55 protein-coding genes and 1 pseudogene are annotated in these 55989 nt (G+C 60.5%); 9 read left to right on the top strand and 47 right to left on the bottom strand.

Features of this window, described 5'->3' with window-relative positions; translation table 11 throughout:
- Nucleotides 1–233: 233 nt before the first annotated feature.
- From cysK to B8V81_RS16115, 11 genes are all read right to left on the bottom strand, one after another.
- Complete coding sequence (cysK, locus tag B8V81_RS16165) at nt 234–1163, bottom strand: cysteine synthase A (RefSeq protein WP_028600587.1); 930 nt, start codon at nt 1161–1163, stop codon at nt 234–236.
- A 119-nt stretch (nt 1164–1282) separates the two neighbouring features.
- Nucleotides 1283–3898: a rhamnogalacturonan lyase gene (locus B8V81_RS16160; RefSeq protein ID WP_052333623.1), complete on the bottom strand. Its 2616-nt coding sequence runs from the start codon at nt 3896–3898 to the stop codon at nt 1283–1285.
- Between the two features lie 297 nt (nt 3899–4195).
- Nucleotides 4196–5824, bottom strand: a complete 1629-nt coding sequence (gene groL / locus B8V81_RS16155) for a chaperonin GroEL (protein WP_028600588.1) — start codon at nt 5822–5824, stop codon at nt 4196–4198.
- An 84-nt stretch (nt 5825–5908) separates the two neighbouring features.
- On the bottom strand, nt 5909–6190 hold the full coding sequence (groES, locus tag B8V81_RS16150) for a co-chaperone GroES (protein WP_028600589.1): 282 nt from the start codon (nt 6188–6190) through the stop codon (nt 5909–5911).
- A gap of 190 nt (nt 6191–6380) precedes the next feature.
- Nucleotides 6381–6656 carry a hypothetical protein gene (locus tag B8V81_RS16145; RefSeq protein ID WP_043111998.1) on the bottom strand — a complete coding sequence of 92 codons (276 nt, stop codon included), beginning with the start codon at nt 6654–6656 and terminating at the stop codon, nt 6381–6383.
- 272 nt (nt 6657–6928) lie between these two features.
- Entirely contained in the window at nt 6929–7747 is an 819-nt protein-coding gene (tatC, locus tag B8V81_RS16140; protein WP_244912774.1) for a twin-arginine translocase subunit TatC, read from the bottom strand.
- A gap of 125 nt (nt 7748–7872) precedes the next feature.
- Nucleotides 7873–8130 carry a twin-arginine translocase TatA/TatE family subunit gene (locus B8V81_RS16135; protein WP_028600592.1) on the bottom strand — a complete coding sequence of 86 codons (258 nt, stop codon included), beginning with the start codon at nt 8128–8130 and terminating at the stop codon, nt 7873–7875.
- A 63-nt stretch (nt 8131–8193) separates the two neighbouring features.
- Complete coding sequence (locus B8V81_RS16130; protein ID WP_101808749.1) at nt 8194–9207, bottom strand: molybdopterin-binding protein; 1014 nt, start codon at nt 9205–9207, stop codon at nt 8194–8196.
- Nucleotides 9204–9698, bottom strand: coding sequence for a MogA/MoaB family molybdenum cofactor biosynthesis protein (locus B8V81_RS16125; protein WP_028600594.1), 495 nt, complete (start codon nt 9696–9698; stop codon nt 9204–9206). Before B8V81_RS16125 ends, B8V81_RS16130 begins: the two co-directional genes overlap by 4 nt.
- Nucleotides 9699–9716: 18 nt before the next feature.
- On the bottom strand, nt 9717–10226 hold the full coding sequence (moaC, locus tag B8V81_RS16120; protein WP_101808748.1) for a cyclic pyranopterin monophosphate synthase MoaC: 510 nt from the start codon (nt 10224–10226) through the stop codon (nt 9717–9719).
- A complete protein-coding gene (locus B8V81_RS16115; RefSeq protein WP_180968468.1) occupies nt 10223–10855 on the bottom strand; it encodes a 5-formyltetrahydrofolate cyclo-ligase in 633 nt (210 codons plus the stop codon). Before B8V81_RS16115 ends, moaC begins: the two co-directional genes overlap by 4 nt.
- A gap of 141 nt (nt 10856–10996) precedes the next feature.
- Here B8V81_RS16115 and abc-f point away from each other — a divergent pair, with 141 nt between their 5' ends.
- The 3 genes from abc-f (at nt 10997) to B8V81_RS16100 (ending at nt 15664) form a co-directional block, all read left to right on the top strand.
- Complete coding sequence (gene abc-f, locus B8V81_RS16110; protein WP_101808746.1) at nt 10997–12937, top strand: ribosomal protection-like ABC-F family protein; 1941 nt, start codon at nt 10997–10999, stop codon at nt 12935–12937.
- 1222 nt (nt 12938–14159) lie between these two features.
- On the top strand, nt 14160–14591 hold the full coding sequence (locus B8V81_RS16105; RefSeq protein WP_084137582.1) for a hypothetical protein: 432 nt from the start codon (nt 14160–14162) through the stop codon (nt 14589–14591).
- Nucleotides 14588–15664, top strand: coding sequence for a phosphodiester glycosidase family protein (locus B8V81_RS16100; protein ID WP_101808745.1), 1077 nt, complete (start codon nt 14588–14590; stop codon nt 15662–15664). Before B8V81_RS16105 ends, B8V81_RS16100 begins: the two co-directional genes overlap by 4 nt.
- Before the next feature lie 374 nt (nt 15665–16038).
- Here the strand turns inward: B8V81_RS16100 and tsaD are convergent, their stop codons facing one another.
- The 5 genes and pseudogenes from tsaD to B8V81_RS16075 all read right to left on the bottom strand — a co-directional run bounded on the left by tsaD (nt 16039) and on the right by B8V81_RS16075 (nt 20127).
- Nucleotides 16039–17088 carry a tRNA (adenosine(37)-N6)-threonylcarbamoyltransferase complex transferase subunit TsaD gene (tsaD, locus tag B8V81_RS16095; protein WP_101808744.1) on the bottom strand — a complete coding sequence of 350 codons (1050 nt, stop codon included), beginning with the start codon at nt 17086–17088 and terminating at the stop codon, nt 16039–16041.
- Nucleotides 17085–17612, bottom strand: a complete 528-nt coding sequence (gene rimI / locus B8V81_RS16090) for a ribosomal protein S18-alanine N-acetyltransferase (protein WP_052333625.1) — start codon at nt 17610–17612, stop codon at nt 17085–17087. Before rimI ends, tsaD begins: the two co-directional genes overlap by 4 nt.
- Nucleotides 17599–18603 (bottom strand): tRNA (adenosine(37)-N6)-threonylcarbamoyltransferase complex dimerization subunit type 1 TsaB, encoded by a 1005-nt coding sequence (tsaB, locus tag B8V81_RS16085; RefSeq protein WP_342352576.1) that lies wholly within the window; start codon nt 18601–18603, stop codon nt 17599–17601. Before tsaB ends, rimI begins: the two co-directional genes overlap by 14 nt.
- A pseudogene (tsaE, locus tag B8V81_RS16080) lies at nt 18595–19056 on the bottom strand (tRNA (adenosine(37)-N6)-threonylcarbamoyltransferase complex ATPase subunit type 1 TsaE); the annotation flags it as partial. The pseudogene tsaE and the gene tsaB, both read right to left, overlap by 9 nt.
- A 195-nt stretch (nt 19057–19251) precedes the next feature.
- Complete coding sequence (locus B8V81_RS16075; RefSeq protein WP_101808743.1) at nt 19252–20127, bottom strand: YitT family protein; 876 nt, start codon at nt 20125–20127, stop codon at nt 19252–19254.
- Nucleotides 20128–20403: 276 nt separating this feature from the next.
- Here B8V81_RS16075 and B8V81_RS16070 point away from each other — a divergent pair, with 276 nt between their 5' ends.
- Complete coding sequence (locus B8V81_RS16070) at nt 20404–20604, top strand: hypothetical protein (protein WP_101808742.1); 201 nt, start codon at nt 20404–20406, stop codon at nt 20602–20604.
- A 46-nt stretch (nt 20605–20650) separates the two neighbouring features.
- Here the strand turns inward: B8V81_RS16070 and B8V81_RS16065 are convergent, their stop codons facing one another.
- Together B8V81_RS16065 and B8V81_RS26175 are read right to left on the bottom strand one after the other, a co-directional pair.
- Complete coding sequence (locus B8V81_RS16065) at nt 20651–20848, bottom strand: H-type small acid-soluble spore protein (protein ID WP_028600603.1); 198 nt, start codon at nt 20846–20848, stop codon at nt 20651–20653.
- Nucleotides 20849–20901: 53 nt separating this feature from the next.
- The gene (locus B8V81_RS26175) at nt 20902–21297 is read right to left on the bottom strand and encodes a hypothetical protein (RefSeq protein WP_043112002.1); all 396 of its coding nucleotides are present in this window, start codon (nt 21295–21297) and stop codon (nt 20902–20904) included.
- A 169-nt stretch (nt 21298–21466) separates the two neighbouring features.
- Between B8V81_RS26175 and ku the strand changes: the two genes are divergently transcribed.
- Genes ku through ligD form a run of 3 tightly spaced genes read left to right on the top strand, consistent with a single transcriptional unit; the run spans nt 21467 to nt 24697 of the window.
- Nucleotides 21467–22432, top strand: a complete 966-nt coding sequence (gene ku / locus B8V81_RS16055) for a non-homologous end joining protein Ku (protein ID WP_028600604.1) — start codon at nt 21467–21469, stop codon at nt 22430–22432.
- Nucleotides 22433–23779 (top strand): ATP-dependent DNA ligase, encoded by a 1347-nt coding sequence (locus tag B8V81_RS16050; protein ID WP_101808741.1) that lies wholly within the window; start codon nt 22433–22435, stop codon nt 23777–23779.
- Nucleotides 23780–23800: 21 nt separating this feature from the next.
- The gene (gene ligD, locus B8V81_RS16045) at nt 23801–24697 is read left to right on the top strand and encodes a non-homologous end-joining DNA ligase (protein WP_101808740.1); all 897 of its coding nucleotides are present in this window, start codon (nt 23801–23803) and stop codon (nt 24695–24697) included.
- Nucleotides 24698–25272: 575 nt separating this feature from the next.
- Here ligD and B8V81_RS16040 read toward each other — a convergent pair.
- The 3 genes from B8V81_RS16040 to B8V81_RS16030 form a co-directional block, all read right to left on the bottom strand.
- On the bottom strand, nt 25273–25977 hold the full coding sequence (locus B8V81_RS16040) for a Fic family protein (RefSeq protein WP_146000514.1): 705 nt from the start codon (nt 25975–25977) through the stop codon (nt 25273–25275).
- A gap of 87 nt (nt 25978–26064) precedes the next feature.
- Nucleotides 26065–26193 (bottom strand): hypothetical protein, encoded by a 129-nt coding sequence (locus B8V81_RS26060; protein ID WP_255309779.1) that lies wholly within the window; start codon nt 26191–26193, stop codon nt 26065–26067.
- A 115-nt stretch (nt 26194–26308) separates the two neighbouring features.
- Nucleotides 26309–26782, bottom strand: a complete 474-nt coding sequence (locus B8V81_RS16030) for a bactofilin family protein (RefSeq protein WP_101808737.1) — start codon at nt 26780–26782, stop codon at nt 26309–26311.
- A gap of 216 nt (nt 26783–26998) precedes the next feature.
- Here B8V81_RS16030 and cls point away from each other — a divergent pair, with 216 nt between their 5' ends.
- The gene (gene cls / locus B8V81_RS16025; protein WP_101808736.1) at nt 26999–28426 is read left to right on the top strand and encodes a cardiolipin synthase; all 1428 of its coding nucleotides are present in this window, start codon (nt 26999–27001) and stop codon (nt 28424–28426) included.
- A 755-nt stretch (nt 28427–29181) separates the two neighbouring features.
- On the opposite strand, the gene B8V81_RS16020 is transcribed toward cls, so the two are convergent.
- The 6 genes from B8V81_RS16020 to B8V81_RS15990 all read right to left on the bottom strand — a co-directional run bounded on the left by B8V81_RS16020 (nt 29182) and on the right by B8V81_RS15990 (nt 35118).
- The gene (locus B8V81_RS16020) at nt 29182–29997 is read right to left on the bottom strand and encodes an ABC transporter permease (RefSeq protein WP_101808735.1); all 816 of its coding nucleotides are present in this window, start codon (nt 29995–29997) and stop codon (nt 29182–29184) included.
- Nucleotides 29990–30952, bottom strand: a complete 963-nt coding sequence (locus tag B8V81_RS16015) for an ABC transporter ATP-binding protein (RefSeq protein ID WP_101808734.1) — start codon at nt 30950–30952, stop codon at nt 29990–29992. Before B8V81_RS16015 ends, B8V81_RS16020 begins: the two co-directional genes overlap by 8 nt.
- A gap of 303 nt (nt 30953–31255) precedes the next feature.
- Entirely contained in the window at nt 31256–31513 is a 258-nt protein-coding gene (locus B8V81_RS16010) for a hypothetical protein (RefSeq protein ID WP_101808733.1), read from the bottom strand.
- 100 nt (nt 31514–31613) lie between these two features.
- Nucleotides 31614–31847, bottom strand: a complete 234-nt coding sequence (locus B8V81_RS16005; protein ID WP_127464560.1) for a hypothetical protein — start codon at nt 31845–31847, stop codon at nt 31614–31616.
- A gap of 338 nt (nt 31848–32185) precedes the next feature.
- Entirely contained in the window at nt 32186–32689 is a 504-nt protein-coding gene (locus tag B8V81_RS15995) for a DUF1854 domain-containing protein (protein ID WP_180968467.1), read from the bottom strand.
- On the bottom strand, nt 32689–35118 hold the full coding sequence (locus tag B8V81_RS15990) for an ABC transporter ATP-binding protein (protein ID WP_244912773.1): 2430 nt from the start codon (nt 35116–35118) through the stop codon (nt 32689–32691). The genes B8V81_RS15995 and B8V81_RS15990 overlap by 1 nt, the downstream gene beginning before the upstream one ends.
- Before the next feature lie 564 nt (nt 35119–35682).
- Here B8V81_RS15990 and B8V81_RS15985 point away from each other — a divergent pair.
- Nucleotides 35683–36942 (top strand): IS256 family transposase, encoded by a 1260-nt coding sequence (locus B8V81_RS15985; RefSeq protein WP_101808325.1) that lies wholly within the window; start codon nt 35683–35685, stop codon nt 36940–36942.
- Between the two features lie 690 nt (nt 36943–37632).
- On the opposite strand, the gene B8V81_RS15980 is transcribed toward B8V81_RS15985, so the two are convergent.
- From B8V81_RS15980 to galU, 20 genes are all read right to left on the bottom strand, one after another.
- Entirely contained in the window at nt 37633–38445 is an 813-nt protein-coding gene (locus B8V81_RS15980) for a S24/S26 family peptidase (RefSeq protein WP_101808730.1), read from the bottom strand.
- The gene (locus tag B8V81_RS15975; RefSeq protein ID WP_028600625.1) at nt 38438–38716 is read right to left on the bottom strand and encodes a PqqD family protein; all 279 of its coding nucleotides are present in this window, start codon (nt 38714–38716) and stop codon (nt 38438–38440) included. The genes B8V81_RS15980 and B8V81_RS15975 overlap by 8 nt, the downstream gene beginning before the upstream one ends.
- On the bottom strand, nt 38713–39594 hold the full coding sequence (locus tag B8V81_RS15970) for a hypothetical protein (RefSeq protein ID WP_101808729.1): 882 nt from the start codon (nt 39592–39594) through the stop codon (nt 38713–38715). The genes B8V81_RS15975 and B8V81_RS15970 overlap by 4 nt, the downstream gene beginning before the upstream one ends.
- 256 nt (nt 39595–39850) lie before the next feature.
- Nucleotides 39851–40066: a hypothetical protein gene (locus tag B8V81_RS15965; protein WP_028600463.1), complete on the bottom strand. Its 216-nt coding sequence runs from the start codon at nt 40064–40066 to the stop codon at nt 39851–39853.
- A gap of 33 nt (nt 40067–40099) precedes the next feature.
- On the bottom strand, nt 40100–40315 hold the full coding sequence (locus B8V81_RS15960) for a hypothetical protein (protein ID WP_146000513.1): 216 nt from the start codon (nt 40313–40315) through the stop codon (nt 40100–40102).
- A 34-nt stretch (nt 40316–40349) separates the two neighbouring features.
- The gene (locus B8V81_RS15955; protein ID WP_101808727.1) at nt 40350–40556 is read right to left on the bottom strand and encodes a hypothetical protein; all 207 of its coding nucleotides are present in this window, start codon (nt 40554–40556) and stop codon (nt 40350–40352) included.
- A 52-nt stretch (nt 40557–40608) separates the two neighbouring features.
- Entirely contained in the window at nt 40609–41106 is a 498-nt protein-coding gene (locus B8V81_RS15950; RefSeq protein ID WP_101808726.1) for a hypothetical protein, read from the bottom strand.
- A gap of 28 nt (nt 41107–41134) precedes the next feature.
- Nucleotides 41135–41821, bottom strand: coding sequence for a VanZ family protein (locus tag B8V81_RS15945; protein ID WP_101808725.1), 687 nt, complete (start codon nt 41819–41821; stop codon nt 41135–41137).
- 42 nt (nt 41822–41863) lie between these two features.
- On the bottom strand, nt 41864–42808 hold the full coding sequence (locus B8V81_RS15940; RefSeq protein WP_101808724.1) for an LCP family glycopolymer transferase: 945 nt from the start codon (nt 42806–42808) through the stop codon (nt 41864–41866).
- Nucleotides 42805–43953 (bottom strand): nucleotidyltransferase domain-containing protein, encoded by a 1149-nt coding sequence (locus B8V81_RS15935; RefSeq protein ID WP_101808723.1) that lies wholly within the window; start codon nt 43951–43953, stop codon nt 42805–42807. Before B8V81_RS15935 ends, B8V81_RS15940 begins: the two co-directional genes overlap by 4 nt.
- 40 nt (nt 43954–43993) lie before the next feature.
- Nucleotides 43994–45331, bottom strand: a complete 1338-nt coding sequence (locus B8V81_RS15930; protein ID WP_101808722.1) for a UDP-glucose dehydrogenase family protein — start codon at nt 45329–45331, stop codon at nt 43994–43996.
- Nucleotides 45332–45346: 15 nt separating this feature from the next.
- Nucleotides 45347–46720, bottom strand: a complete 1374-nt coding sequence (locus B8V81_RS15925; RefSeq protein ID WP_101808721.1) for a sugar phosphate nucleotidyltransferase — start codon at nt 46718–46720, stop codon at nt 45347–45349.
- On the bottom strand, nt 46686–48104 hold the full coding sequence (locus B8V81_RS24930) for an oligosaccharide repeat unit polymerase (protein ID WP_146000512.1): 1419 nt from the start codon (nt 48102–48104) through the stop codon (nt 46686–46688). The genes B8V81_RS15925 and B8V81_RS24930 overlap by 35 nt, the downstream gene beginning before the upstream one ends.
- Nucleotide 48105: 1 nt before the next feature.
- Nucleotides 48106–49242: a glycosyltransferase family 4 protein gene (locus B8V81_RS15920; protein WP_101808720.1), complete on the bottom strand. Its 1137-nt coding sequence runs from the start codon at nt 49240–49242 to the stop codon at nt 48106–48108.
- On the bottom strand, nt 49239–50441 hold the full coding sequence (locus B8V81_RS15915; RefSeq protein ID WP_146000511.1) for a glycosyltransferase family 4 protein: 1203 nt from the start codon (nt 50439–50441) through the stop codon (nt 49239–49241). The genes B8V81_RS15920 and B8V81_RS15915 overlap by 4 nt, the downstream gene beginning before the upstream one ends.
- Nucleotides 50383–51498, bottom strand: a complete 1116-nt coding sequence (locus tag B8V81_RS15910; RefSeq protein WP_101808718.1) for a glycosyltransferase — start codon at nt 51496–51498, stop codon at nt 50383–50385. Before B8V81_RS15910 ends, B8V81_RS15915 begins: the two co-directional genes overlap by 59 nt.
- On the bottom strand, nt 51495–53057 hold the full coding sequence (gene murJ / locus B8V81_RS15905; protein WP_101808717.1) for a murein biosynthesis integral membrane protein MurJ: 1563 nt from the start codon (nt 53055–53057) through the stop codon (nt 51495–51497). Before murJ ends, B8V81_RS15910 begins: the two co-directional genes overlap by 4 nt.
- Complete coding sequence (locus tag B8V81_RS15900) at nt 53014–54198, bottom strand: glycosyltransferase family 4 protein (protein ID WP_101808716.1); 1185 nt, start codon at nt 54196–54198, stop codon at nt 53014–53016. The genes murJ and B8V81_RS15900 overlap by 44 nt, the downstream gene beginning before the upstream one ends.
- 16 nt (nt 54199–54214) lie before the next feature.
- Nucleotides 54215–54916, bottom strand: a complete 702-nt coding sequence (locus tag B8V81_RS15895; protein WP_101808715.1) for a sugar transferase — start codon at nt 54914–54916, stop codon at nt 54215–54217.
- 7 nt (nt 54917–54923) lie between these two features.
- Nucleotides 54924–55823 (bottom strand): UTP--glucose-1-phosphate uridylyltransferase GalU, encoded by a 900-nt coding sequence (galU, locus tag B8V81_RS15890; protein ID WP_028600450.1) that lies wholly within the window; start codon nt 55821–55823, stop codon nt 54924–54926.
- Nucleotides 55824–55989 lie beyond the last annotated feature (166 nt).

The following is a 55989-nucleotide window of genomic DNA, read 5'->3' as shown; positions in this document are numbered from 1 at the left end:
GAAACGCTCCCGCTTCTCCAAGAGGGTTCCGTTCCCGCCGCTTTCTGTTCTGCCATTTCCAAGGCAGCTCGAACGATCCAAGCTGTCCATCCGCATAAAAGCAAAAGGGACGAACTGGAGCCAGACTCCGTTTCGTCCCTTTTTGCGTTTTTAGCCTGGCTGCGGCGGCGATCCCGCTCCGCCTTGCCGATGCGGAGGCCGAAGGGCGCTCGCGGCCGAGGCTGCGGCTGCGATCATGGGGCGTCGAACACGCCCATGCTCAAATACCGCTCGCCGCTGTCCGGCGCCATGCAGAGCACCCGCTTGCCCGGACCAAGCCGGGCCGCCTCCCGCAGCGCCGCCCAGACGGCCGCTCCGCCGGACGGGCCGATCAACAGCCCCTCCTCGCGCGCCAGCCGCCGGCATGTCTCCAGCGCCTGCTCGTCCTGCACCTGCACGATCTCGTCGTAGACGGACGTGTTGAGGATGGCAGGCACGAAGCCCGGGCTCGTGCCGACGAGCTTATGCGGTCCTGGCTCGCCGCCCGACAGCACCGGCGAGCCTGCGGGCTCGACGACGACGATGCGGAGACCGGGCAGCCGGCGCCTCAGCTCCTCCCCGGTGCCGGTGATCGTGCCGCCCGTGCCGGCCGTCGCGACAAAGGCGTCCAGCCGGCCGTCCATCTGCTCCCAGATTTCCGCGGCCGTCGTCAAGCGATGCGCGTCGGGGTTGGCGGGGTTTTCGAACTGCTGCGGGATGAAGCTTCCCGGGATGCCGGCGGCCAGCTCCTCCGCCTTGCGGATCGTGCCCGGCATCCGCTCGGCTGCCGGCGTCAGCACGACCTCTGCCCCATAAGCGCGGAGGATGCCGATCCGCTCCTTGGTCGCGTTGTCCGGCATGACGAGAATCGCGCGGTAGCCGCGAGCGGCCGCGTTCATTGCCAGTCCGATGCCGGTATTGCCGCTTGTCGGCTCGATGATCGTGCCGCCGGGCAGCAGCCGTCCGGATTTTTCGGCTTCAAGGATGAGATTGGCGGCGGCGCGGTCCTTCACGCTCCCGCTCGGATTGAAGCTCTCCAGCTTGACGCAGACTTCGGCCAGCTCCGGGCCGGCCAGGCGGTTCAGCCGCACGGCGGGCGTGTCCCCGATCAGCTCCGTGACGGAGCGGACGATTCTAGGCGGCATGGTCTGCCCCTCCTCTTCCTTTTGCGATATGACCCATCGTAAAGGAAGAGGAGGCCGGAATCAACCGGCCTCCCCGAACCGCCTCTGCGTCTGCCGCTATGCGGCATGCCCGTCCTGCTTCAGCGCTTTTTCCACTGCTCCAGCTGCTGCTCCGCCAGATCGCCCAAGTTCAGCCCTGCGGCGCGGGAGACTTTGTCTTTGGAGCCTCTCTTCTCCAGCTGGATGCGGAATTTCTCCAGCGCCTTGGCCGCCTGCTCGGCGCGGCCGGCTTCGTCATGCCGCCAAGCCTGCTCCCACGACGCTTCAAGCTGCTTCACGATCGGCCCCGACAGCTCGCCTGCTCCGGCATAGTGCTGCAGCTGCCGGCCGAGCTGCGCCAGCAGGCCCGGCTGCCGGATCGACGCCGACTTGACCGCAGACCAATCCATGTCCGAGCCGAAATAGTAGCTCGGATACGACGGCTGGTTGTAGGTCGTGTTCTGACGCGCGACTTCGGCCCGGTACTGCGGGTCGAGCATCGGCGTCACGAGCTTGCGGCTCGCAAGCTCCGTGCTGAGGTAGATCCGGATGGCGGAGCTGTCCGCCGTGCGGACGAGCAGCTCCTCGCGCCAATCGCCGAAGACATCGGCGACGAGGCCCGGATTGCCCTTCGTGCCGTTGTTCGTCTTCGTCCCCTCAGCCGTCAGCAGCGTGCCGCGGCGCCAGTCCTGGATCGTCGGCGTGACGTCGATCGCACCGTCGACGATCTGCGTCGTGCCGTCCGCCGCCCAGCGGATGCTCATGTTCGTGCCGGGAGCCTTGCTGCCGATCTGCGTGCCTTTCGCGTTCCACAGCGCCCCCGCCGGAGCGAGCGGCACGCCGGCCCAGGCCTCGTACCCCGGCTGGGACGGATCGACGTCGCCGACCATGCCGCGGCCGGTATCCTTGCCGGTGTAGCCGCCCCACAGCACGCTCCCCGTCGCCGCGTCCCGCATCGCATAGCCGTAAGGCGCGTACGCCCCGCCTTCGTGGACCGTGAAGATCTCGAGGCCAGGCCGCTGCGGATCCAGATCGCCGACATGCATCGCGTCGCCATGGCCGAGACGAGCCGTCTCGCCCGGCTGGGCGCTCTCCGCAGGCATGAGCGCCTTGGAGCTGTACAGCAGCGAGCCGTCGTCGTCGATCGTCGCCGAGCCGTAGACGATCTCCTGCCTGCCGTCGCCGTCCACGTCGGCCGCGCTCATCGAGTGGAAGCCCTGCGTCGTCAGCGAGCCGAACTCCGGATCCGTGCCGTCGCGGCCGTGAGGACCGTCGTTGAACGGATTCGTCATCGGCGTCCAGCCGCTGTCCACGTACCAGTATTCTCGCAGCCGCTTGCCGTCCCAGCCGTAGGAAACGAGCGTCGAGCGGGTGTAGTAGCCGCGGGCGAACACGGCGTACGGCTTGCTGCCGTCCAAATAAGCGACGCCGGCCAGGAAGCGGTCGACGCGGTTGCCGGGCTCGATCCGGGCCATCGCGTAATCGCCCCAGCGCAGGCCGTCGTCTTCCCGGCCCGGCTTGTACGGAATCGTCTGCAGCTCCGCTCCCGTCCGCCCGTCGAATACGCTCAAGTATTCCGGACCGTCGACGATGAAGCCCTCGAACGCCCGCAAATTGTTGCGCGCGCTGCGCGCCGGCGCGTACACGTCCATGAAGTAATCGGCCAGCTCTCTCGCGTCCTCCAAAGAGAGCGGGTAGCTGAACTTCGGCTCGATGCCGAAAGCCTCCTCCAGCGTCGCCGGCCAGCTGCCGTCCTTGACCTCCGGCTGCTGATGCCACTCGCGGAACAGCTTCACGACATGATCGTAGTAGCCTTGCTTGCTCAAGCGATAGTCGTCCTGATGGCTGTATCCGGCCGAGACGTCCGCCTTCGGCATCGTCACGTAGGCTTCCTTGCGCACGCTGCCGTCCGGCGCATATGTCGTGACCTTCGTGCCCGGAGCGGTCTTGAACATGATCTCCGACTTGCCGTCGCCGTCGAAATCGTAGACGAGGAACTGCGTATAATGCGCTCCGGCCCGGATGTTGACGCCGAGATCATAGCGGTAGAGCAGCGTGCCGTCGAGGCGATAGCAGTCGATGTAGACGTTGCCCGTATAGCCGATCTGCGACACATCCTTGGAGTTCGACGGGTCCCATTTGACGAAAAACTCGTACTGCCCGTCCCCGTCGACATCGCCGACGCTCATGTCGTTCGCGCTGTACGTGTACGCCTCGCCGACCGGAGTGACGCCGTCCGCCGGCTTGCGCAGCTTGAGGTCCAGATAGGCGTTCGTCCATGGTCGGACGGACGCGCTTTCGTTCCTCTCCTTGCCGCCGCGTACGGCGACGACCCTATACGCCGAGCTGCCCGAGCCGCCGCGGTCCACGTAGTTCGTGCTGTCCTTCACCTCCGCCAGCTTGCGCCCATCCCGGTAAACCTGGAACGTCGTGCCGGCATCTTTGCCCGCGCGGGCCGCCCCTTCCTCTCCCGCGAGCAGGCGCCAGCTCAGGAACACCCCCTCCGACGTCGCCGCAGCGACAAGCCCGCGGTCCAGATACTCCATCTGGTAGCTCGCTTTTGCGGGCGAATGCGATTTACCGGCAGTCGCGCTCGCGGACGCCGCAGCCGATGGCTGCGCGGATGCCCCTGCGCCAGAAGCCGCGCCCGTCGCCAGCATCGTCGCCGCCAGGCCGATCGCGGCCGCTCGCCTTCCGGGTTTGAATCGTTTCGTCATATCCAAGCTCCCCTCGCCGTATGAATGGTTGCGCTTTCAATTGACGTGTTGCTCCAGCTTGACCGCTGACCTCCTTCCCGGGTCTAGTCCCTATTGTAAAATCGTTATCCATTCGTTTCCATGCATACGGGAGAGGTTTTTGATCATAAATCAGTGGTTGTGCTAAAAGCGATCCGGCTTGCGCGGATGCGAAACGCGCCAGCAGAGCCAGCAACATAGAGCCGAATTAAAAAAAAGACGGGACCTCGAAAGGTCCCGTCTTCTTCTCTTGCTGGATCAGGCTAGTTGGCCCGGCACTTACATCATGCCGCCCATGCCGCCCATTCCGCCCATGTCTGGCATGGCCGGCTTATCCTTCTCCGGCTTGTCGACGACGACCGCTTCGGTCGTCAGGACGACAGCCGCTACGGAAGCGGCGTTCTGCAGCGCGGAACGCGTCACCTTCGTCGGATCGACGATGCCGGCTTCGAACATGTTGACCCAGTCGCCGGTAGCGGCGTTGTAGCCGATGCCGACCGGTTCCTTTTTGAGGCGCTCGACGATGACGGAGCCCTCTACGCCTGCGTTGGTCGCAATCGTGCGGACCGGCTCTTCCAGAGCGCGCAGGATGATGTTGACGCCGGTCTTCTCTTCGCCGGTCACGTCCAGAGCCGCAACGGCGCTGTATACGTTCACGAGAGCCGTGCCGCCGCCGGATACGATGCCTTCTTCAACGGCAGCGCGCGTGGAGTTCAGAGCGTCTTCGATGCGCAGCTTGCGCTCTTTGAGCTCGGTTTCCGTCGCAGCGCCGACCTTGATGACGGCTACGCCGCCGGACAGCTTCGCCAGACGCTCTTGCAGCTTCTCGCGGTCGAAGTCGGACGTCGTTTCTTCCAGCTGGGCGCGGATCTGCTTCACGCGGACTTCGATGTCCGTCTTGTCGCCGGCGCCGTCCACGATGATCGTGTTCTCTTTGGTCACGCGGATCTGGCGAGCGGAGCCGAGCTGCTCGACCGTCGTGGACTTGAGGTCCAGGCCAAGCTCCTCGGTGATCACTTGGCCGCCCGTCAGAGCGGCGATGTCGCCGAGCATCGCTTTGCGGCGGTCGCCGAAGCCAGGAGCCTTGACGGCGACGCAAGTGAACGTGCCGCGCAGACGGTTGACGATCAGCGTCGCTTGGGCTTCGCCTTCCACGTCTTCCGCGATGATCAGCAGCTGCTTGCCGGATTGGACGACCTTCTCGAGCACCGGCAGGATCTCCTGGATGTTGGAGATCTTCTTGTCGGTGATGAGGATGTAAGGGTTGTCGAGCACCGCTTCCATCTTGTCCGTATCGGTGATCATGTACGGGGAGACGTAGCCGCGGTCGAACTGCATGCCTTCTACGACTTCAAGCTCGGTGTAGAAGCCTTTGGACTCCTCGACCGTGATGACGCCGTCGTTGCCGACCTTCTGCATCGCTTCGGCGATCAGCTGGCCGACTTCCTCGTCGCCGGAGGAGATCGCAGCGACTTGAGCGATCGACTGCTGGCCCTCGATCGGCTTGGAGATGTTTTTCAGCTCCTCGACCGCAGCGCGGACCGCTTTTTCGATGCCTTTGCGCAGGACGATCGGGTTCGCGCCCGCCGTCACGTTTTTCAGGCCTTCGCGGATGATCGCCTGGGCGAGCACCGTCGCGGTCGTCGTGCCGTCGCCGGCGACGTCGTTCGTCTTGGTCGCGACTTCTTTGACGAGCTGAGCGCCCGCGTTTTCGAACGGATCTTCGAGCTCGATCTCTTTTGCGATGGATACGCCGTCATTGGTGATGAGCGGGCTGCCGAATTTCTTCTCGAGCACGACGTTGCGGCCTTTCGGTCCGAGCGTCACCTTTACTGCATTCGCCAGAGCATCCACCCCGCGCAGCATGCCGCGGCGAGCGTCTTCGCTGAACTTGATTTCTTTCGCCATCGTTCGTTACCTCCCGAGTGATGATTGGATTGTGGTCCTAAGTATGAAAGCCGAGCCTCTATAGCGCCGGCAAGCCGATGCAGCTTAGCCGAAGATCGCGTGGATGTCGCTTTCTTTCATAATCAAATACTCTTTGCCTTCGTACTTGATCTCCGTGCCTGCATACTTGGAGAAAAGAACGCGGTCGCCGACCTTCACTTCCAGCTCGACGCGAACGCCGTCCTTCAGAGCTCCGCTGCCTACAGCTACGACTTTGCCTTCTTGCGGCTTCTCTTTTGCCGTGTCAGGCAGCACGATGCCGCTCGCAGTCGTCTCTTCCTTGGCGATCGGTTCAACCAATACGCGTTCACCCAAAGGTCTGATCATGAAAAAATAGCCTCCTTGATCGAAATTTGTCATTTTATTAGCACTCGTTGGAGTCTAGTGCTAATAACAGTTTTTATCATACTCAAACTGCCGAACAATTTCAAGGGGGCACCCCCATCTTTGTCTTCAAAAAAAGAGGTCTTGAGTTCAAAAAAAAAAGAAGCCGCGCTGGCGCGGCTTCTTGCAGGGGTCAGAAACGGTCTTCCGGTCGATCCTCCAGCTGCTCGAGCTTGTGGGAGACGAGGTGAAGGGCTGCTCCGGACGTATAGATGAACACGCTGCCGATGAGGAATCCGATGCCGACCATCAGCGTCATGTTCGTATCGCTAAAGTGGGTGATGTTCCAAAGGGAGGTCACGACTCCGATCAGCAAGCAGGTCCACGCCATCATATTCATGAATTGGAAGAGACGATCGACCGCATTCTTCGTTTGCTGTACCGGTTTCACGGACATCATTTTAGCCATGCTTGTCACATCCCGTTCAAGATTGTAAGTGTTTTCTTGCATCCACTATACCATAGTCGAGCATCGATGTTCAAACTTTTTTCACATTTCCATCATATCTATGTCACGAATTCCGGATTATGCGCCTTCTTTTCCCTTACCCTGGTCTTGACTCCGCCAATCTCAAGCCTTATTATGCCCGCTTTATGTCTTTTTCATGAAAAAAGCCCCGTCCTCCGGAAATCCGGAAAACGGGGCTGCAAAGCTCGGGGCCGCGCCAGGCTCGATCGGAGCTATTCGCTCAGCGCCGCCGACTCGTAGCGGCTCTCGAACTCGGCATCCTTGCGCAGCTGCTTGCGATGGATGCGGTCGCACATGTAGATGCTCACCTCGTACAGCAGGATGAGCGGGATCGCGACGAGCAGGTCGGACACGACATCCGGCGGCGTCACGACGACGCCGATGACGACCATCCCGAAGTAGGCGACGCGGCGCATCTTGCGCAGGCCGGCCGGCGTCAGGATGCGGATCGCCGTCAGGAACATGAACAGCACCGGCATCTCGAACAGCAGCGAGATCGGCACGACGATGTTCACGAGAAACGTCAGGTACTGCACGATGCCGTACGTCTCCTCAAGGCCGAGGCTGCGGGAGATCTCCGACGTGAAATGGAACGCCATCGGAAAGACGACGAAATAGGAGAAGCTGATCCCGATCAGCAGCATGAGCAGCGCGAACGGCACGTAGCGCAGCGCGGCGGTCTGCTCATGCTTGCGCAGCGCCGGCTTGACGAACGCCCACAGCTGGTAGAACGCGAGCGGGACGACGGGGACGAGCGCGATGATGAAGGCGAACTTCATGTAGATGCCGATGCCGTCCCACAGCGAGAACGTATGGAATCCTCCGATCTCGCGGGCCTGCTCGGTCGTCGTGAGATACCCGTACATCGGCTTGGCGAGAAAAAGGCCGAGCACGAGTCCCGCGATCAGCACGAGCACCACGACGAACAGGCGCTTGCGCAGCTCGCCGAGATGCTCCATCAGGGACATGAGCCCCTCCTCGCTCATCCGCTTGCGCAGCGGCGAGGATCCGTCCGGGGGACGGCTGGCCATACGAGGTCCTCCTTATGCAGCCATATGCCGGCAAGCCCGCGCCGCGAGCGTCCCGACCTGGCAGGGATTCAATGAAAAAGCGGAAGCCTCGGGCTTCCGCGCGGTCATGCGCCGATGCGAGCCGGCTACTCCGGCAGCCGGCGGGCTTCGGCACGGCTCGCTTCGGGCTGCGCGCCCTCGCTGCCGGATACTTCGATCCGGGAGGACGAAGCCGGGCGCTTCGCCTGGTCGTCGTCCTCGGCCATCAGCTCGCGCGTGCCGGCCTTGAATTCCTTGAGCGTGCGGCCGAAGGCGCGGCCGAGCTCCGGCAGCTTGTTCGGTCCGAACAGCAGCAGCGCGATGACCGCCAGCAGCAGAAATCCAGTAGCTCCAATACCACCCATTGTCGGTTCCTCCTTGAGAACGGGCCCGGGCAGGCCGTTCCGCTGTTGAATGCGCGGAGGGCGTCAGCAGCCGTACAGGCCGCCGTATCCCATCGCGGTGATGTCTTCCCTGCGAATCTCCTCTCCCGCCAGCAGGCGCGGAAGGAGCACGTCGAACGAAGTATGGGGATCATGCATGACGCAGCCGGGCAAGCCTAGCACCGGCGTCCCGCCGAGATAGCCCATGAGCAGCATCGAGCCGGGCAGCATCGGCGTCCCGTAGCGGACGATGTCGGTGCCGGCGGCGCGGATCGCGCCTGGAGTCCGGTCGTCGGGATCGACGGACATGCCGCCTGTAAGCAGTATCATATCATATTCCTTGTCTTTGTACTCAACGATCTTGTCGACGATCCGCTGCCGGTCGTCCGGGACGAGCGCCTGCTCGGACACGGACGAGCCGAGCCGCTCCAGCTTGGCGCGCACGGCGGGACCGAACCGGTCCTCGATGCGGCCGCTGTACACCTCGCCTCCGGTCGTGATGAGGCCGATGCGCATCGGCCGCAGCGGCTTGACCTCGATCGGCGCGCGGCCGTGCCGCTCGCGGAACCGCGCCGCCAGCTCCTCGACGCGGGATACGAGAGCTTCCTCCACGACTAGCGGAATGACGCGGGTCGCGGCCACCTGGCCGCCCGCCTCCACGAGGCGGTCGCCGACGACGGTCGCCAGGGCGATGTCGCCGAGGTCGTTGATCTCGTTCACGTACGCCGGATCGATCTTGACCAGCCCCTGGATCGAAGACTTGAGCGCTACCTTGCCTTCATGCGGACGGCCCAGCTCGATCCGTTCCCCGCGATGGGCTTCCGCCATGCGAAGCGCGGCCTCATCCTCATGGAGCTCGCCCTCGGCCAGCTCCATGACATAGAGATGAGCCTTGCCGATGTCGAGCAGCGCCGGGATGTCGGCCTCGGTCACGACATGGCCTTTGACGAACGCCCGTCCCTTGAACGAGCCGGGCACGATGCGCGTCAGGTCATGCGCGAGCCGCAGGCCGAGCGCCTGCTCGACGGGAACCTCGCGCAACCTCGTGCGGATGCTCATGCGCCGTGCTCCCCTTCCCGCCCGGAGACGATGGCGAGCGCATGAGGCAGCTGGTCGATGACCGCCATCAGGCACTCATGCACGCCCTTGGGGTTGCCGGGAAGATTGATGATGAGGGTGCGGCCGCGGATGCCGCTCACGCCGCGCGAGAGCATGGCGCGCCGGGTGCGCGACATCGTGCTGCTGCGCATCGTCTCGGAGATGCCCGGCACCTCGCGCTCGATCACCTTGAGCGTCGCCTCCGGCGTGATGTCGCGCGGACCGAGGCCGGTGCCGCCCGTCGTCAGCACGAGGTCGGCCTCGTAATAGCCGGTCATCTCGATCAGCGCGGCCATGATCTCGTCCTGCTCGTCCGGCACGATGCGGTAATCGACGATGTTCCCGCCCAGCTCCTCCTCGACGAGCTCGCGGATGACCTGCGCGCTCGTATCCTCCCGCTCGCCCCGCGAGCCCTTGTCGCTCGCCGTAAGAATCGCTACCTTCCATCGCATCTTCCGTTCCTCCCGTCGCTATGCCCGATCTGTCCGGCTGTAATCGCCGTTTTTGCCGCCCGTCTTGGAGACGAGCTCGGTCGGTCCGATGACCATGTCTTTTTGCATCGCCTTGCACATGTCGTATACGGTGAGTGCCGCGGCCGATACGGCTGTCAGCGCCTCCATCTCGACGCCGGTCGGCCCCTTGGTGCGGACGGCCGCCTCGATCGTGAGCACGTCCCGTCCGTTGTCGCCGAACGAGATGTCGACGCCGCTCAGCGGCAGCGGATGGCACATCGGAATCCACGCCGACGTATTCTTGGCGGCCATGATGCCGGCCACCTGGGCGACCGCGAGCACGTCTCCCTTGGCGATGTCGCCCGCCTTGATGCGCGCCAGCGTCTCCTCGGCCATCGCGATCGACGTGCGGGCGACGGCCGCGCGGGCCGTCGTCTCCTTGTCCGAGACGTCGACCATCCGCGCGCGCCCCTGCCCGTTGAAATGGCTGAGCGGCTCCTGCGGCGATGCGGTTGAACGGTCTGTCATGATCGGCCTCCCTCCGGCGGATGCGTGTTCGTCCAGACGAGCCCCAGCTCCGTGATCAGCCCGTCGAGCGCGGCGTCATGCGGCTCCATCGGCACCTGCGGCACGAGCTGCGCGGCGAAGCCGAGCCCGATCCAGCGCCCGCCCGCCGCATCGCGCGCCTCGGCGCGGAAGCGGTCGTAGTAGCCGCCGCCATAGCCGATCCGGCCGCCGCAGCGGTCGAAGCCTGCGCCCGGCACGAACACCGCCTCCGGCGCCTCGTCCGGCGCCTCGGCAGCTCGGCCGGGATCGGGCTCGAGGATGCCGTAAGCGCCTGGAGCGAGCTCGTCGCGCGAGCGCACCGCATGCAGCGCCAGGCGCTTCGCGCCGATGTCGGCGCGAGGCAGCAGCAGCCGCAGGCCGCGAGCCCAGCAGAACTCCAGCAGCTCCGACGTGTCCAGCTCCGAGCGGAACGAGACGAACGCCATGACGCTGCGGATGCCGGAAGACTCGATCCACTCGGCCGCATGGCGGCAGGCGAGGCGCGAAGCCTCCGCCCTCTCCGCCGCGGACAAGCCGTCGCGCAGGGCGAGCAGCCGCCGGCGCAGCTCCCTCTTGGTCTCGGCGGACTTCGCCGATCCGGATTCCATCATCGGACCCACCATTCCTGCCATAATTGTCTATAGTGTACCACCGAGCGGTTTGTTTCGCCAATAAGGGTCGATTATAGCGGCGGATTGCGGTATTCTACATTTATATATAGAAGCATTCTGCGGAAAGGAACATGCCCGGCCATGCTGCTGCAAGTCAACGACCTAACGAAAAGCTACGGCATCACCACCATATTGTCCGGCATCACGTTCCAGATCCAGGAGCGCGAGCGCGTCGGGCTTGTCGGCGTCAACGGCGCCGGCAAGTCGACGCTGCTGCAGATCCTCGCGGGCCAGATGTCCAGCGACAGCGGCGTCATCCACCGCGCCAAGGAGACGCGCGTCGGCTATCTCGCCCAGAACAGCGGGCTGCAGTCCGAGCGCAGCATCATCGAGGAGATGAGGGCGGTGTTCGGCCCGCTGCTCGAAGCCGAGCAGGAGCTGCGCCAGCTCGAGCGCGACATCGCCGATCCGGCGCTGCACGAGGACGACAAGCGCTACCAGGACACGCTCGAGCGCTACGCGCGCCGCTCCGACTGGTTCCGCGACCAAGGCGGCTTCGAGATCGAGACCCGCATCAAGAGCGTGCTGCACGGCATGGGCTTCGGCCAGACCGATCCCGCCACCCCAATCCGCTCGCTGAGCGGCGGGCAGAAGACGCGGCTCGCGCTCGCCCGCATCCTGCTGCAGGCGCCGGATCTGCTCATGCTCGACGAGCCGACCAACCATCTGGACATCGCGACGCTGACCTGGCTCGAGGATTATTTGCGCGGCTACTCCGGCGCGATCCTCGTCGTCTCCCATGACCGCTACTTCCTCGACGCGACCGTAGGCACGATCATCGAGATCGAGCGCCATCAGGCCAAGCGCTATACCGGCAACTACAGCCGCTTCGTCGAGCTCAAGGAAGCCGAGTTCGAATCGGCGATGAAGCAGTTCGAGAAGCAGCAGGACGAGATCGCCCGCATGGAGGAGTTCGTGCGCCGCAACCTCGTGCGCGCCTCTACGACCAAGCGCGCGCAGAGCCGGCGCAAGGCGCTGGACCGCATGGAGCGGCTCGACCGTCCCCAGGGCGACCTGAAGCGCGCGCATTTCCGCTTCGAGGTGGAGCGCACGACCGGGCGCGACGTGCTCGACGCGCGCGAGCTGTCGGTCGGCTACGAGGACCGCGCCGAGCCGGTGTTCCGGGACGTGTCGCTGCGCATGGAGCGGGGCGAGACGGCTGCGCTCGTCGGGCCGAACGGCATCGGCAAGTCGACGCTGCTCAAGGCGCTCATCGGCAAGCAGCGGCCGCTGTCCGGCACGATCCGCTGGGGCACGCATGTCAAGATCGGCTATTACGATCAGGAGCAGACCGAGCTGAGCGGGACGAATACCGTGCTGGAGGAAGTATGGAGCGCCTACCCGCATGTCGAGGAAGCGCGCATCCGCACCGTGCTCGGCAACTTCCTGTTCAGCGGCGACGACGTCAAGAAGCGCGTCGGCTCGCTGAGCGGCGGCGAAAAGGCGCGGGTCGCGCTCGCCAAGCTGATGCTGCTGCAGGCCAACGTGCTCATCCTCGACGAGCCGACCAACCATCTGGACCTGTACAGCAAGGAAGTGCTGGAGACGGCGCTGCTCGATTACGAGGGCACGCTGCTGTTCATTTCCCATGACCGCTACTTCCTCAACAAGATCGCCGAGCGCATGATCGAGCTGACGCCGACCGGCACGATCGACTACCTGGGCAACTACGACGACATGATCGAGAAGAAAAAAGAGCTGGAGGAGCTGCGGCTGGAAGCCGGAGCAAAGCAAAGCGCGGCCTCGGCGGCCGCAGCCGCAGCCGACAAGCCGGTCGGCGCCGGCTCGTACGAGGCGGACAAGCAGGCGAAGCGCGACGAGCGCGCGCGCCAGCGGCGGCTGGAGCAGCTCGAGGCGGACATCGCCCGCCTGGAGGGGGAGAGCGGCGAGCTCGAGGAGCGGCTGGCCGACCCGGACGTATACCAGGACTATGTGCAGGTCCAGTCGATCCAGGAGGAGCTCGCATCGGTCAAGGCCAAGCTGGAAGCGGCCTACGCCGAATGGGAAGAGCTGCTGGCCTGACGGCATGGGCTGACGGCCGCCGAATGGGAGGAGCTGCCGGGCTGGCGAGCTGGCGATGACAGACGGACGAGAGGCGTTGCCGACGGACGAGAGGCGTTGCCGACGGACGAGAGGCGTTGTCGACGGACGGGACTGCGTGCCGAGTCAAGGAACGGCGCACCAATAGCCGCAAGCGTCCATTTCAGGATGCTTGCGGCTTTCCTCGTTCTGCTGCTGACATTTGCTGAGGCGCAGCCTGTTCAAGATTGCGGCGCTTTGCCTTTATTGAACCCATGCTCTTGACCAGATCCTGGTCTTCGTGGTATGATGTTAGTTATTGATTACCCGCCTATTCCCCTTCTTTCAGGAATCGCATGTTTTTCCCCGATTCCGCCGTTACTTGAATCCCTTGATCAGCCTGCCAGCTGTTGCTAGAAGTTCTGATTCACACTGGCGCGGTCTTCGGAGCCGCAAGGACGGAAGAGAGGTAGGGCTTCCGTTGTATTGGATGGCCTTTCGCCGGAACGTTGCCCGGCGCCTGAAGGCATCGCAACACCGAGCAGGTCGAGTTTCATCTGTAGGTTATGGAAAAGAAGCAGGAATAATCCCGCTCGAGCCCGGCCGGCAGCGCTTATGGCGCTCCGCCAGCCGCATGTGCTCCGCTGCTCGAGCGTGGGTCGTCATAAGGCCGATCCGGCGCCTCAAGCCGCTTGGCCGCTTGTCACTCCGCCCTGCGGGCGAGGCAAGCGCAACATCAGAAGGCTCTCCGCCGCAGCTGCATGCAGCCGGCAGAGGGCCTTCGTCCATTTTCCGCGCGATGACTTCGATGCGGGTCAGCTGCGTCAGCGCCCTTGCGTCGTGGTCCGGCCGTTGTTTTAGAGGATTCCCCCGACTATCAACAGGTTTGTCCACAGCTCGTGAATAATCGTCGGACAATTCACTCGATGGACGGGGATAAAACGGTACGTATGATGGAGATTTAAGGCGATCGCCTTCCCTCATGGATGGACTCTGGATTTTATCCACAGAATCCACAATACCCACACCCAATTCACAGATTCAGCGCGAATCGCTCTGACGGCCGATAATAGGACCTCCGTTTGGATGAATCTTCCGAAACGGTATGGTAAAATAGGGGCTCCGCCGATAGGACGGCGCAACTATTCCGCCCTTCTGCTCGTCCCATTTTCAGCAGCGATGAATCCCTGACGGAAGCCGCAACACCGCAAGAGAGGTGAAAGTTATGATGAATACCGATTCCCGCATCGTCTCCTCTGTCCCTGCCGACCCTCCGGTGCCGCGCCGCGCCTCGAAGCGCTCGCCGTGGCCGTTTCTGATCGCCTGGATCGTCATCATCGCCGCCGGCGTCGCCGGCGCCTGGTTCTATACGCAGCGCCTGCAGCAAGAGCTCGCCGTCCAGATCCAGCAGCAGACCGATCGTCAGATCGCCGAGATGCAGTCGGGCTACGACGCCCGCCTCCAGCAGCTTGAGAGCGGCTATGCGAGCCAGCTCGCCGAGCTGCAAGGCAAGGTGGACAGCCTGAACGAGCTGCTCGCGTTCAACCGCGACAACGCCAGCAGCAAGACCGACAACAGCAACAAGCTGTACACGCAGCTCAGCCAGGTGCAGAAGCAGCTGGACGAGCTCAAGAAGAATCTGGACGTGCTGAAATGACGAGCGTGCAGCGGCTCAATCGCTGGATGCTGCTGACGACCGCGCCTTTTCTCGGCGCGCTGCTGCTGCTGCTCGCGGTCCAGGTCGAGGTGAAGCTGCCTGACGCTGCCGGTCCGGCGGTTGTCCCGCAGCAGCCGGCAGCGGATCCGGCGCCGGCCGCCCGCATCGGCGGCTCGCTCGACGAAGCGGCCGTCGTCGCCGCCCAAACCGCGGACGCCATCAAGCGCGGCTCCGAGCTCTACACGCAGACCGCGCGCCGCATGAGCGCGATCGCCAGTACGGCCGCCGTGCAGAGCAGCCGTCCGCTCCTGATCTACGACCGCCGCATCACGCTGCCGCTCGGCAGCCCGTCGCGGACGATCCAGTCGGATCGGCTGACGGCGCAGCTGTTCCCGATCAAGGCTCAGAATTTCACCGCCTATGCCTTGAAGATCCGGCTCAAGGACAAGGATGCGATGAAGCTCGTCATCGGCGGGGACAAGCCCGGCAAGGCCGAGACGACGCTCGCGGCCGCGAAGCGCTACGGCGCCGCCGTCGGCATCAATGCCGGAGGCTTCGCCGACGACGGCAACGGGCGGCGCTATCCGCTCAGCACGACCGTGCTGGGCGGGAAGTACGTGAACGGCTTCGAGCCGTCGTACAAGGATCTGTTTTTCGTCGGCTTGAACGAACAAGGCAAGCTGATCGGCGGGAAGTACGCGACGCGCGAGCAGCTCGACCGGGAACAGCCGCGCTTCGGCGTCTCGTTCGTGCCGATCCTGATGAAGGACGGCATCGCCCAGCCGATTCCAGCCAAGTGGCAGCTCAGTCCGGGCCGCGCTCCGCGCACCGTCGTCGCGAGCTACAAGGATAACCAGCTGCTGTTCCTCGTCGCCGACGGCTACAACGAGTCGGGAAGCTCCGGCGCCACGCTGCGCGAGATGCAGATCCTGCTGTCCCGGTTCAAGGCCGTGGACGGATACAACCTCGACGGCGGCGGCTCGTCGACGCTCGTCTTCGACGGCCGCGTCGTCAACCGCCCCTCGGACAAGACGCTGCGTCCGGTCGCGACGAACTTCCTGTTCTTCTCGTAGCGGAGCGGAGCGAGCATTCGAAACCGGCAGCGTTCGCTTCGCGGAACGGGGCGAGACCTCGAAACCGACATCCGCTTCGCGGAGCGGGAACTCGTTTCGATCTCCGTGGAGCCCCGATTCCTTTGATTGTATTCTTCCGAAACGGAAGGAATCCGGCCTCCAAGGGAACCGCTGCCGCTTCTCCACGAGTCCGCTTTCGCTTCCCGGTTTCATTTCGATGCCGCTTCGCCTGCCATCCTCAATCCGATTCCGCAGCCATAGATGATGCCCATGCAAAAACCGCCTCAAGGCAAGCAGGAAGCCGTTGCTTCCTGCCCGCCCGAGGCGGTTTTTTTGGATGGAGCGAAATTCAACTATGCGCGCCGGAGCTCTGCCTAGCCCCCCGCGACGGCAGCCGGCTTGACCGACCAGGCCTCCAGCGACAGGCCGGGATCGGCCTTCAGGTCGAGCTCGTCGAACTGGCCGCGCTTCCACTTGAGATGAGCGGCGGCGCCGATCATCGCCGCATTGTCCGTACAGAGCGAATGCGGCGGAATGAGCAGCGGCAGCCCCTCGGCCTCGCACAGCTCCGTCAGCCGCGCGCGCAAGCCGCGGTTGGCCGCCACGCCGCCGCACAGCAGCAGCTGGCGCACGCCATGCTCGCGCGCGGCGCGCATCGCCTTGCCGGTGACGACGTCGATGACCGACTCCTGGAAGCCGCGGGCCAGTCCCGGCACGTCGAGCTCCAGCCCTTTCATGTTCGCCTGGTTGATGGCGGCCAGCACGGCCGACTTGAGGCCGCTGAAGCTGAAGTCGTACGAGTCCGGCTCCAGCCAGGAGCGCGGCAGCTCGATGACCGTCTGCGCCTCCGCCGCCGTGCGGTCTACATGCGGTCCGCCCGGATACGGATAATGGAGCGCCCGCGCGACCTTGTCGTACGCTTCGCCGACGGCGTCGTCGCGCGTGCGGCCGATGATCCGGAACACGCCTTCCTCCTCGAGCAGCACGAGCTCCGTGTGGCCGCCGGACACGACGAGCGCGAGGCACGGATACTCCAGCTCCTGCACGAGCGCGTTGGCGTAGATATGCCCCGCGATATGATGCGTGCCGATGAGCGGGATGTCGAGCGCCATCGCCAGGCTCATGCCGGACACGATGCCGACGAGCAGCGCGCCGACGAGCCCCGGCCCCTGGGTGACGGCGACGGCCGACAGCTCGTCCGGCCGCACGCCCGCTTCCTGCAGCGCCTCTTCGATGATGAGCGTGATCACCTCCACATGCTTGCGGGAGGCGATCTCCGGCACGACGCCGCCGAACAGCCGATGCGTCTCGATCTGGCTCGAGACGATGTTGCTCAAAATCTCCTTGCCCCCGCGGATGACCGCGGCGGACGTCTCGTCGCAGCTCGTCTCGATCGCGAGGATCAAGCCTGCTTCTGTCTTCATTGCGATTGCGCCCTTCCTTCCGCTCCGCCGCGGCCGAGCTCGGCCCACATGATCAGAGCATCCTCATTGTTGTCGGAATAGTAGCCGGGGCGGATGCCGGAAGGCTCGAAGCCGAACTTGCGGTACAGCGACTGGGCGATCTCGTTGCTTACCCGCACCTCCAGCGTCATCCTCGTGGCGCCGAAAAACGTCGCGAGCTTCTGCAGCTCCGACAGCAGCCGCGCGCCCAGCTTGCGCCCGCGGAACGCGCCGCTCACCGCGATGTTCGTCACATGCGCCTCGTCCATGATGATCCACATGCCGCCGTAGCCGATGATCTCGCCATGCAGCTGCATGACCATGTAGCGGGCGAAGTGGTTGTGCGTCAGCTCGTTCGCGAACGCATCCGAGGTCCACGGGGAGGTGAACGCTTCATGCTCGATGGCGATGATCGAAGGAATGTCCTCCATCCTCATGGAGCGGAAGACGAGTCCGTCTCCTCCGTCGTCCTCCGCCTGCTCGCGCAAGCGGTCATAGTCGGCCATCGTTCTTCTCCTCCCGGGATTTTTCCAGTAGTTTAGCTTCCGCTTCAGCCAGCTGCGTGTAGTTAGGAACAAGTCCGTGCGCATCGACCGCTTCACCTCCGGCAAGACTCCGTGCCCCGAGCCAGGCGACGGTTCGCCCGTCTATCGTATGCGGCTGCCTGCAGACAGCCGGTCCATCTCCGCCAGCCTCGGCCAGCTCTTCGAACCGGCGGATGCTATCTTCATGCTTGTCCAGATCGCCGGTAAAAAGCACATAAGCCGGCCGTCTGTCCGCCGCGGCCAGCAGCTCCGCCAGCCGCGCGGCCCAGCCGTCCATCAGGCGCAGCGCGTCCGGCTCCAGCCGCCGCCACGGCGCATCCGCGGGCAGCCACTGGCCCTCGGCATAGCCGGGAGCGGCGCCGGCCGCGAACAGCGCCGTATACGCCTGACCGCGCCGCGCGTCGAGCAGCGGCACGATCCAGCCGCCGGCCTCGTCGGCCAGCAAGCTTGACGAATCCAAGCCGAGCGTACCTCCGTCGCGAGCGCCGGCAGCCGGCTCTCCGCTTCCGTCATCAGCGCCGCCGACAGCCGCAGCCGCCAACCCGGCCGCCTCGCGCCAGGCGCCGGCGGCCAGCGCCTCCGGCGTGGAGACGCCGACGAGCGGCACGCCCCACGTCCAGGCGAGCGTCTTGGCGATCGAGGCCGCGATCCGCACGCCCGTATACGAGCCCGGACCTACGCCGGCGGCGATGCCCGCAAGCTCCGTTCCGCGTAAGCCCGCCTCGCGCAGCAGCCGCTGCACCGCCGGCACCGCATGCGCGGAATGGTTGCGCGCGGCTGGCTCCTGCACGCTTCCGAGCGCCTCGCTGCCGCGCATGAGCGCGGCGGCGAGCGTCGGCGTCGCCGTGTCGAGCGCCAGCACGAGCGGCTCCCCGGCTTCGGCCTTCGCTTGCCCGGCCAGGAGGCCCGCCTGCGTTCCCCCGGCTTCCGCGGCGGCAAGCCATTCCCGCACCCATGCCGCATACGGCAGCCCTTCGCCCCGCAGCGCGAACCCTCTCCGCTCGCCGTCCTCGCGGACGATGCGGATGCTCAGCTTGCGCTCCGGCAGCAGCTCGGGGATCAGGCTCGCCCATTCGACGAGCGACACGCCGCGGCCGTACCAGTACTCGTCCAGGCCGAGCTCGTCCGCCTCCTCCGGAGACAGCCGGTACACATCCATATGGTAGAGCGGCAGCCGGCCGCTTTCATATTCCTTTATAATCGTAAACGTCGGGCTGCTGACCACGCCCTCCACCGCGAGCGCCGCCGCGAACGCCTGCGAGAAGCGCGTCTTGCCCGCCCCGAGGTCGCCGTCGAGCGCGATTACGGTCCCGGGCTCGGCGCGCTCCGCCAGCCACCCCGCGAGCCGTACCGTGTCCGCCTCGCTGGACGCGATCCACTGCGCTTCCGCCGCTTCCATCGTCATCTGTTCCACCCTGCTCTCTGTCTGCTGCATCCGTACTCGGAATCTTGTTCCCATTATATCGGCCGCCTCCGCATGCCGCAACCGCCGTCCGCTGCCGTCCGCCGCCGTCCGCCGCAGCGGCGGACGCGAAAAAAGCTCCGGCCGGGACCGGTCAGGTCCCCGTGCCGAAGCTCGCAAGCCTTTGCCGGGCATCCGCTAGTGGATGTCCCGTTTTTTGAACCGCCCGCCCTTGACGTCATGGATGTTGCCGACCGCGAGGAAAGCGGCGGGGTCCATGTCGGTCACGATCGACTTGAGCTTGGCCTCCTCCAGCCGGGTGATGACGACGAAGATGACCTTCTTGTCGCCGCCGGTGAAGCCGCCCTCGCCGTTGAGGTAGGTGACGCCGCGCCCGAGCCGGCTCATGATCGCCTCGCCGATAGGGCGATGCTCGTCGCTGATGATCCAGGCCGCCTTGGACTCGTCGAAGCCCTCGATGACGATATCGATCATCTTGTACGCTATGTAGTAGGCGATCAAGGAGTACATCGCGCGGTCCCAGGAGAACACGAACCCGGCGCTCGTCAGGATGAACAGGTTGACGAACATGACGATCTCTCCGACGGAGAACGGCAGCTTCTTGGAGAACAGGATCGCGACGATCTCGGTGCCGTCGAGCGAGCCGCCGAACCGGATGACGAGGCCGACGCCGACGCCCAGCACCATGCCGCCGAAGATCGAGGCGAGGAACTCGTCGATCGTCAGCGGGTCGACGTCATGCAGCAGGAACGTCGTAATCGACATGACCGCTACGCCGTACAGCGTGGAGATCGCGAACGTCTTGCCGATCTGCTTGTAGCCGAGGAACAAGAAAGGCAGGTTGAGCACGAATAGGAAAAGTCCGAGCGGAGCATCCGTCAAATAGGAAACCATGATCGAAATGCCGGTGATGCCGCCGTCGATGATATTGTTCGGCACGAGGAAGATTTCCAGCCCAACCCCCATTAAAATCGCGCCGATCGTCAGAAAGATCGTCCTCTTGACCACCTCGATCAGAGGCAGCCTCAAGTGCTGTCCGTGAACCGAAGCCATAACCCCTCACTCCCTCTCTCCTGTCTATATCTTTAATTATAAAGGTTCTTTTTACTAAATTAAAGCGTTTTTGACCGTTTTCGAATAGAAAACTCGTTTTCTAACGGTTTATCTGCGATTACAGCCAGTTATCCCTCGTTATCTCGACTTCTCACCTGTTTTCATCCGGAATCCATCAGGATGCTCCCGAATCCTCTTCTTTATATTTATTTTGGGCTTTGCCTCTTAGACCCGAATCCGGTAGCATGAAAGACAAACCGAGGAGGCGATGCGCACATGTCCCGCAACCGCAAAAAAGCCTCGGCGAAGCAAGGAGCTTCGCCAAGGCAGCATGAACTCGATTCGACTCGCAAGCTTTGGCCGCGCAAGCCGCAGACGCAAGTCGGCCCGAGCCGCAAGCAGCAAGAGCGCCGCACCTGGTGCCGCAAGGGCCGGGATGACGGCGCTTTTCCTGTTCGGGCCGGCCGACCGGCCTGAACATGCCGTTCTTCGGGATGGCCGATCGTTCCGCATCCGCGTCAGATCAATGCTCTCGCTCCGGCTTTCCCTCATGCAGCCGGTCGACCGACACGGTTTTCGTTTTCTGCGGAGTCGTGCCGACCTGCACGGTCGCCATGCCGTTCGCCTCATCCACGTTCTCGATCCAGACCGAATCCCCGCCCAGATGCACCGCGAACATATCCGAAGATCTGTAGATTTCCATCGCGCGCTTCACGTCCATTGGTCTTCCTCCTTCATCTCGTTCGCTGTACGGACTTCGATTCCTGGCAAAGCCTAGTCGGCCATCAGCTGGCTCTTGATGCGGCCGAGCCGCTCCGTCGGATCGGGCTCTTCCTGCTCGTCCAAGCCGATATCTTCCTTCAGCCTCATCGTGTCGGTCGTCGATTCGCCGATATGTCCGTTATGGATCGTTACCTGGCCGCCTCCCAGCCCCTCGCCGACCATCCGGTCGATGTCCATCTCATAGTCCATGCGTCCGCCGTGATCGTTCGTCCTTCCGGTGCCGGCATCCGTCTCGGACGTCGCGCCTCCATCCTCCAGGGAGCCGTCCAGCTCCGTGCTCATCTCCGCATCGAGCTCGGCCAGGCTGCGCTCGTCGCGCTTGCTCGCCAGCATATGCCGGTTGTCCAGCTCCTTCTCCAGCTTGCGCCGGATTTCTTCCTCGTTCATGCGCTTTCGCCTCCCTTGCTGTCGCTGAGCGTGCAGAGGCTGCATCCAGCCCTATGCGTCAATATGCCCTCACGCCCACGCCCCCATGCATGGAAAACGGCGCCGAAACGCACACTGTCCGTATTACGAGCCGGGCCTTCCCCGGCGCCAGGAGGTCGACTGGACAGCGATGCATACGGTATGGAAAGGCGCGATCAGCTTCGGGCTGGTCCATGTGCCGGTCAAGATGTTTTCGGCGACGGAGGACAAGGATATCTCGCTGCGCATGCTGCATTCGGTCTGCGGCAGTCCGATCGCTTATGTGCGGGAGTGTCCGGTATGCGACAGGAAGATCGAGTGGGACGAGATCGTCAAGGGCTATGAGTACGAAAAGGGCCGTTTCGTCACGTTCTCGAAGGACGAGCTGGAAGCGGCCGCGGGCGAGAAGTCCAAGACGATCCAGATCCTCGATTTCGTCGCCTTGGAGGAGATCGATCCGATCTACTTCCAGAAGACGTACTATTTGTCGCCCGACCAGGCCGGGGGCGGGGCCTACTCGCTGCTGATGGAGGCGATGAAGCAGTCGGGCAAGATCGGCATCGCCAAGATTTCGATCCGCTCCAAGAGCAGCCTTGCCGCCATCCGCGTGCTGGAGGACGGCTGCCTGGCGATGGAGACGATCTTTTACCCGGACGAGATCCGGGCCGTATCGCAGGTGCCGAACCTGCCGGGGCAGGTTCAGGTGAGCGACAAGGAGCTGGCGATGGCCAAGCTGCTCATCGATCAGCTGACGACGCCGTTCGAGCCGGAAAAGTACACCGACGACTACCGCAGCTCGATGCAGGATCTGATCCAGGGCAAAATCGCGGGCGAGGACGTCACCGTCGCGCCGCGCCAGGAGCCGGGGCGGGTGCTCGACCTCATGGCCGCCCTGCAGGCGAGCCTCGAGTCGGTCAAGACGCCGGCCGCGATCCCGGTGACGGATGCGGGAGCGGGAGCTGCCGCCGTGGCAGGCGGCAAGCGCAAGAAAGCCGCTACCGCTGGGGCGGCGGGAGGCGGGAAGACCGATCCGGCAGCGGAGTCCGCCTCCGCCAACGGGACGAAAAAAGCGCCGAAGCCTCGCGTCAAAAAGAAAAAGGACGCCGGGGCTTCCTAGATGGGAGCGAGCCGCGCGGGCGGAAAAGTCGGGCGGGCAGGCGAGATGGGCATGGCGGGAGCCGGCAGCTCCGGCGCGGCCGAGGCGGATCCGAGCGCGATCGCTGGGGCGCAGGCGGGCGGCACGGCCGAGGCAGTTCCGTGGCCTATCGCTGAGGCGCAGGCGGGCGGCGCGGCCGAGGCAGATCCGTGGCCTATCGCTGGGGCGCAGGCGGGCGGCGCGGCCGAGGCGATGCAGCCTATGGCGCCGATCCATGCGGCAAAGCTGCCGGAAGGGCCCGACTGGGGCTATCAGATCAAATGGGACGGCGTCCGCTTGCTCGCCACGATCGGCGGGGATGGCGGAATCGAGCTTTTTTCTCGCAACGGACTGCGCAAAAACGCCATCTATCCGGAACTCGTCGAGCTGCTGCGAAGCGCCGCCCCGGCGCTCGGTCCATGCGTGCTCGACGGCGAGCTGATCGCTTGGACCGGCGAGCGTCCGAGCTTCCAGCGGGTGCTGCAGCGCGAGCGGATGCGCGGCCGTTCGGCAGGCTCGGCGATGACGCTCCTGCGTCATCCGGATCCCGGCGTCCGCCCTTGGCGGGGCGGAGCCGAAAACGCTGCGGCTGACGCAGCCATGGCAGCGGACGAGGCCAGGAACGGGGCCGAAAGCCCCGGGAGCGCTCGACAGGGAGCGGCCTCGCAGTCGGAGCTTCGGCATGATCGGCCCGATGGCAGCGGCGAGCCGCTCGGGCTTCCCGGCCTCGCCTTTATCCTATTCGACCTGCTGGCATACGGGGGAACCGACCTGCGGGCGCTGCCCTATGCGAGCAGGCATCAGCGGCTGCTCAAGCTGGTCCCTCTGCTGCCGGACGGCATGCTCGTGACGGAGCTTTATTCCGACGGTCGCGCGTTGTGGCGATGGGTGCAGGAGCAGCGCTGGGAAGGCGTCGTCAGCAAGCGGCTGACGGCCCCCTATCGTCCGGCCAAGAAGCATCGGGACTGGTTCAAGACGAAAACCGCGCTGCGGATCGATGTCGATATCGTGGGGCTGAAGGTCCGGGAAGGGCAGGTCGCGAGCCTGGTCATGAGCTTGGAAGGGCAGTATTTCGGCAGCGTATCGCTCGGATTGACGGGAGAGATGAGGACGCTGCTGACGGAGCAGCTCGTTCCGGACGAAGCCTTTCGGGAAGGAAGCCGTCAGCACGGCACGCTTCCTTTTTCGGCGCTGCCGTCGGACCTTAAGGGCGAGCGGATCGTCTGGCTGGAAGCGCCGCTGCCTGGCACCGTCACGGGACTGGAGATTACCGAGGCCGGACAGCTCCGGCATCCGAAGCTGGCGGGCTTCGGCCGCGCGACGAGCTGATCGGAAGGAGGAGTTGCAAGCATGGCGGTCAAGCCGGAAATAGGAGAAATCACCGTCGAGGGGGTCGCGCTCTCGATCACGAATCCGTCCAAGCCGCTCTGGCCGGAGGCAGGCGTGACGAAGCTGACGTTCCTGGAGAAGCTGATCCAGCTTTCTCCTTATTTGATCCGCCACTGCCGCGACCGGCATCTGACGACGATCCGCTATCCGCATGGCATCCACGACAAGTTTTTTTACCAAAAAAATTGTCCGGAGCCCCGGCCGGAATTCGTCGCCACGCGCGTCAGCGGCGGAATCGACTACGTCGTGCTGGACAAGCTGCCGACGCTGCTTTGGCTCGGCAATCTGGCCTGCCTGGAATTCCACGCTTCGTTCGACCTCGCGGACGATCCGGTCCATCCGCTGGAATGGGTGATCGACCTTGATCCATCGCAGGAGGAGGAGCCGCGCATCATGGAGGCGGCCCTGCTCGTCGGCGAGCAGCTCGCCGCGCTCGGCATCGAGTCGCTGGCCAAGACGAGCGGAGCGACCGGCGTGCAGCTCATCGTGCCGTTGGCGGATCGGCTCTCCTTCGACGAGCTGCGCTCGATCGGGCAATTCGTCGGCGAGTATATGACGCAGAAGCGGCCGGACCTGTTCACCGTCGAGCGGCTCAAGAAGCATCGCGGCGACCGCATCTACTTCGATTACTTGCAGCATTATCAAGGCAAGACGATCGCCGCTCCGTACACGCCGCGCGCCAAGCCGGGCGCGACCGTGTCGACGCCGCTCGGCTGGGACGAGATCCGCGCCGGCGCGCAGATCGCCGACTTTCATCTGCTCAATATCGCGGAGCGGCTGCAGGAGAAGGGCGATCTGCTCGAAGCCGCTCCCCGCCAGCGGCTGCGGCCGATTTTGGAGTTTCTTCGGCGGCGGTGAGGAGAGTAGACTCGTGACGGCATTGGACAGCCCTCCCGCTACGCGCAGTTTTTCCGCGCGTAGCGGGCTGGGGCGCGCGGGTCGCTTTCGCTACGCGCAGTTTTTCCGCGCGTAGCGGGCTGGGGCGCGCGGGGCGCTTTCGCTACGCGCGGTTTTTCCGCGCGTAGCGGGCTGGGGCGCGCGAGGCGCTCCCGCTACGCGCGGTATTTCCGCGCGTAGCGGGCTGGGGCGCGCGGGGCGCTTTCGCTACGCGCGGTTTTTCCGCGCGTAGACGGCTGGGGCGCGCGAGGCGCTCCCGCTACGCGCAGTTTTTCCGCGCATAGACGGCTAGGGCGTGCGAGGCGCTCCCGCTACGCGCAGTATTTCCGCGCATAGACGGCTAGGGCGTGCGAGGCGCTCCCGCTACGCGCAGTATTTCCGCGCGTAGACGGCTAGGGCGCGCGAGGCGCTCCCGTTACGCGCGGTTTTTCCGCGCGTAGCGGGCTGGGGCGTGCGAGGCACTCCCGCTACGCACAGTATTTCCGCGCGTAGCGGGCTGGGGCGCGCGGGGCAGGGCGACTCCCGCACTTACGCTGCTAGAAACGAAACTCATCTCTAAAGTACTGATATCTCCGCACACAAGTCGATTTACCCAGCGCGATCAACCTTCCCTTCTCCACTAACTTTTTCATATAATGCCGAGCTGTGCTGGGATGAATTCCAATTGCCTTTGCCACTTGGCTTGGAGAGACGTCCTTGAGTTGGGTCTGAGCAAATTGCAATATAGCCAGCTCTGTCGTTGACAGATTGAGGGAAGTCTCGGAAGGCTTTCGCTCAAGGGATTGAAGCAGCTGCCTGATCATCTGCTGAAGCAGCTGCGGATCTCTGGCAACCGTGTCGTAGGGAATCGCAACATTTCGGAAAGAATAAGTTTGAAGCTGAATTTCTCGCAGAAGCTCGCGCTCATACTTCGTTCGATCCGTCTGCTCCACATGGGGGCCGTATCCTTTCACGTCGAGGTTGAAGCGCAGATCGCCTCTCAGCCATGCGAAGTCCAGGTAGCATCTCGCGCCACGCCAGTCACTCACTTCATACTCAGGGTGCAATTCGTCGAGCGAACCGAACATCGGCCACCATACTTTCTTTAGAAACAGCTTCTCCCCATGTCCGTGACCTCGTTTCAGCCGATCTCTCCGTTCGCCTTTGCGCTTGCGAAGGTGGCCGTTCAGCCATACCGCATGCGCCTCCTCGAATTCATGTTCTTCCTTTGCCTTGATTCCTTTCGCCTCCCTATCGCCCATAAAAAAACGCCCTGCCGCGTGACGGAATGGAGTCGTCGATCCGCCTCCTTTCGCGAGCGAAAGGAAACGAATCGGGATTCGATCCGGTCAAGCAACAGGACGTGCTTCGTCCAGGCCATTGATTGCGCGCACAAGCTTCATCGCTTGGCGTTTTTTCAAAGAATAGCCCAAAACGATGTAATAGGCAAGAAGATTTTCTACCAACCTGTAGAACAAGCTGCACCCTCCGTGCGCCGCACGACGGCAGTCCGGACCCCTTCCACGCTCGCCAGCAGGCTCGCGCCATCCGCCGCATGACGGTGTCCGGACCCTTCGCCGCTTGCCGCGCCGCTCAGCCCGCCTGGCGGCGCTCCTTCACGACGCCCTCGCGCAGCTCGCGCGGCGGAGCCGGCTCGCCGCTCTGGACCTGGCGGGCTGCCTGCGGAGCAGGAGCCGGCGCAGGCTGCGCGGCTTCTTGCAGACGCGGAGCCTCCATGCGGCAGCTGCCGCTGAGGACGCCGCCGTCCTGCACGAGCAGCGACGCCGTCGTCGCGCTGCCATGAAGCTGCCCGCTGCTCAGGATCGTGAGCCTGCCGGTCGTCACGACATCGCCGTACACCTTGCCGGAGATGGTCAAGTCGCGCGCGGATATGTTGGAGCGGACCACTCCGCTTTCGCCGACGATGACATCCTCCTTGCACTCGATGTCGCCCCGGTATTCCCCTTCGATGCGCAAACTGGCCTGGCAGGACAGCGTGCCCTCTGCGCGCGTGCCTTGCCCGATCAGCGTGTCGGCCGCCATCAAGCGCTTGTTTTCCTTGAACATGCTCCATCCCCTCCCGCAGTGTAGGCTCGTGCTATGTAGTATGTATTCTCGATGGAGGCCGTTCATGACAGAACTCGTCGAGGGCAGGCCGGTTCATGTTCGAGTCTGCCGCCCAAGCCCGCGTATCGCTCCACCCCCGATTCCTGCTTGAAATCGCCGTCCATCGTTGATACTTATAGAGAAGATCCTATTTCATCTCCTATAAGAAGGTGCCCCATGTTCTGGCTGCTGATCGCGCTCTTGGTCTTCCTCTTTCAAATCATGACCATCCTCATCCTGGAATACCGCCAGCCGAGCAAGACCGTCGCCTGGCTGCTTATCCTGTTCGTGCTGCCGGTCATCGGCTTCGTCATGTACTACTTTATCGCGAAAGAGTTCCAGAACCGCCGCACCGTCCGCCGCCGCGGCGTCATCGCCCGCGAAGTGCAGCTGAAGGCGCTGCGCCAGAGCGCGCTCGTCCACCGCGCGCAGGATATGGAAGCGCCTGACTTCGCGCATGAGGAGCGGCTATTCAACCTGCTCGGCAGCTTCTCGATGCTCCCGATCACCGGATGCAACGAGACGGAGGTGCTGACGAATGCCGAAGCGACCTACGCCTCCATCCTGGACGCTCTCGAGGGGGCGAAGCATCACATCCACCTCGACTACTACACGCTGCGCGACGACGAGATCGGCTGCCGCTTCAAGGAGGCGCTGCTCCGCAAAGCGAAGCAAGGCGTCGAGATCCGCATCATCTACGACGGGATCGGCAGCCTGGAGCTCAAGAGCTGGTTCGTCAAGGAGCTGGAGGAAGCCGGCGTCTGCGTGCAATGCTTCCTCACGCCGCGGATCGCCTTTTTCGACAAGCGCGTCAACTTCCGCAACCATCGCAAGATCGTCGTCGTGGACGGCACGGCCGGGTTCGTCGGCGGCATCAATATCGGGGACGAATATCTCGGCAAGGACCCCAAGCTCGGCTTCTGGCGCGATACGCATATCAAGCTGACCGGGGACTCCGTCTATTATTTACAGCTCGTCTTCATGAGGGATTGGTGGTTTACCGCGCGGGAGCGGCTGGAAAAGCCGGAGTACTTGCCGGAGCACGGCTGCATCGGCGAAGAGCAGGTGCAGATCGTCGCCAGCGGGCCGGATACGAGCTCCGACGCCATCCTGGAAGGAGTCTTTTCCGCCATCAGCGCGGCCAAGGAAAAGGTGTACATCGCGACGCCTTACTTCATCCCAGACCCGAGCGTGCTCATGAGCCTGCGGACGGCGGCGCTGAGCGGCGTGGACGTGCGCATCATCCTGCCGCATGGATCGGACTCCAAGCTGGTCCTCTACTCCTCGCTCTCCTATGTCGAGGACCTGCTCATGGCGGGCGTGCGCATCTACCGCTACCGCAAGGGCTTCATCCACGCCAAGGTCATGATCGTCGACCGGCTGCTAGCCTCGGTAGGCACGGCGAACATGGACATGAGGAGCTTTTTCAGCAACTTCGAGATCAACGCCCATGTATACAGCGCCAAGGCGATCTCGCGGCTGGAAGAGGACTTCATGGCGGATCTTGGAGACTGCTACGAGCTGACCCTGCATGAGTTCGAGAAGCGCCCGCGGATGCAAAAAGCGGCGGAGGTCGTGGCGCATATGCTTTCTCCGCTGCTGTAGGAGGCTGCGGACCGTGCCGCTTGGCGTGCGAGCGGGTCAGAACGAGCAGGCGCGTCGGTCGGGAGACCGTATGCGCGTGATGGGCCGATCCTTCGGCTTGTCGAAGGACACGATTAGATCGCCGTCGCCGCTCCTTCCGCCCCTCCCGCTTGCACCGACTGGATCGCCCCGCCCCTGCCGCCTGCACCGACTGGATCGCCCCGCCCCTGTAGCTTACACCGACTTAATCACCGTTGTCGCTCCTTCCGCCCCTGCCGCTTGCAACGAACGGCCGCTCCTACTCGCACCGAGCCACCGAGCTAACGATACTCAGCGACGCTATTCCGCTCCAAACGACGCTCTGCATTTTCTAACGATACTCACAAGCGCTATTGAGCCTCCGACGGCGAAAAAACATGGTTTCAGCACCCAATAGCGTTCCTCAGTATCGTTACGATTTCAATCGCCACTTTTCAGGACGAATAGCGTCCTGCAGTATCGTTAGCGCACCGCAAGCGAACGAAAAAAGCCCCACGCTCGAAATCGAGCGTGGGGCTGTGTGCTAAGTTCAAGCTCGCCAGCGTGAGCGTGCATCCACGCCTGGCGGTCAGCCGCCGGCGCGACCTCACAGATGCGCCAGCCATGCACAGCCGCTTGCGTTCGCAGCAGCCTGCACACGCCGTCTGGGCGCACTTTACATCCCTCTGCGCATCGTCGTGTATGCACAGCGCTTGGGAGCAGGGCCCTGCGCGGAGCCTAAGCGGCTCCGTCGCCGCTTAGGCCGCGACGTCCCGCTTCGTGAATACGAACCAGGACAGCGCCATGAAGACGAGGTAGTAGCCGGCGAGCACGGCCAGCGAGAAGCCGATCGTCATCGGAGAGCCGGAATGGAGCTCTCCGCTCGCGCCGCCGCTGCCGATGTAGCGCGTCAGGTTGAGGTGCTGGAACAGCACGTAGTCCACCCACGGCTTGTCCACGAGCCGCAGCAGCTGCGACAGCGTCGCGCCCATGAGCAGCAGGAACAGCGACAGCCCGATCGACAACGCGCTGCTGCGGAATACCGCCGAGATCATGAAGGCGAGCGTGACGCCTACGGCCGCGGAGATCAGCTCGAGCAGGAAGTACTGATGATAGTACGACCATGCCGACAGGCCCGGGTCGAGGACGCCGAACGCCTTTTCAGCCGAGACGCCCCGCTCGTAGCCGAACACCGCCGAGTTGATCAGCAGCACGGACAGATAGACGACCAGCAGCGTGAACATCACGAAGATCAGCACCGAGACGTACTTGGAGAGAAGCACCTTGGAGCGCGTCCACGGCCGGATCAGCAGCAGCTTGATCGTGCCGCCGGTGAATTCGCCGGCGACGCTGTCGGCGGCGATGATGACGCTGAAAATGTTGGCCAGCGGCACGAGCAGCATGAGCATGACGCTCGTCATCGACCACATCTCCAGCGGAGAGCTGGAGGAAGCCGAGGCGATGAGCGCGATCGCCGCCGCCAGCAGCGCCAGCAGTCCGAGCATGATCCATGCCCGCGGGCGCCGGTAGATCTTCATGTTCTCGTTCGCGACGAGAGCTGCAAAATCAAACAACCGATTCCCCTCCCGTCACTTCCAGGAATTGCTCTTCCAGCGTCTTGCCGGCGGAGCGGATGCCGTACACAAGGATGCCGCCGCGCACGAGCAGCGCGTTGATCTCGGCGACGTCGGCGCGGCGGGCGTCCAGCAGGATCGCCCCCGCCTCGCTCCGCACCTGCACCTGCGCCGGCACTCCGTCCGCCGTCCGGATGGCGTCCCGGATCAGCGCGGCCGCCTCGTCCGGACGGTCGACCTCGAACAGCATCTGCACCGGCATGCGGATGCCGGCCGCATCGGCCTCCTCGCCGCCGCGCAGGCGGCGGACGTCGATCAGCCGTCCCGCCTGGATGATCGCCGCCTGATCGCACATCAGCTCCATCTCCGACAGGAGATGGCTGGAGACGAACACGGTCGTTCCCTCCTCCGCCGCCAGCCGGCGCAAGTAATCGCGCAGTTCGCGGATGCCCGCGGGATCGAGCCCGTTTGTCGGCTCGTCCAGAATGAGCAGCGAAGGCTTGTGCAGCAGCGCCTGAGCGACGCCGAGCCGCTGCCTCATCCCGAGCGAGTAGGTCTTGACCTTGTCCTCGATGCGCTTGTCCAGGCCGGCGAGGCGGATGACCTCGTCGATGCGGTTGCGGCTGATGCCCGGCACCATGCGCGCATAGTGCAGCAGGTTCTGGTAGCCGGTCAGATATTTGTACATCTCCGGATTCTCCACGATCGCTCCGACATGGCGGATCGCCTTTTCGTAGTCGGTGCGGATGCTGGAGCCGCCGATCATGATGTCTCCCTCCGACATGCGCATCAGGCCGACCATCATGCGGATCGTCGTCGTCTTGCCCGAACCGTTCGGACCGAGAAATCCAAATACTTCGCCTTGCGGAAGCTCGAGCGACAGATTGTCGATGATCGTCTTGCCGCCGATCCGCTTCGTCACTTGCTTCAATTGTACGATAGGCTGGCTCAGCATGGTTGACCTCCCTCCGTTTCCATCCATATCCAGCCTATTATAGCCTATCCGCGCTCTGGTTGGAAACCGCGCCTGCATCCGCGGCAGCGAGCCTTTTTTGGCGAAGGCTGTTTCAGAACAGATCCTTCCCGGTTAAGAAGGAAAGGATCCTCCGCTCCTTCCTGCTTCTCGCCGTGCGGATCGCGGCTCTGAAGCAGAATCTAGTCTCCTCGGCCGTCTTTTCCGACAAAAAAAAGCATCCCGCCCATGTCCTAGGCCGGAATGCCTGAAGCGATTCGCAAGTGTGTCGTTGTTCCAGCTCGCTCAGGCGCTTAGGATCGAGCAGCCGTACAGCAGGCTGGACGGAGATGAGCTTGGTCCCGGGTCAGATCCGGATTCCCCAGGGGAAGTCGATAGGCCGGAGCTGGAAGCTTGCTTCGCATCGCGGCAGGACGTGCAGCTGCCAAGCGGATAGGACGCCTGATAGAATCCGGTCTGGAACAGCTTGTCCGCCGCTTCGAGGCGAAGCAGCTGCCCGCAGCATAGACAATGGAACATCTTCCAGTTCGCTTTCATGTCCATCTTATCACTCCTCAGACTGGAATGGTCTTGCCCCCTTCTCCTTACCCGAGCTTACCAGATACGAAACGTATCCCGATTTCGTTTATTCATCCGGCAACCGTCAAGCCGAGATCGAATAGTGGGCGAAGCGCGAATGCGCGATGTCGCGAGCTCCAGGGGCTTGTCCGTCCCGGTCGGCCGCAGCGCCTCCCTCTGCCTGATCCTCGCAGGCTTTGCAGCAGCCGAGCCGGTAGTCGACGCGATAAAAGCCCGTCCGGAACAGCACCGACGCCTCGGCGCCCGGAAGCTGACGGTCGCAGCTGAGGCAATGGAATTGATCGTTGAATCTCATCATGAATCCCCCTTTGGGTTGTCGTTCTGCTCCTCTGCAAGCAAGCCGCGGTATGGAAGCGAGAGCAGCATGAGCCCCCTCGAGCGTTTTGGTTGTTACGATCTGTATCAACACCTCTTTAATTTATTGCAATTCTCTTCATTCGTCAAGACAGTAGAGGACCCGATTCCGCAGAAAGTTGTCGAAATTCGCTGGATCGTTATGTATCCGCTTACATTTTCGACCAAAGAAGAAGAATTCCTTCTTTATTTAGCGATATTTTAAAAAAATCCGGCTTTCGCTTGAAAGCCGGATTTCGCTGCCGCCGCGTATCGAACCGCCGATGTCGGCCTTGACGCCAGTCAGCCGATCTTTTCCCACTGATCCCGGCTTCGCTGGTCCATGCGGTCGAGGTTGGACAGCTCGAACCGCCGTCCATCGTCGTCGGTCACGATCCAGCGCCCGTCCGCCAGGCTGTGGATGCCTTCGTGCAGGATGCTCATATGCAGCATGCTCGGACCGTAGTCGGTCTCGACCGACCAGATCCACTCCGGCCCCTTCTTGCGGATGGAGACGATGCGCTCGATGCGCGGAATCGTATACTCCCGCTCGAGCTCCATGACGGCCGCGATGCGGCTCTCCTCCTCGAGCTGATCCAGGCTCGGCAGCAGCAGCAGCTCCTTGCCCGTATCGGCGGTGCGCACCGAGATGAGCCGATCCGGCAGCGAGTACGGAAAGCAGCGCACGAGCTTGACGCGGCCCATCGGCTCGCCGCCGAGCACGGCCTTGAGATAGCCTTCGCGGCTGTGGTACAGCATCACCTCGCAAGGCTTCGAGCGGTTCATGAACACCAGGTTGCCGTTCATCATCCCACCTCCGATTCGGTCATCTGCTTCTGCGACTCGACGAGCCGCCAGTACGTGCCCTTGCTGCGGTACAGCTCGTCATGCGTGCCGGTCTCGGCGATGCGGCCCTGCTCCAGCACGATCAGCCGGTCGGCGCCGCGCAGCGTCGAGAGCCGGTGGGCGATGGCGATCGTCGTGCGTCCTTTGACCAGGCGGGCCAGAGCCTCCTGGATGGCGCGCTCCGTCTCCGTATCGACCGAGGCGGTCGCCTCGTCGAGGATGAGGATCTCGGGATCGAGCAGCACGGCGCGGGCGATTGCGATCCGCTGCTTTTCGCCGCCGGAGAGGCGGTGTCCGCGCTCCCCGACCTGCGTCTCGTAGCCTTCCGGCAAGCCGCAGATGAAGCCGTGCGCCCCCGCCGTGCGCGCCGCTTCGATGATGCTCTCGGGCGACGCGTCCTTTCTGCCGTAGGCGATGTTCTGGGCGATCGTACCGTCGAACAGGAACGTCTCCTGCAGCACGACGCCGATGCGCGCGCGCAGGCTTTCCTGGGCGATGTCCCGCAGGTCGATGCCGTCCAGGCGGATGCTGCCGGCATCCGGGTCGTAGAACCGGCAGACGAGATTGATGAGCGTCGACTTGCCGGCGCCGCTCGGACCGACGAGGCCGATCATCTCGCCGGGGCGGATCGTCAGGTTCAGGTCCTTCAGCACGGCGCGGCTCTTGTCGTAGCCGTAGCGGACGCCTTCGAAGCGGATCTCGCCCTGCGCGCTCTCGAGCTGCACCGCATCCGGGCGGTCCGGCGTGTCGCTCTTCGCATCCATCAGCTCGAAGATGCGCTCGGCCGAGCCCATCACCCGGTTGATCATGTTGAGCGAGGCGCCGAACGCCTGCAGCGGACCGAAGAACATGACCAGATACGACGCATAGGCGGTCAGCGATCCGAGCGTCATGCCGCCGCCGAGCACCGACTTGCCGCCGGCGTACCAGACGAGCAGGCCGAACGCCGCGATGACGAGCGAGAACAGCGGCGAGACGCTCATCCACAGGTTGCCCATCGAGATCATGCGCTTCACGAGCGTATCGTTCGCCTGCGCGAAGCGCTGCTTTTCACGCCGCTCCTGGGCGAACGCCTTGATGACGCGGATGCCCTGCAGCGACTCGCCGATGACGTTGTTGACGTTCATGACGCTCATCCACTGCGAGTACCACAGGATGCGGATGCGCGGCCAGATCCAGAGGAAGCCGAGCGCCAGGAACGGCACCGGAATGAGGATCATCCACGTCAGCGGCGCGTTGAGGTAGAACAGCAGGCCGAGCACGCCGACCGCGAGCAGCACCTGCGAGAGGAACTGGATGAAGCCTTCGGTGAGGAACTGCTTGAGCTCCTCCGTGTCGTTCTGCACGCGGCTGATGAACTGCGACACCTGCCTGCGGTCGAAATAGCTCATCGACAGCTTCAGGATCGCGTCGAACGCATGCTTGCGGATGTCGCCCATCAGCCTGCCGCCGAAGCGCAGGCCGATGAAGCTGCGGGCCATCGAGACGCCCGTGCCGATCAGATGCACGGCCGCCATGGCGACGATGAGCCAGAGCAGCGCGCTGCGGCTGCCGCCTTCGGTGAAGTTGTCGATGAGCAGCTTCATCAGATAGGTCGGGATGAGCTCGAAGGCGATGCTGAAGAGCAGCAGGACGCCGCTGGCGATCATCAGCCGGCGATGCGGCTGAGCGTACGCCAGGATGCGGCGGACCATGAGGTATTTGTTGCTGCAGCGGAGGCACTTGGTGCGCCGGTGCCAAAGGCGCTTGCCGCAGACGCGGCAAGCGCGGGAGGGCTCGGCCGCGCCCTGCGGCTCGGCCGAGACGGCTGCGCCGCGCGGGGCGGCGGCTTGCGCCGCGCCTCTGCGCACGCGCGGCGGGAGCTTTTGGGGCGCGCCGGCTTGCGGCGCGGCGTGGGGCTCGCGCCCGGAGGGCGCGGAGGGGCTCGCGCCGGCAGCGTCGCTGCCCGGCGCGGGAGGCTGCGGAGCCGCTCCCCCGGGAACCGGGAGCGGCTCCTCGAGCCATGCGGCGATGCGCGGCATGGCGATGCGGTACGCTTCCAGATGCGGAAGCGTGAAGCGCGCCCCCTCGCGCATGCCGTCGCGTGTCAGCAGGACGAGCGCGCCTCCTGCGACGCCTTCCCGCAGCTCGATCTCGTCGATCGTGCCTTTCGGGAAGCGCCGCTGCAGACGGCCCTGCTCGTCGATCACCGCCGCTTCGCGGTCGGTGAACACGAGCTCATAGCGCTGGAACTGCCGCGCTTCGTTGATGTCCGCGCCAAGCCGCAGCCAGCCATCGGCCAGCCGCTGCCTCAGCGCCGCAGCCGCTCCATCGCCTCCCGTTCGCTCACCATCCGTCGGCTCGACCGCCTTCCGTCTGCCGCCGGCTCTGCCTGCCTTGCCGTACGCCATGCCCTCCGCCTCCTTGCTGTCCTAAGTCGCTAGTGTTGGTGCTAGCGCTGCGTGTTAGCGTTGCTTGCTAGTCAGACCGTCGCTCCGCTGGCACTGCACGCCCCCTCTCATCACCGCCACGCTACTTCGCTTGCTCCTTGCTCTGCCCAGCGGCTAGCATTCCTCCGCTATCGCCTCGCTGATGCCACGATACCTCGCGTTCAGACCTGCAACCCGACATTTTCGGGTTGCAGCCCCCGATTCGCGCCTCCGGGCTCCTGCAACCCGATTTTTTCGGGTTACAGCCTCCGATTCGCTCCTCCGGGCTCCTGTAACCCGACATTTTCGGGTTGCAGCCTCTGACTCGATCCTCCGGGCTCCTGCAACCCGACATTTTCGGGTTGCAGCCCCCGATTCGCTCCTCCGCACTCCTGCAACCCGATTTTTTCGGGTTACAGCCTGTGACTCGAGTTAAGTCCATATAATTGTGTAAAATGCTCCTGACCATAAAAAGAAAAGCCATGGTAGGACTCTCGGTTAGAATGGAAGTTGTCGAGACCAACATTCCAAGGAGAGTGCCTACACATGACTCAATACCAGATTACCGTAGATCAAGACATTTTGCACCAGCTGTTTATCGGAACCGATCGGGACGCGGGAGTGGCCCGCTTGCTGGAGACGGTGCTGAATCAGGTGCTGACAGCCCAGGCGACGGATCAGCTGGCGGCGCAGACGTACGAGCGCACCAGCGAGCGCAAGGGCTATCGCAACGGCAGCTACGAGCGCGACGTCATTACCCGCGCTGGCAGCGTCACCTTGCGCGTCCCCCGGTTTCGGGACGGCTCCTTTTCTACCGAGCTTTTCGCCCGGTATCAGCGCAGCGAGCAAGCGCTGGTGCTCTCGCTCATGGAAATGGTCATCAACGGCGTGTCGACGCGCAAGGTGACTAAAATCACCGAGGAGCTGTGCGGAACCGAGTTCTCCAAGTCAACGGTCAGCCACCTGTGCAAGCAGCTGGACCCGGCTGTCCACGACTGGAACAACCGCTCTCTGGCCGACCACGCCTTCCCCTTCATCACCATCGATGCGATCTACGTGAAGGTGCGTGAAGAAGGCCGTATCTGTTCTCGAGGCGTTCTGGTGGGCTACGGCGTGAACGAGCAAGGCCGGCGTGAGATTCTGGGCCTGCGCGTCGACGACACCGAGTCGGAGGAGAGCTGGGGCGCCTACTTCCGCTGGCTGAAAGAGCGCGGCCTGCACGGCGTAGAGCTCGTCACGAGCGACTACCATGGCGGGCTGGTCAAGGCCATCGAGAAGGAGTTTCAAGGGGTCTCGTGGCAGCGGTGCCAGACGCACTTCATCAAGAACGTGCTGAACGCAGCGCCCAAAGCGCTCCAAAGCGAAATCAAGAGTCGCGTCCGATCGATCTTCGATGCGCCCGACATGAAGACGGCTCGTTCCTATCTCGAACAGACGCTTGAGGCGTATGCCGAGACAGCACCCAAAGCGATGAAAATACTGGAGGACGGGTTCGAGGACGCCGTCGCGGTGCTGGCCTTCCCGGAGGCCTACCGCGTGCGGCTGCGCACCTCCAACGGCATGGAGCGCCTGAACGGGGAGATCCGCAGGCGCGAGACGGTCATCCGCATCTTTCCCAATCGCGCTTCCGTCATCCGTCTCATCGGAGCCATGCTCATGGAAGAGAACGAGTACTGGATGACGAAGAAGCCGTACATGGACATGACGGACTTCAAGGCGTGGAAGAAGCAGAAAGCCACTCAGGGCGCCGGCTCGGAGGAGCAGGAAACCAGCACCACCATGACGGAAGCGACGGACAGCCTTTAAACCCGATTCCATTTTCTACCGAGAAGTGTTTTTACACACAATTATGGACTTGACCTGTGACTCGCTCCTCCGGGCTCCTGCAACCCGATTTTTTCGACTTAATGCCCTTCGGGAGCCCGCGTTAGAGCACATTAGCTCGATTTTTTCGAGTTAATACCTGCTGGATGCCCAACTCGAACCCTACTAACTCGATTTCTTCGACTTAATGCCTCCTGGGACGCCCCTATTCGAGCCGAGTTACTCGGTTTCTCCGCGCAACTCCGACGCTGGCGCATCTGTTCGAGCCGAGTTACTCGGGTTTTCCGAGTAACTCCGACGCTGGGGCATCTGTTCGTGCCGAGTTACTCGGTTTCTCCGCGCAACTCCGACACTGAGGCTCCTGTTCGAGCCGAGTTACTCGGTTTCTCCGCGCAACTCCGTCGCTGCCGCATCTGTTCGAGCCGAGTTACTCGGGTTTTCCGCGCAACTCCGGCGCTGAGGCCCCTGTTCGAGCCGAGTTACTCGGTTTCTCCGCGTAACTCCGACGCTGGGGCTCCTGTTCGAGCCAAGTTACTCGGTTTCTCCGCGCAACTCCGACGCTGGGGCATCTGTTCGAGCAGACTAACCCGGGTCTTCCGAGCAACTTGGGCGCTTGGACTCTCGTTCGAGCCTATTCGCTCGTCCCGTCCGCGCATCGGCGCGCTGTCTTCGTCAACGCGAAGCCGCGCGGTACATCGGCTTGCGGGACATGCTCCAGGTGCCGAGCTTGCGCGTAAATTTGCGCGTCAACGGATAGTGCAGCACGAGCCAGCGCAGCAGCCGCGCCTGCCAATGCTTCGGCGTGATCCACTTGCCGCCGAATTCAGCGGCACGGCTGCCCGTGCCTGATGGCGCCGCTCCTGCCGCCCCAACCGCGGCTACCGCTCCCTTCGCGGCCCTTGCGCCATCCGCATAGGCCTCCGATTCCGCGGATCTCGCCGCACCAGCCCCAACCGCGGCTACCGCTCCCTTCGCGGCCCTTGCGTCATCCGCATCGGCCTCCGACTCTGCGGATCTCGCCGTACCAGCCCCAACCGCAGCTCCCGCTCCCTCCGCGGCCCTTGCGCCAGCGGCATCGGCCGCCGCCTCCTTCGCCGCGCCAGCCCCAGCTGCCGCGATCCTCGCCACGCCCGCTCCTCCGCCGCGCCGAGCTCGGCGGACGCCGGTCCAGAGGCCGAGGATCGCCTCGGGGCCGACCGGGTCGTCGGCGACATAACTCGTGTCCCCGCGGAACACGTACTGACGGCCGGCGCCCTCGCCGCGGATCTCGACCAGGCGATGCCCGGTCAGGATGCCGCTGCCGCTTACGAACAAGCATACATCCCCTACCTCCAGGTCCCGCGCGCGGACGCGCACGAAGCGGCTTGCGTCGCCTTCCCGGATTAAGGGATACATGCTCATGCCGAAGGAGGTCAGCTCCATGGCGCCGCGCTTTTGAATCAAGGCGGCCACCATGGGGGCCAGGTTGCCCGCCGGACTATTCATGCACGATCAGCCCTACGCGGATCAGCTCCGCTACATACGCCTCCACGTCGGCCTGCACCTGCAGCGGATCTGCCGCATACTCCGAGGCGACGCGCTCCGTCAGCTGCGAGATGGTCGGGCATGCCTCGAGCAGCTCCCATATGTAGCCGCCCATCTCGTTCACCTTCGTGATCGAGTGGCTTTCCAGATCGAGCAGCACCCATTCGCCGTCGAGCTCCGCCGTTTCGATCGATTCCTGCCGCTTCAGGAGCTGATTTGCCAGCACTGTCATGAGATGACCTCCCAGAATGAATCGTTTTTTTGAAAATGCAGCTCATACGCCGGCACGCGCTGCACGACCTCGCGGCAGACCGCGATCATCTTGGCCGTCTCCGGCTTGCTGTGCTTCCAATAGAACACCTTGTCCATGAGGCCGATCAGCGCCTCGACCTTGCCCACCGGCTCTCGCCGCACTTCCTCCGCCTGCACGAGAAAATGAATGCCGCCGAGCGGGCAGGCATCCGCCTCGCCGCGCTCTTCGTTCTCGCTGCGCAGCGGCGAATCGTGGATCGTCACGCCGCCGTCCGCATCCAGCAGCAGCAGCGTCGCCTCGTCCGACAGAATCGGCCGCGGCGCCGACAGCTCGGCCGCCGTCGATTTGCCCGCTCCGCTATGCCCGACGAACATCCACGCCTTGCCCCCGTCCACGACGCAGGAGCTATGCACGAGCAGCCCCTCGCGGCGATGGATCAGCCATGCGCTGTACCAGTTGATGAGCGCATGCTTCAGAGCCAGGTCGTCGAATACCTGCAGCCTCACGCTCGAATAGTCCGCCGACGTCTCCATCCGGTAATCCTTGCGCGAGTACACGACCGTGTCGCCTTCCGCTTCGATCTCGACCGGACCTTCGTCATACATCGAGCCGTAAAAATCCGTTATGTACAGCACCGCCTGGGCCGCTGCCGCTTCCTTCGATGCCATGCCCGCCACCACTTCGCTCTCGCTCGCTGCACCTGCAGCCTCGACCGCCGCCTCGCCGCTCCCGACCGGCAGCGCCGCCAGCTCGTCCCGGTCCTCCGGGAACCTCGCGGCGATCCACTCCTTCAGATGCTCGGTCTGCACTTCGAACCGGATGCGATGTCCGCCTACTTTTGCTCGATAAAGATACATATTGTATCACCCCATATGTGACAATTCGCCGCAACGCCGACCCGAGAGAGGGGAACGGCCATAGGCCCGTTCCCCTCTTCGAGTCTGCCTGCGCTTGCTCGGCGGCAGCTTCCCGCCATCCCGCACGCTTCGACCTCGCTCCGCCCGCCTTGCGGCGAGCCTGCACGCTTCGACCTCGCTCCGCACGCCTTGCAGCGGGCTTGCACGCTTCGACCTCGCTCCGCACGCCTCCACGCTCGTCCGCCTGCGACGGCGCCTACTTGGCGCCGTCGTAGCGGTCCAGGTAGCCGAGCGGCTTCGTTCCGCAGCCGCATGGGCCTCCCGGTCCGCCCGGCCCGTAGAACAGCCGGCAGATGAACGGCGCGAAGTTCTGGCTTTTGCACCATTTGTAGAAAAAATTATTGCTGATGTTGACCGTGCCGAACTCGACCGACTGATGGCCGAGCACGGCAGGAGCGCAATACGGCTTCATCGACACCCACCTCATCCGGATATGCTGAGTCTGCTACTTCTTCGGCGTCCAGCCTTCCAGATGGTCAAGCGGCGCCGAGAAGCCTTTTCCTCCGCTCGGGCCGATGTTGCCATAGAACAGCCGGCAGATGAACGGTTTGAAGTTGTAGCACTTGCACCACTGATAGAAGAAATTATTGCTGATATTGACGGTGCCGAACTCAACCGCCTGATGGACGAGCACTCTAGGTGCGGCATAGGTCTTGATCACGCTGCTTCACCTCGTTTTCAGCCAGGACTGGCCGTCACTTCGGCGTTCCCTTGATGCCGGAGAAAGGCTCGTTGAAGCCATGTCCTCCGCCTACGCTCCCAGAACCATAGAACAGCCTGCAGATGAACGGCCGGAAGTTGAACTGCTTGCACCAGCGATAGAAGAAATTGTTGCTGATGTTCACGGTGCCGAATTCGACCTGTTCGTGCATGATGACTTTGGGCGGGTTGTAAGCCTTCATGGAAACCACCTCGCTTTCTTCAATTTACGATACATTTTGTATCATGTCAAGGTTATTCCTTGTCGGATTCCCCTTGATATGACCAGAGGACCTTCCATTCACCGGACTCCTGCGCGACGAATACGTCCTGCCTGATCTCGAACGCCCCGAAGCTACTGAGATACGTCATCGTGACCGGCACGGCGAACACCTCCTCCAGCAGAGGCTGGTCCCCACCCATCCGCCAAGCGCCGACTTCCTCAAGCTCGCCGAGCTCGAAGCCGAACGTATCGACGCCGAAGTCCTGCATGAACACATGGGCTCGCTTCTGGATATAGCTGTCCTTGGCGAAATGCTCCTTCATCTGAGAGTGGAACAGTTCCCAGGACCCTCCGAAGTTGCCCTCCCGCTCCATCGTGTAGAAATCCGACACGACTTCGCGGGCGCCCCCCGAATCGACGCCGCCTCCGAGCCATCCCGCAGCAGAGCGCACCGTCAGCCACAGCAGCGCGGCCAAGCAAGCCGCAAGCAGCAGTCCGCCGATCGGCAGCCTTCTCTTTCTCCGGAACATCCGCTCCCTCCTCGTCCCATAACGTGCCTTAGGATATGAGCCGGGACGAGCGGTTAGACCTGCGGAACGCCTTCGAGACCAGGTATAGAAGCACCACCCCGAGGCAGCCGCCGATCCAATCGATCAGCACGTCCTCGGGGTTGGGGGTACGCGATAGGGAAAATTGCTGGTTGTACTCGTCCAGGCATGCGATCAGCGCCGTCAGCGACAGCGCGATGAACGCCGACAAGCCGGTCGTCACGCGGTACAGCCGGGCGAGCGCCCAGGCCAGAGCCGCCAGCACGGCATAGACGAACAGATGGGCCGCTTTGCGGAACAGGAACTCGATTACGTCATACGGGTTGAACGAGGGCATGTACAGCTGCCCGTTGTAATGGAACGACATCGGAGGCAGCCACTTCTGCGCCGTCTCCGCATCCAGCTTGCGCTCCAGCGCAGGCTTGATCGACTGGGTCTGATACGACTGGCTGGAAAAGACGAAAATCAGCAGCAGCCACGACAGCAGGCAGCCCCATAAAAGGGCTCTTGTCCGGCTCCGGCGAGGCGGCTTCGCCGCGCTTGGCGGAGCGGCGGGACGCCGTCCTGCCGCCACGGCCCCGCGCCTGGAGCCGGGAGCCGCTCCGATCCGGCCTGCCGATTCCGCCGCCGTGCCGCGTCCGGCCGCAGGCCGGTTCCGGGAGCCGCTCGCGGTCCCGTCCACGCTTTTGCTTGCCATGCGGCGCTCCCTCCTTCATGCCCGGTTCGGGCGATCCGCCCGTCAATGGAGCTCGGGCTTGCTTTGCTGCTGATGCTCCTTGATCATCGCGTGGAGCCGGTCCCGCTCCGCCCGATCAACGATATAGTAGTAGATGCCGCCGATGCGCGTGCCCTGGCCGCTGACCTCTTTTTGCGTGATCTTCTCGATCTTGGGCCGATAGTTCACCAGCAGGTCCTTCATCGTGTCGAACGAGATGTCCGTCTTCACGTTGCTGCCGATCTGCTCGAGCATGCCGCTCGCCTTGGTCAGGCTGCTGATCGTGAGCGCGTTTTTCATCACCTGCTGGATGATGTCGCGCTGGCGGTTCTGCCGGCCGAAGTCGCCCCGCGGATCGTCGTAGCGCATGCGCGAGTACAGCAGCGCCTGCTCGCCGGTGAGCTTCAGCCTGCCTTTTTCGTACGTCTGGCCGTCTATCGTAAAGGCGAACGAATTGTCCACCTCGACGCCGCCGAGCAGGTCGACGATCTTCTCGAAGCCTTCCATGTTGACCTTCACGTAGTAGTCCACCGGATAGTCGAGGAAGCTCTCCACCGTCTGCACGGCCATGTTCACGCCGCCGAAGGCATACGCGTGGTTGATCTTGTCCTCTGTATCGCGGCCGATGATCGTCGTGCGCGTATCGCGCGGAATGCTCAGCATGAGCACGTCGCTCTTCTGCGGATTGACCGCGAGCAGCATCAGCGTGTCGGTGCGTCCGACGTCGTTCAGCCGCTCGTCCACGCCCATCACAAGCACCGTGAACGGCAGGTTGTCGGACGGCACCGCTTCTTCCTCGACGGCAGGATCCTTGCTCACGTAGACCGGCCGCTGCGTCGGCTCGTAGACCTTGTGGGCCGTGCCTTTGATCGAGCTGTAGAAATACCAGGCGAAGCCGCCGACCGACAGCGCCGCCACCAGCAGGATGGACAGGACGGCGATCAGCGCCCGTTTCTGAATCAGGCTCATGGGGTGTCAAGCTCCTTCGCGCCGGCGCGCGGCCTTCTGCCGAGCAGATGCTTTAGCCGCAGCCGGTAGATTCGGGTGTACAGAGACAGCAAAGAGCCGCCCTTATCCTCCCGGAACTGGGAGCGCGCGTAATCCGCGGGCGGCAGGAACAGATACTGGATATGGCGGAGCATCGCGGACGGCTTGTCGTACGTGACGAAGATCGAGGCGAAGCGGAACAGATAGTACCGCCGGCTTTTGATGCCGAGCCCGGCCTCGCGCAGGAGGCGCTCGCTCCAGAACGGCCAGCGGCGCCGGCGATCGAGCGGCTTCACCCACTGCAGCGACGGGCAGAGGCGGTAGACGAGCGACAGCACCGCCGTCAGCTTCGCCAGATTGCCGTCCCGGCGGGCCCTGGCGAGCAGCGACTCGTAGGACACCGTATCCCAGGTCCGGTCGATCACCTGCGCGATGTCCACGATGTACTTCAGCGACGACATATGATGGTTGAACGCATGCAGGCAGACGTGGTAGAGCGTGTCCTCGTCGTTCAGCTCGCGCAGGCACGGGCTGCCGTTCAGCGGAGCCGTGCGGCTCCACAGCGCCTCCACGTCCGTCTCATGCCCGTGCGAGCGGAGGAGGCTCCAGTGCAGCTCGACGGCCAGGAACGGGAACATCGGGTTGTCGTAGAACTTGTTGAACAGCAGGTGGAAATGATCGTCGTCCAGCTGCTCGCCGTCCTCAAACCCGAGCCGCCGAAGCAGCGCCGACGCGCGCTGCAGATCCTCGGGACGGACGAGCACGTCGAGATCCGTCGTCGGCCTCGCCGCGAAGTGGCCGAAGAAGCGCTCCGCCATGCGGATGCCCTTGAGCGGGACGAGCGGGATGCCCTCCTGCTCGAACGCGCGGAACAGCTTCTTCTGCTCGGCGCGGATCAGCATGTTTTGGAACAGGATGCGCTCGGACTCCGCCTTCAGCTCGGCCTGCAGCCAGGCGGGAGCTTCCTGGAGCAAGCCCCTTTCCTGAAGGAGATGGTAGAACTGGCTGCCGGTAAAGGAGTCGCGGATATCCGCCCAAGCCCGCCTCCAGCTCTCCTCCTCCCAACGCTCGTTCTCGGATCGCTCATAGATCCGGTCCAGCAGCTGCATCGATTCGCTCGGCTTCATTGGAATCCTCGCCTCCTTTCCGGCGGCCAGCCGCCTCTTGCTAGAATTGCAGAGCCGGGCTCTGCTCGCGGACGCCCTTGCTCAGATTGGGACGGCCGACCGAGTAATAGACGAACGACGTGCCGGCGAGCTCCTCCTCCGTGAACTGGTTGCGGCCGTCGATCAGCACGGGACGGCGCAGCAGCGTCTCGAGCCGGGCGAGCGGGAACTCGCGGAACTCCTTCCACTCCGTCAGCAGGCAGAGGGCGTCCGCTCCTGCCGCCGCCTCCTCCGCGCTCGCGCAGTAGTCCACGCGAGGATGATCGAGCTGGCGGCTGAAGTTGTCCTGCGCCACCGGATCGTAGGCGCGCACCCGGACGCCGGAGTCGACCAGCGTCTGGATGATCTCGAACGCCGGCGCGTCCCGCACGTCGTCCGTCTCCGGCTTGAAAGCGAGGCCCCAGACGGCGACCGTCTTGCCGGCGAGCTCGCCGAGCGTCGCCTCCAGCTTGCGGATGACGCCGAACCGCTGATCGCGGTTCACCTCGACGACCGACTTGAGCAGTTTGAACTCATAGTCCACATGGCCCGCGATCTGGATGAGCGCCTCCGTATCCTTGGGGAAGCAGGAGCCGCCGTAGCCGATGCCGGCCTTGAGGAACGACGAGCCGATGCGCCGGTCATGTCCCATGCCCTCGGCGACGCGGGTCACGTCCGCGCCGACCTTCTCGCAGATGTTGGCGATCTCGTTGATGAAGCTGATCTTCGTCGCGAGGAACGCGTTGGAGGCGTACTTGATCATCTCCGCGCTGCGGATGTCCGTCAGCAGGATGTTGTCCGTCAGCGGGCGATGCAGGGCGCTCAGCCGCTCCCGCGCGATGCCGCTGTCCGTTCCGATCACGATCCGGTCCGGATTCAGCGTGTCGGCGATCGCCGAGCCCTCGCGCAGGAACTCCGGCACCGACGCGATGTCGAAGGAATGGATCGTATGCTCCGAGACGATCGCGCCGACCTTCTCGTTCGTGCCGACCGGCACCGTGCTTTTCGTCACGATGATCTTGTAGCCGTCGAGCGACTCGCCGATCTCCTTGGCCGCCTGCTTGATGAAGCTCAGATTGGCTTCGCCGCTCGGCAGCGACGGCGTGCCCACGGCCAGGATGACGATATCCGCCGCCCTCACCGCCGACGGCAGGTCCGTCGTGAAGCGAAGCCGTCCCGCCGCCGCGTTGGAGGCGATCAGCTCCTTCAGGCCCGGCTCGTAGATCGGCACCTCTCCCGCCTGCAGCTTGGCGATCTTGTCCTCGAGCTTGTCGACGCAGATCACGTCGTTGCCCAGCTCGGCGAAGCATACTCCCGACACCAGACCGACATAGCCGGTCCCGATCACAGCAAGTTTCATCTCTCTATCCGCTCCTTATCCGATAGGCTGCACGTAGCTCATAATGTCTTCCCAGTGCAGGCAGAGCCGCACGATGTCTTCCTCCACCAGCTCCGAGCCGCTCTGCACCTCGATGATCTCCAGCTCGCGGACGGCGCGGACGCTGTGCAGCATGCCGGCCGGCACGAGCACGACATCGCCCGGCAGCAGCAGCTGCTGCTTGCCGTCCAGGATCAGCTCGCCTTCTCCAGACGTCACCGTCCATACCTCGCTGCGCCGCTGATGGTACTGATAGCTGAGGTTCTTGCCGGCCGCGATGCGGATCCGCTTCGTCAGCACCTCCCGCCCGTCGTCGTACTTCACATAGTCGACGACCTTGTACGAGCCCCAGCGGCGCTCCTCGAACATCGGGCGCTGCTCGAGGCCGCCGTTCACGTCCTTGATGCGGGAGCTGGCCGCCTTCTCCGAGACAAGGATGCCGTCGGGGCTGGCCGCGACGACGAGGCCCGACACGCCCATCACCGTAATCGGGATGTCCAGCTCGTTGATCAGATGCGTATCGCGGCAGTCCTCGGTGACGATGCCTTTGCCGACGACCGTCTCCGTCATCTCGCCCGTCAGCATGTTCCATGTGCCGAGATCGCGCCACACGCCGCTGTACGGCGTGACGACGAGCCGCTTCAAGTTCTCCACGACCTCGTAGTCGAAGCTGTTCTTGGGCAGCCTGCGGTACTGCTTCACCATCTCGTCGTACTGGATCGGCAGGTTCATCGAGATGAGCAGGTTGATCATGAGATCCAGCCGGAACGCAAAAACCCCGCAGTTCCAAAGCGCCCCCAGCTCCATGAGAGCCAGCGCTTCTTCCCTTCGGGGTTTTTCCTTGAAGCTATTCACTTGTCTAAGGCCGAGCGGCATGGGGGCGGCGGTCGGGACGATATAGCCGAAGCTTTCCGAGGGATGGTCCGGCACGACTCCGATCAGCGCCAGCTCGGCATCCGACGCGGCCACCGCTGGCTCCAGCGACTTGACGACATCGAAGAAGGCATCGTCCACATACGGATCGACCGGCATGATCGCAATGATCTCATCCAGGGGCACGCCGGCAATCGAGTACAGATAGGTCGCCGCGAGCGCGATCGCCGGGAAGGTGTCTCTTCGTTCCGGCTCCACGATGATCGGCACCTCATGCCCGAGCTGGCTTTGCAGCACCTCGACCTGCGAGCGGCTGGTCGCGATGTAGCTGCCGCTTGCCAGTCCCGCTTGCTCCAGCTGCCGCCATACTCGCTGGACCATCGACTCGGCCGCTCCGTCCTCCCTCTTCAGCAGCGGCAGGAACTGCTTCGACCGGAGATCGTTGGACAGCGGCCAGAGACGCTTACCGGAGCCTCCCGACAGTAGAACTACCTTCAATAAATCCCCTCCTTCTGAAATCCGTTTTGGTTGCAGAAGCTTTAATATATGAAATTAATTTCAGTAAAACTAGAATCATAAACCCTTCAATCATAAGCCTCTGTAGAAATACGACATCGTTAGATCCGCCTGCAAATGAGAAACGGCATAAGAAGTAAGCAATACTTGTTAATATATATACATACAACCACCGATAATTCTTTAATGATACATCTAAGAAAATAAGAAAAAGACCTATAAGTAAACCCATTGCAACTCCACCTATAAATACACCAATCATGCCAGAATCGAGATAGAGAACTCCTGGTCCAGTTGTAAAGATTCCCCCTTTTGACCATCCCCAGACTTGATTAGTGAATACATTAGTCAGTGGCAGTTCCCATTTTTCTTTCCATAGAAACCGAGGAATTATAATCGTAAGAGATTCATACCAGAATTGACCATATTGATACTTTAACGAAGTAGGTACATGGGTTAATATTGACAGAAATCCGTCGAAACCATTAAATGATGAGCGATAAAGCTCATTTATAATTTTACTCGGATTAACCTTTATCGCTTCGATTGCCCAATGGAAGAAGTTCCCCCCATTTCTCAACAAATTACCACGAACATAAATAATGATCCAACCTAAATAAATTATGACCGAACCTAAACCCATAATAAGCGGGATACGTTTTACAATTTGTCTGTAACCTTTAAAATAAATGAGCATACCTAGCACCATTAATACAACCATAACCATTTTGGATCGATTTCCTGTCAGTAAGGAAGTAAAGATAAGCAGAGTATTACTGACCCACCATCCCATGCCGACATTTCCTTTTTTGTAGGCGTACCACAATAAAATAGAAGCAAAGGGAATCTCATTTATAAATATGAGTGGCCCTTGACCAGATACGTCTATTCTTTCTGATTCCAAGTTTGAATTGGCCACAAGGGTATTCCCAGATAGTACTGAAGCTAAGGTAAGCAGGATACCTGGAGTAGAGATAGCAAAAAGAGACTTAAACACTGTTGAATCACGCAAAACAAGAGAGGATTCTGCTTTTATAGGTTCCTTTATATTCGTTTTTTTTAAATAGAATCTTGGAATGAGAAAAAAAATCAAGCCCACGAAAATGGAAATATTAAATACCGAGAACACTATTAAGCTTCTAGCTAGAAGCTGATCTGAAGGGGCATAATCTCCCAATGGGCTCAATGCTGTATCCGTGCCTGATGCGATAAACAGGAACCTTCCAAATACACCTAAAATTTGTCCCAAAATAAAAAATACAAAAAGCACTCTTAATCCATGCCTTGAGTTTTTTTTGAATGCTCCTAATCCTAATATAAATAGACTAAATCCATAGATTGCTATTCCCATTATAAGATGAGCCATATTATCCTCCTAGCACAGAGCTCCACCGTTCCGAAAGTTTTCGGTCCGTGAATTGATTCATAACCCACTTACGGGCAGATACAACTTTTTCTTGACTCTGGCCGCGATCGGTCAGCATTTTTTCCAATACTGCTTTCAAACAAGCAGCATCCCCAGCAGGAAAAATGCTTTCCTTCCAAGGAGGGGACACAAGTTCGGGCAAACCACCTGCAGCGCTAGCGATAATCTTGCACTCCCTAAGTTGTCCTTCTGCGGTTACGAGTGTGGCCGGTTCCGCCCAGTTGCTTGGCACGACCAAAATTTCATATTCATCGTATATATCGATAAGTGCTTCGTGATTGACAAAACCATACATTTTGCAGCTGTAATCCGAACCTTCCAGCTTTTCTTTTATTGACTTAACATAATTCGTTTCCACAGAATTATTGAAGTGGCTGCCTCCAGCAATTCCTAAATGAACATTGGATCGAATTTCCTGTGGAAGTTGTTCAATAGCAGCCAATAGAATATCCAACCCTTTGTGCGGTACAATTCTCCCGCAAAATAAAATTGAACCCGGTTTTTTGGACTTAGTCACTGGCTTCTCTAACCACTCTTTTTGAAGGGGGTTATAGATAACAGCATGCTCATAGGTAAGGTGCTTTGATTGAGTGCCTATGGACGTTTCCAGCGAGTCTTTCAAAAACTCGCTTACACTTACGATCGTATCTATTTTTTTCATCCAAAAACGCAACAGCCATTTGGATTTCTCTCTTGTATTGTGGGCGCTCCAAATCACTTTTGCCTTTGGGCTCCATCGTTTAACGATGGGAGCCAGATAAGGATCAAATACGACAACGCTCGAGAAACGAGCTGGATCCAAGGAAGCCAAAGAGGCATGCAAAACTCTGCGAGAGTTAAGAATGCCTTTGATGCCCCCCGACCTTACCTCACCTTGAATGTCGATCCATTCGATTTCCTTGAAGAAGGCCTCTTTTTGTTGCAGCTTGGACTCCTCCGTCGAAGGAGTAATGACTGTAATATGATACTTCGTGCGATCAATTAGCCTTAGAATATTTCCGAATACTTGCTGAATTGCCCCGCCTGAAGTCGCGGGGATGGGAAGACTGCTTGTGTTTACGAACAAGATGGATTTCATTCGAATCCGCTCCTAGAAAGTTCGAGTATTCTTCTTTCCATCCCATTTATGTAATGATTCATGGAGAAACTCTCTACATTTTTCTGATACGCCTTATTGCCGAAATGCATACGCTTGTCAGCATTTTCAATGAGATTGAGCACGCTTTGAGCAATGTCGGTCGGGTTAGGGGATATGACATGTCCGGAGCTTTCATGCTCCAAGATCTCAGAACCTCCGCCTAGCTTTGAACAAATAATTGGCAATTTCAAGGACGCTGCCTCTAATATAACCGTAGGCAAGGGATCAGGTTTCAGTGAGGCATGCACAAAAATGCAATGCTCATGACAGCATGTCACTTCGCTAATCTTTTTATAGCCTCCTGTAAACAGGAACCGTTCTCGATGGGGCGACTGCGCCACTCTCTCCTTCAGCACTGACGCAAATTCCTGGCTGCCAGATGCATCTCTCGCAACATCTCCAGCAATGACAAATTCCCAATCTGCATTTTTTTCAGCCACAATCTCCATGGCTTCAACAAACGGAATAAATCCCTTCCACTCCAAAAGCCACCCGGCGATAATGACCCGTTTTTGATGATGTCTGGAAGGCGGCGAGACGCTGTTGTAGCCGTTATAGGTAAAGGAGGATTTAGACGCGCTGGCTTTTCCCAAAATCGAGCTTACATCGCGGTTCACGCTGTCCGAAACGCAGCTGATATGTTTGGCATTTTGGAGGGAATATGTTAGCAGCTTTTTTGAAAAGCCGTTGAAGCTTTGAGGAAAGTCATGCAATCGGACAAGAGTCGGAATGCGCTGGCTTTTGAGATTTACTAAAATATGGGCCTTCACGGAGTTGGTGTAAATGACGTCAGGAGCCACCGTTTTAATAATCGTGCCGATTTTTCTTCGTGTGCTTAGCGTTTTAAACAAATCCGCGCCTTTCATTTTGCCGCGGGTTGTCTCCATTTGGGAAAAATCCTCAAGCTCAATGCAATTTATTTCAAGGCTTTCCGCTTCCTCAAGCAGTTCCCCTTTTGGTGCGACTAGAATCGGTTCAAATTTTTCCCGGTCCATATGTTGGAGAAGGTCGAATAAAACTCGTTCGGCGCCTCCGAAACGGGAAGTCTGATTGACGAACAACACTTTGAGCTTTTTCAATTTAACCACCCGCTTTAATAATAGCTTCGTATACTTCATTGAATCGTTTTGCTTTTGCAAGCCAAGTCAGTTCCTGCTTGTTCTCTTGGCAGGAGAGCTTTAAGCCTTGCCATATATTCGAAGTCAGCTCATCAATCGTTTTCGCCCATACAGTGGAGTCCCGATTTTTCAAAAGAATCCCCGTCACTCCGTCCTTGACGATTTCACCGAGCCCTCCTGTCCTATATCCAAGCACAGGACACCCATGATAAACGCTTTCCGCCGCAGACATCCCGAAAGGCTCATAGGTGGAGCAGGACAACAGCAAATCCGAGTTGCTCAATAAATGGCCTATTTTCCGATTCTCCACTTTACCTAATAAACTGATCTTTTCCGTTAACCCTTCCTGAACGACTTTCGCCTGCTCAACAGCCGTGAACGCACCAGCTATAAATAGATGGACAGGACGCTCAATACGCTTCAGAACATTGCAAAGAAATTCGAAATTGTCTTCTTTATCCAATCTCCCTACATGAGCCAGGACAAACTTGCCCTCTCGACGTACCTTTTCGATTTCTTCCAAGAAAATGGTTTCTCCCTGTTCTTCCTCTTGGTCATAGGCATCAGGATCGATTCCAATTGGAGCATAAAAGCTCGGACCCAATTTAAGCGAATCTGAAAATGCTACTGCTTCCTGCGTTTTGCAAAGCACTCCCTTAACCGTCGGAGAAATGAGATTGGAGATCGTCTTCATATAAAGAGCTTTTGACTTGCTCTTGGGTCGATATTCACCTAGTGACATTACCAAAGGCAGCTTTCTCTTTTTGGCTGCAGCCAGGGAGATAAGGATGCCCGTATTGCTTATATCTTGATTTTGAATGATATCGGCTCTAAGGTTGTTTAAATAGGAATATCCCCCCTTAGGCCAGCCAAAAGTGCTCCCAATTCGCGGCAATTCAAACCAATTCAGAGCATCATTGATTCGGATATGCTGGTAGGTTGGTCCTGAGGAAACGACATTAATGTTCCACCCATATTTATTAAGAGCTTTGCCCAACCCGATTTCCTGAACATTATAAAAAAGAGGGTTCACATATTGTGAACTGCCTCTCATGATTAATAAATGCTTTTCGTTCATACGGCCTGCACCCTATCCTTGGATTTCTTTTTTGAAGCGACAATACGCCGAAAGGCATTAATGAACGTGCTAAGGACGAGATTAGTCTTGAATAGAGGCAGTAAAAGCAGCGCAAAGAGTGCCGTTCCCGCTGCAGCTGTGCCACCGCGCAAGAGTTGCATCCACTTAGAAGCTTCCACATGGAATTCAAATAAGAAGGATATGAGGGCCATCGGCAGCACTATCATTAGTAATCCTGGAGCCGCATTCAACAACAGCTTGAAGCTTTTACGCAACATGGGTAGAGAAGCTTTCTTTAGAGCGATAAAGTAGAGGATGAAAAAATTGACCGCTTGGGCACAGCCATTCGCCAGAACCAATCCTTTTATCCCAATGCTGTTCACAAGCAGGTATCCACAAGTGATATTTACGATGACCGCCGATGAAACGGCGAAGATGATGAATTTCCCACCATGAAAAGAGAAGAAATATTGCATTGAGATAGGAATCATCATATAAAACAAACAGAAGCAGCCATACAATAGAAGAAGCTCGCTGGTCACATGCAAATCCATAATCGTAAACTCTCCATGCAAATACATGAACGAGACGATAGAATCGTTGAAGAAAATAAGCCCGCCGCTAACAAATAATCCAACAAATAGAATCCAGGACAATGCTTTGAGATATTGATGGCCCATTTCGGTACGTTTGTTTTCATTGTTCAATTTAACAAAACGGATATACATTGTTGTCGCTATAGTGCCGCCGATCAGGCTTGTCGGCAAAAGACCAAGTTTCGAAGCATAATTAAGATTTGTAATCTGGCCCGATGGAAGGCCCGATGCAAGAATCCGATCCACAACCTGATTGATTTGGGATAAGGCTTGGCTCAGGAAGATCGGAATCATGGCCTTAAAAATAGTCGGTATGGATTTATGCCAGTAGTTAATTTTCCGAGAGATTCTCTTTTGTCGTACAATCGGTATCGCTTGAATGACGACCCTGCCCACTACGCCTACAACGAGACCAACTGCGAGTGCATAAATTCCCAGCCACTTATGCAATGCGAGCAGAGATAGAAAGAAAAACAAATTATAAAAGACTCCGACCAGCGAGGAATAAGCAAACTGCTCATAGGTATTGTTGATTCCTGAAAACAATCCAGAGACGGCCGAAAAAATAATGGCTACAACCATGATTCGAAGCATTCTTTCTCCGGTTGCACTTTGGATTAAATCAAAATTAGGCGCAAGATACGTAATAATAGGATTGACGGAAAAAAAGGCGATCAGCGCCAGCAAACACGATCCGATCAACACATAGACAAACACAGTTGAAGTTAGCCTTACGCTTGACAAGGAGGACATTCCGATCTCTTTTTTCAAAACAGGAACCATTGCATTGGTCACTGTAAATCCGATCCAACCGGCCAAAATGTCCGGCACGATCATGGCTACATAAAAAGCATCTGTATAAGAAGTTGAGCCAAATAGAAAAGCGATCAAAGATTCTCTTCCGAAACCAAGCATAAGGCTAATAAGTGTTAATGAGCCCACGATCAGCGTATTCTTTTTCATCCGCGCTGCTTTCCCTTCTATCTTCCAAAACAAGCACCGATTGAATGAATTCTGTCATCTCTGCCTTAAACGTATCTACCGAAAAGCGGATCGCATTGTCATGGCAATTTTGGGGAAGGTATTTAGATCGATTTTCTTCAAATTCGCGCACCGCCCCGACAAGCGAAGAAACCGTCTGTTCGTTGAAGAACACTCCGGTAGGCTGAGTTGTTTTCCTTGCCTCCAATACGGTTTCTTTGACGCCGCCTTTTCCGAAAGCAATTACAGGCGTTCCGCAAGCCTGGGCTTCAACCGGTGTAATTCCAAAATCTTCTTCTGCCGCGAATACGAACGCCTTTGCCCGCTGCATATGGTCTTTTAAAACTTCAAAAGGCTGATATCCCAACAATGAAACATTAGGCCCAGATTTAAGCTTGATTTTATCGAATTCAGGACCTTCGCCAATCACAATCAGCTTCTTATCGGGCATAGTGGAAAAAGCCTCCACGATTAAATCAATGCGCTTGTAAGGCACCATTCGTGATGCCGTCAGATAAAAATCTTCCTTTTCCTCTTTGAACGCAAATCCCTTGCAGTCTACGGGAGGATAAATGACTTTAGCTTCTCGTCTATAAACCTTCCAGATGCGCTTGGCTATAAAGTTGGAGTTGGCGATGAAATAATCGACTCCGCTAGCTGTTCGGTAATCCCAAATCCTTATATTGCCCAGCATCCATTTTGCCAGCCAGCCCTTTAGCCCATGTTGAAGATTGGATTCTTTCAAATATTGATGCTGCAAGTCCCAAGCGTACCGAATGGGAGAATGCGTATACGAAATATGGATTTGATCCGGCCCAGTTATAATCCCTTTAGCGACCGCGTAAGAACTGGAAATAATGAGGTCGTAGGATGAAAAATCAAGTTGTTCCACGGCTAACGGCATTAAAGGCAAATAATTTCGATATCTTTTTTTAGCAAAAGGAAGCTTCTGAATGAATGTTGTATGCACTTTTTTATTCTGGATGAAGTCCCTTTTACTTTCTGGCAAAAAATCCACGACGGAATAAATTTCAGCCTCTGGGAAAAGATTGACCAGTTCCTCCAGCACCTTTTCCGCGCCCGCATATGTAACAAGCCAGTCATGGACGATAGCCACTTTCATGAAATCACCTTTTTCTTTAATAAGCATCTTTCGAGCCGAGCAACATCTTGACCGTCTTTAAAAGAATAATTAGATCGTTTTTCAAGCCTCGTTTTTGAATATATGCAAGGTCCAATTCAACCATCTCTTTGAAATTCAGGTTGTTTCTTCCGCTAACTTGCCATAGACCGGTACAGCCAGGCGTTACTCGAAGGCGTTGCTTATCGTAAGGGGTATATTCCGCAACTTCTCGAGGCAAGGGTGGACGTGGACCGACAAGAGACATATCGCCGCGAATGACATTCCAAAGCTGCGGCAGTTCATCCAAGCTCGTTTTACGAATTAATTTGCCTATGCGGGTAATGCGAGGGTCGTCTTTCATCTTAAACATGGCACCCTCAATCTCATTCATCGCCAATAATTGCGGGAGCATTTCCTCGGCGTTGGACACCATCGAACGAAATTTGTACATCCGAAAAGTACGTTCTCCTTTTCCCACCCTCTCCTGGGAAAAGAAGACCGGCCCGCGCCGGTCTTCAACCTTAATCCATACAGCCAGAACGATGAATACCGGCGACAGAAGAAGCAATCCAACAAATGCCGCTATAATATCAATCGCTCGTTTTAGCATCAGGTACCCATGGAGGCTTCTTCTAGCCTCCATGCCATAGGCGGTAGAGTAATAGGAGGTCGAGTCGAGCACCGCTTCGGCTTCCTTGCCATTCGGGTTCAGGCTCATCGTATCGTCACCTCAGCTTGATCATATTGGATTGGTTCGTATGGTCTTTGATCATTTCTTCGAGTGCGGTCAAGAGAGGGTGCTTCAGCTCATCGTTGCGGAGCGCGAAGTCGATCGTTGTCAGGATGAAGCCGAGCTTCTCGCCGACGTCGTAGCGTTTGCCTTCAAAATCATAGGCGTAGACGCCTTGCCGCTCATTCAGCTTCTGAATGGCATCCGTCAGCTGAATCTCCCCGCCGGCGCCAATGCTGTGCTCGCCGAGATAGTCGAAGATCTCCGGCGTAAACACATATCGCCCCATGATGGCCAGATTGGAAGGCGCTTCTCCCAGCGGCGGCTTTTCGACGAACCGCTTCACCTGTACGAGCCGTCCCAACGTCTCGATCGGATCGACGATGCCATAGCGGTCCGTTTGCTCGATGCCGACCGTCTGGACGCCGATGACGGAGCGCCCCGTGTCTTGATACTGCTCGATGAGCTGGCGCGTGCAAGGGACGTCCGCCTGGACGATGTCGTCGCCGAGAAGTACGGCGAACGGCTCGTCGCCGATGAAGTTGCGGGCGCACCAGACCGCGTGGCCCAGCCCCTTCGCTTCTTTTTGCCTTATGTAATGAATGTCCACATTGGACGATTTCTGCACCTCGCTCAGCAAGCCGAGCTTGCCCTTCTCCATCAGGCTGTGCTCCAGCTCGAACGCGATGTCGAAGTGATCCTCGATCGCCCGCTTGCCTTTGCCCGTCACGATAATGATGTCTTCGATGCCGGACTGGACCGCCTCTTCCACGATGTACTGGATCGTCGGCTTGTCGACGATCGGCAGCATCTCCTTGGGCATCGCCTTGGTGGCCGGCAGGAATCGGGTTCCGAGACCGGCAGCCGGGATGATAGCCTTGCGCACTTTTTTCATGCAATCACCTATCCTTGTCTTTTTTCTCTCTGGCTCTTCAGCCCTAACATGAAGAAATGCCAAAAAAACGAGCTACGTTTCCCTGTCGAAACATAACCCGTTTTTATGGCTTTTCTTGATGCTTACCCTCTCCATAAGGGTAAAAGTGGGGCATTCAACCCCGCCT

The organism is Paenibacillus pasadenensis (assembly GCF_002864175.1).
GTDB classification, from domain to species: Bacteria; Bacillota; Bacilli; order Paenibacillales; family Paenibacillaceae; genus Paenibacillus_O; species Paenibacillus_O pasadenensis.
This window is presented reverse-complemented; position numbering and strand designations above follow the sequence as displayed.

Bases quoted from the DNA above. Each gene is read 5' to 3' on its own strand.
- cysK (WP_028600587.1), bottom strand. From the start codon at position 1,163: ATGCCGCCTAGAATCGTCCGCTCCGTCACGGAGCTGATCGGGGACACG.
- B8V81_RS16160 (WP_052333623.1), bottom strand. From the start codon at position 3,898: ATGACGAAACGATTCAAACCCGGAAGGCGAGCGGCCGCGATCGGCCTG.
- groL (WP_028600588.1), bottom strand. From the start codon at position 5,824: ATGGCGAAAGAAATCAAGTTCAGCGAAGACGCTCGCCGCGGCATGCTG.
- groES (WP_028600589.1), bottom strand. From the start codon at position 6,190: ATGATCAGACCTTTGGGTGAACGCGTATTGGTTGAACCGATCGCCAAG.
- B8V81_RS16145 (WP_043111998.1), bottom strand. From the start codon at position 6,656: ATGGCTAAAATGATGTCCGTGAAACCGGTACAGCAAACGAAGAATGCG.
- tatC (WP_244912774.1), bottom strand. From the start codon at position 7,747: ATGGCCAGCCGTCCCCCGGACGGATCCTCGCCGCTGCGCAAGCGGATG.
- B8V81_RS16135 (WP_028600592.1), bottom strand. From the start codon at position 8,130: ATGGGTGGTATTGGAGCTACTGGATTTCTGCTGCTGGCGGTCATCGCG.
- B8V81_RS16130 (WP_101808749.1), bottom strand. From the start codon at position 9,207: ATGAGCATCCGCACGAGGTTGCGCGAGGTTCCCGTCGAGCAGGCGCTC.
- B8V81_RS16125 (WP_028600594.1), bottom strand. From the start codon at position 9,698: ATGCGATGGAAGGTAGCGATTCTTACGGCGAGCGACAAGGGCTCGCGG.
- moaC (WP_101808748.1), bottom strand. From the start codon at position 10,226: ATGACAGACCGTTCAACCGCATCGCCGCAGGAGCCGCTCAGCCATTTC.
- B8V81_RS16115 (WP_180968468.1), bottom strand. From the start codon at position 10,855: ATGATGGAATCCGGATCGGCGAAGTCCGCCGAGACCAAGAGGGAGCTG.
- abc-f (WP_101808746.1), top strand. From the start codon at position 10,997: ATGCTGCTGCAAGTCAACGACCTAACGAAAAGCTACGGCATCACCACC.
- B8V81_RS16105 (WP_084137582.1), top strand. From the start codon at position 14,160: ATGATGAATACCGATTCCCGCATCGTCTCCTCTGTCCCTGCCGACCCT.
- B8V81_RS16100 (WP_101808745.1), top strand. From the start codon at position 14,588: ATGACGAGCGTGCAGCGGCTCAATCGCTGGATGCTGCTGACGACCGCG.
- tsaD (WP_101808744.1), bottom strand. From the start codon at position 17,088: ATGAAGACAGAAGCAGGCTTGATCCTCGCGATCGAGACGAGCTGCGAC.
- rimI (WP_052333625.1), bottom strand. From the start codon at position 17,612: ATGGCCGACTATGACCGCTTGCGCGAGCAGGCGGAGGACGACGGAGGA.
- B8V81_RS16075 (WP_101808743.1), bottom strand. From the start codon at position 20,127: ATGGCTTCGGTTCACGGACAGCACTTGAGGCTGCCTCTGATCGAGGTG.
- B8V81_RS16070 (WP_101808742.1), top strand. From the start codon at position 20,404: ATGTCCCGCAACCGCAAAAAAGCCTCGGCGAAGCAAGGAGCTTCGCCA.
- B8V81_RS16065 (WP_028600603.1), bottom strand. From the start codon at position 20,848: ATGGACGTGAAGCGCGCGATGGAAATCTACAGATCTTCGGATATGTTC.
- B8V81_RS26175 (WP_043112002.1), bottom strand. From the start codon at position 21,297: ATGAACGAGGAAGAAATCCGGCGCAAGCTGGAGAAGGAGCTGGACAAC.
- ku (WP_028600604.1), top strand. From the start codon at position 21,467: ATGCATACGGTATGGAAAGGCGCGATCAGCTTCGGGCTGGTCCATGTG.
- B8V81_RS16050 (WP_101808741.1), top strand. From the start codon at position 22,433: ATGGGAGCGAGCCGCGCGGGCGGAAAAGTCGGGCGGGCAGGCGAGATG.
- ligD (WP_101808740.1), top strand. From the start codon at position 23,801: ATGGCGGTCAAGCCGGAAATAGGAGAAATCACCGTCGAGGGGGTCGCG.
- B8V81_RS16040 (WP_146000514.1), bottom strand. From the start codon at position 25,977: ATGGGCGATAGGGAGGCGAAAGGAATCAAGGCAAAGGAAGAACATGAA.
- B8V81_RS16030 (WP_101808737.1), bottom strand. From the start codon at position 26,782: ATGTTCAAGGAAAACAAGCGCTTGATGGCGGCCGACACGCTGATCGGG.
- cls (WP_101808736.1), top strand. From the start codon at position 26,999: ATGTTCTGGCTGCTGATCGCGCTCTTGGTCTTCCTCTTTCAAATCATG.
- B8V81_RS16015 (WP_101808734.1), bottom strand. From the start codon at position 30,952: ATGCTGAGCCAGCCTATCGTACAATTGAAGCAAGTGACGAAGCGGATC.
- B8V81_RS16010 (WP_101808733.1), bottom strand. From the start codon at position 31,513: ATGGACATGAAAGCGAACTGGAAGATGTTCCATTGTCTATGCTGCGGG.
- B8V81_RS16005 (WP_127464560.1), bottom strand. From the start codon at position 31,847: ATGATGAGATTCAACGATCAATTCCATTGCCTCAGCTGCGACCGTCAG.
- B8V81_RS15995 (WP_180968467.1), bottom strand. From the start codon at position 32,689: ATGAACGGCAACCTGGTGTTCATGAACCGCTCGAAGCCTTGCGAGGTG.
- B8V81_RS15990 (WP_244912773.1), bottom strand. From the start codon at position 35,118: ATGGCGTACGGCAAGGCAGGCAGAGCCGGCGGCAGACGGAAGGCGGTC.
- B8V81_RS15985 (WP_101808325.1), top strand. From the start codon at position 35,683: ATGACTCAATACCAGATTACCGTAGATCAAGACATTTTGCACCAGCTG.
- B8V81_RS15980 (WP_101808730.1), bottom strand. From the start codon at position 38,445: ATGAATAGTCCGGCGGGCAACCTGGCCCCCATGGTGGCCGCCTTGATT.
- B8V81_RS15975 (WP_028600625.1), bottom strand. From the start codon at position 38,716: ATGACAGTGCTGGCAAATCAGCTCCTGAAGCGGCAGGAATCGATCGAA.
- B8V81_RS15970 (WP_101808729.1), bottom strand. From the start codon at position 39,594: ATGTATCTTTATCGAGCAAAAGTAGGCGGACATCGCATCCGGTTCGAA.
- B8V81_RS15965 (WP_028600463.1), bottom strand. From the start codon at position 40,066: ATGAAGCCGTATTGCGCTCCTGCCGTGCTCGGCCATCAGTCGGTCGAG.
- B8V81_RS15955 (WP_101808727.1), bottom strand. From the start codon at position 40,556: ATGAAGGCTTACAACCCGCCCAAAGTCATCATGCACGAACAGGTCGAA.
- B8V81_RS15950 (WP_101808726.1), bottom strand. From the start codon at position 41,106: ATGTTCCGGAGAAAGAGAAGGCTGCCGATCGGCGGACTGCTGCTTGCG.
- B8V81_RS15945 (WP_101808725.1), bottom strand. From the start codon at position 41,821: ATGGCAAGCAAAAGCGTGGACGGGACCGCGAGCGGCTCCCGGAACCGG.
- B8V81_RS15940 (WP_101808724.1), bottom strand. From the start codon at position 42,808: ATGAGCCTGATTCAGAAACGGGCGCTGATCGCCGTCCTGTCCATCCTG.
- B8V81_RS15935 (WP_101808723.1), bottom strand. From the start codon at position 43,953: ATGAAGCCGAGCGAATCGATGCAGCTGCTGGACCGGATCTATGAGCGA.
- B8V81_RS15930 (WP_101808722.1), bottom strand. From the start codon at position 45,331: ATGAAACTTGCTGTGATCGGGACCGGCTATGTCGGTCTGGTGTCGGGA.
- B8V81_RS24930 (WP_146000512.1), bottom strand. From the start codon at position 48,104: ATGGCTCATCTTATAATGGGAATAGCAATCTATGGATTTAGTCTATTT.
- B8V81_RS15920 (WP_101808720.1), bottom strand. From the start codon at position 49,242: ATGAAATCCATCTTGTTCGTAAACACAAGCAGTCTTCCCATCCCCGCG.
- B8V81_RS15910 (WP_101808718.1), bottom strand. From the start codon at position 51,498: ATGAACGAAAAGCATTTATTAATCATGAGAGGCAGTTCACAATATGTG.
- murJ (WP_101808717.1), bottom strand. From the start codon at position 53,057: ATGAAAAAGAATACGCTGATCGTGGGCTCATTAACACTTATTAGCCTT.
- B8V81_RS15900 (WP_101808716.1), bottom strand. From the start codon at position 54,198: ATGAAAGTGGCTATCGTCCATGACTGGCTTGTTACATATGCGGGCGCG.
- B8V81_RS15895 (WP_101808715.1), bottom strand. From the start codon at position 54,916: ATGAGCCTGAACCCGAATGGCAAGGAAGCCGAAGCGGTGCTCGACTCG.
- galU (WP_028600450.1), bottom strand. From the start codon at position 55,823: ATGAAAAAAGTGCGCAAGGCTATCATCCCGGCTGCCGGTCTCGGAACC.